This window comes from Bradyrhizobium sp. USDA 327 (genome assembly GCF_041262065.1).
Lineage (GTDB): Bacteria > Pseudomonadota > Alphaproteobacteria > Rhizobiales > Xanthobacteraceae > Bradyrhizobium > Bradyrhizobium liaoningense.
In genome coordinates this window covers 1,089,351-1,143,119 of record NZ_JBGCCW010000001.1, presented here as the reverse complement: position 1 = coordinate 1,143,119, position 53,769 = coordinate 1,089,351, and the positions used below count along the sequence as shown (strand labels likewise).

At 64.2% G+C, this 53,769-nt stretch carries 60 protein-coding genes, 3 pseudogenes and 1 riboswitch (2 of these 64 running past the window's edge); of the genes and pseudogenes, 31 read left to right on the top strand and 32 right to left on the bottom strand.

Annotation, left to right across the window (positions count from 1 at the left end):
* Both ABIA42_RS05140 and ABIA42_RS05135 read right to left on the bottom strand, forming a co-directional pair.
* Positions 1-182, bottom strand: the 5' end (the start) of a protein-coding gene (locus tag ABIA42_RS05140) for a hypothetical protein (RefSeq protein ID WP_271530186.1). Its footprint begins 454 nt before the window's first position; only the first 182 of its 636 coding nucleotides appear in the window; its start codon is at positions 180-182; the stop codon falls past the left edge of the window.
* Positions 183-347: 165 nt separating this feature from the next.
* Complete coding sequence (locus ABIA42_RS05135; RefSeq protein ID WP_370115122.1) at positions 348-1,217, bottom strand: DUF1194 domain-containing protein; 870 nt, start codon at positions 1,215-1,217, stop codon at positions 348-350.
* Between the two features lie 328 nt (positions 1,218-1,545).
* Positions 1,546-1,623, top strand: a riboswitch (Fluoride riboswitch).
* A gap of 122 nt (positions 1,624-1,745) precedes the next feature.
* On the opposite strand from ABIA42_RS05135, the gene ABIA42_RS05130 reads away from it, so the two are divergent.
* From ABIA42_RS05130 to ABIA42_RS05115, 4 genes are all read left to right on the top strand, one after another.
* A complete protein-coding gene (locus tag ABIA42_RS05130) occupies positions 1,746-2,948 on the top strand; it encodes an MFS transporter (protein ID WP_370123647.1) in 1,203 nt (400 codons plus the stop codon).
* 28 nt (positions 2,949-2,976) lie between these two features.
* A complete protein-coding gene (crcB, locus tag ABIA42_RS05125) occupies positions 2,977-3,360 on the top strand; it encodes a fluoride efflux transporter CrcB (protein ID WP_370115124.1) in 384 nt (127 codons plus the stop codon).
* 133 nt (positions 3,361-3,493) lie between these two features.
* Positions 3,494-3,799, top strand: a complete 306-nt coding sequence (gene clpS, locus ABIA42_RS05120) for an ATP-dependent Clp protease adapter ClpS (RefSeq protein WP_061878702.1) — start codon at positions 3,494-3,496, stop codon at positions 3,797-3,799.
* Between the two features lie 77 nt (positions 3,800-3,876).
* The gene (locus ABIA42_RS05115) at positions 3,877-4,641 is read left to right on the top strand and encodes a hypothetical protein (protein WP_271530188.1); all 765 of its coding nucleotides are present in this window, start codon (positions 3,877-3,879) and stop codon (positions 4,639-4,641) included.
* Between the two features lie 72 nt (positions 4,642-4,713).
* On the opposite strand, the gene ABIA42_RS05110 is transcribed toward ABIA42_RS05115, so the two are convergent.
* From ABIA42_RS05110 to fabI, 4 genes are all read right to left on the bottom strand, one after another.
* Positions 4,714-5,901, bottom strand: coding sequence for an adenylate/guanylate cyclase domain-containing protein (locus ABIA42_RS05110; RefSeq protein WP_271530189.1), 1,188 nt, complete (start codon positions 5,899-5,901; stop codon positions 4,714-4,716).
* Between the two features lie 61 nt (positions 5,902-5,962).
* Positions 5,963-7,051, bottom strand: coding sequence for a chorismate synthase (gene aroC, locus ABIA42_RS05105; protein WP_271530190.1), 1,089 nt, complete (start codon positions 7,049-7,051; stop codon positions 5,963-5,965).
* 161 nt (positions 7,052-7,212) lie between these two features.
* A complete protein-coding gene (locus tag ABIA42_RS05100; RefSeq protein ID WP_370115127.1) occupies positions 7,213-7,812 on the bottom strand; it encodes a histidine phosphatase family protein in 600 nt (199 codons plus the stop codon).
* Between the two features lie 13 nt (positions 7,813-7,825).
* Positions 7,826-8,641, bottom strand: a complete 816-nt coding sequence (gene fabI / locus ABIA42_RS05095; protein WP_124159677.1) for an enoyl-ACP reductase FabI — start codon at positions 8,639-8,641, stop codon at positions 7,826-7,828.
* Between the two features lie 171 nt (positions 8,642-8,812).
* Between fabI and ABIA42_RS05090 the strand changes: the two genes are divergently transcribed.
* Both ABIA42_RS05090 and ABIA42_RS05085 read left to right on the top strand, forming a co-directional pair.
* Entirely contained in the window at positions 8,813-9,301 is a 489-nt protein-coding gene (locus ABIA42_RS05090; RefSeq protein ID WP_370115129.1) for a sigma-70 family RNA polymerase sigma factor, read from the top strand.
* 105 nt (positions 9,302-9,406) lie between these two features.
* On the top strand, positions 9,407-10,177 hold the full coding sequence (locus tag ABIA42_RS05085; protein WP_271530192.1) for an anti-sigma factor: 771 nt from the start codon (positions 9,407-9,409) through the stop codon (positions 10,175-10,177).
* 331 nt (positions 10,178-10,508) lie between these two features.
* On the opposite strand, the gene ABIA42_RS05080 is transcribed toward ABIA42_RS05085, so the two are convergent.
* Positions 10,509-11,474 (bottom strand): DnaJ C-terminal domain-containing protein, encoded by a 966-nt coding sequence (locus ABIA42_RS05080; protein ID WP_370115132.1) that lies wholly within the window; start codon positions 11,472-11,474, stop codon positions 10,509-10,511.
* 106 nt (positions 11,475-11,580) lie between these two features.
* Positions 11,581-11,982 (bottom strand): RT0821/Lpp0805 family surface protein, encoded by a 402-nt coding sequence (locus ABIA42_RS05075; protein ID WP_370123650.1) that lies wholly within the window; start codon positions 11,980-11,982, stop codon positions 11,581-11,583.
* A gap of 119 nt (positions 11,983-12,101) precedes the next feature.
* Here ABIA42_RS05075 and pdxH point away from each other — a divergent pair, with 119 nt between their 5' ends.
* Both pdxH and ABIA42_RS05065 read left to right on the top strand, forming a co-directional pair.
* Positions 12,102-12,743, top strand: a complete 642-nt coding sequence (gene pdxH, locus ABIA42_RS05070) for a pyridoxamine 5'-phosphate oxidase (protein ID WP_370115134.1) — start codon at positions 12,102-12,104, stop codon at positions 12,741-12,743.
* A gap of 50 nt (positions 12,744-12,793) precedes the next feature.
* Positions 12,794-13,546 (top strand): SDR family NAD(P)-dependent oxidoreductase, encoded by a 753-nt coding sequence (locus ABIA42_RS05065; protein ID WP_271530195.1) that lies wholly within the window; start codon positions 12,794-12,796, stop codon positions 13,544-13,546.
* Between the two features lie 185 nt (positions 13,547-13,731).
* Here the strand turns inward: ABIA42_RS05065 and ABIA42_RS05060 are convergent, their stop codons facing one another.
* Positions 13,732-13,950, bottom strand: coding sequence for a hypothetical protein (locus ABIA42_RS05060; protein WP_124159684.1), 219 nt, complete (start codon positions 13,948-13,950; stop codon positions 13,732-13,734).
* 205 nt (positions 13,951-14,155) lie between these two features.
* On the bottom strand, positions 14,156-15,133 hold the full coding sequence (locus ABIA42_RS05055) for a magnesium transporter CorA family protein (RefSeq protein WP_271530196.1): 978 nt from the start codon (positions 15,131-15,133) through the stop codon (positions 14,156-14,158).
* Between the two features lie 331 nt (positions 15,134-15,464).
* On the opposite strand from ABIA42_RS05055, the gene ABIA42_RS05050 reads away from it, so the two are divergent.
* Positions 15,465-16,151: a L,D-transpeptidase gene (locus ABIA42_RS05050; RefSeq protein ID WP_271530197.1), complete on the top strand. Its 687-nt coding sequence runs from the start codon at positions 15,465-15,467 to the stop codon at positions 16,149-16,151.
* A gap of 36 nt (positions 16,152-16,187) precedes the next feature.
* Here ABIA42_RS05050 and ABIA42_RS05045 read toward each other — a convergent pair whose 3' ends face one another.
* Positions 16,188-17,270 (bottom strand): extensin family protein, encoded by a 1,083-nt coding sequence (locus ABIA42_RS05045; RefSeq protein ID WP_370115137.1) that lies wholly within the window; start codon positions 17,268-17,270, stop codon positions 16,188-16,190.
* Between the two features lie 65 nt (positions 17,271-17,335).
* Between ABIA42_RS05045 and ABIA42_RS05040 the strand changes: the two genes are divergently transcribed.
* Together ABIA42_RS05040 and ABIA42_RS05035 are read left to right on the top strand one after the other, a co-directional pair.
* The gene (locus tag ABIA42_RS05040) at positions 17,336-18,964 is read left to right on the top strand and encodes a fatty-acid--CoA ligase (protein ID WP_370115139.1); all 1,629 of its coding nucleotides are present in this window, start codon (positions 17,336-17,338) and stop codon (positions 18,962-18,964) included.
* Positions 18,965-19,252: 288 nt separating this feature from the next.
* Positions 19,253-20,107 (top strand): DUF1499 domain-containing protein, encoded by an 855-nt coding sequence (locus ABIA42_RS05035; protein WP_271530200.1) that lies wholly within the window; start codon positions 19,253-19,255, stop codon positions 20,105-20,107.
* 111 nt (positions 20,108-20,218) lie between these two features.
* Here ABIA42_RS05035 and ABIA42_RS05030 read toward each other — a convergent pair whose 3' ends face one another.
* The 4 genes from ABIA42_RS05030 to ABIA42_RS05015 form a co-directional block, all read right to left on the bottom strand.
* Entirely contained in the window at positions 20,219-21,142 is a 924-nt protein-coding gene (locus ABIA42_RS05030) for an MBL fold metallo-hydrolase (protein WP_271530201.1), read from the bottom strand.
* 140 nt (positions 21,143-21,282) lie between these two features.
* Positions 21,283-22,497, bottom strand: coding sequence for an acyl-CoA dehydrogenase (locus tag ABIA42_RS05025; protein WP_239621976.1), 1,215 nt, complete (start codon positions 22,495-22,497; stop codon positions 21,283-21,285).
* A 131-nt stretch (positions 22,498-22,628) separates the two neighbouring features.
* Positions 22,629-23,705 carry a 3,4-dihydroxy-2-butanone-4-phosphate synthase gene (gene ribB, locus ABIA42_RS05020; protein ID WP_370115141.1) on the bottom strand — a complete coding sequence of 359 codons (1,077 nt, stop codon included), beginning with the start codon at positions 23,703-23,705 and terminating at the stop codon, positions 22,629-22,631.
* A 191-nt stretch (positions 23,706-23,896) separates the two neighbouring features.
* Positions 23,897-25,627: a cation:proton antiporter gene (locus ABIA42_RS05015; protein ID WP_271530203.1), complete on the bottom strand. Its 1,731-nt coding sequence runs from the start codon at positions 25,625-25,627 to the stop codon at positions 23,897-23,899.
* 67 nt (positions 25,628-25,694) lie between these two features.
* On the opposite strand from ABIA42_RS05015, the gene ABIA42_RS05010 reads away from it, so the two are divergent.
* Together ABIA42_RS05010 and ABIA42_RS05005 are read left to right on the top strand one after the other, a co-directional pair.
* Positions 25,695-26,222: a DUF3124 domain-containing protein gene (locus tag ABIA42_RS05010; RefSeq protein ID WP_271530204.1), complete on the top strand. Its 528-nt coding sequence runs from the start codon at positions 25,695-25,697 to the stop codon at positions 26,220-26,222.
* 52 nt (positions 26,223-26,274) lie between these two features.
* Positions 26,275-27,507 (top strand): PLP-dependent aminotransferase family protein, encoded by a 1,233-nt coding sequence (locus tag ABIA42_RS05005; RefSeq protein ID WP_370115144.1) that lies wholly within the window; start codon positions 26,275-26,277, stop codon positions 27,505-27,507.
* 10 nt (positions 27,508-27,517) lie between these two features.
* Here the strand turns inward: ABIA42_RS05005 and hpaD are convergent, their stop codons facing one another.
* Together hpaD and ABIA42_RS04995 are read right to left on the bottom strand one after the other, a co-directional pair.
* Complete coding sequence (hpaD, locus tag ABIA42_RS05000) at positions 27,518-28,372, bottom strand: 3,4-dihydroxyphenylacetate 2,3-dioxygenase (RefSeq protein ID WP_370115146.1); 855 nt, start codon at positions 28,370-28,372, stop codon at positions 27,518-27,520.
* An 18-nt stretch (positions 28,373-28,390) separates the two neighbouring features.
* Positions 28,391-28,663 carry a helix-turn-helix domain-containing protein gene (locus tag ABIA42_RS04995; RefSeq protein ID WP_239621971.1) on the bottom strand — a complete coding sequence of 91 codons (273 nt, stop codon included), beginning with the start codon at positions 28,661-28,663 and terminating at the stop codon, positions 28,391-28,393.
* Positions 28,664-28,821: 158 nt separating this feature from the next.
* On the opposite strand from ABIA42_RS04995, the gene ABIA42_RS04990 reads away from it, so the two are divergent.
* Positions 28,822-29,274, top strand: coding sequence for a hypothetical protein (locus ABIA42_RS04990; RefSeq protein ID WP_370115148.1), 453 nt, complete (start codon positions 28,822-28,824; stop codon positions 29,272-29,274).
* Between the two features lie 95 nt (positions 29,275-29,369).
* Positions 29,370-29,600, top strand: a complete 231-nt coding sequence (locus ABIA42_RS04985) for a hypothetical protein (RefSeq protein WP_370115150.1) — start codon at positions 29,370-29,372, stop codon at positions 29,598-29,600.
* A 69-nt stretch (positions 29,601-29,669) separates the two neighbouring features.
* On the opposite strand, the gene ABIA42_RS04980 is transcribed toward ABIA42_RS04985, so the two are convergent.
* The 5 genes from ABIA42_RS04980 to ABIA42_RS04960 all read right to left on the bottom strand — a co-directional run bounded on the left by ABIA42_RS04980 (position 29,670) and on the right by ABIA42_RS04960 (position 34,643).
* Positions 29,670-30,488 carry an aldo/keto reductase gene (locus ABIA42_RS04980; protein WP_370115152.1) on the bottom strand — a complete coding sequence of 273 codons (819 nt, stop codon included), beginning with the start codon at positions 30,486-30,488 and terminating at the stop codon, positions 29,670-29,672.
* A 146-nt stretch (positions 30,489-30,634) separates the two neighbouring features.
* On the bottom strand, positions 30,635-32,200 hold the full coding sequence (locus ABIA42_RS04975; RefSeq protein ID WP_370115154.1) for an alkaline phosphatase: 1,566 nt from the start codon (positions 32,198-32,200) through the stop codon (positions 30,635-30,637).
* A gap of 118 nt (positions 32,201-32,318) precedes the next feature.
* Entirely contained in the window at positions 32,319-32,738 is a 420-nt protein-coding gene (locus ABIA42_RS04970; protein ID WP_370143742.1) for a hypothetical protein, read from the bottom strand.
* 103 nt (positions 32,739-32,841) lie between these two features.
* Entirely contained in the window at positions 32,842-33,843 is a 1,002-nt protein-coding gene (locus ABIA42_RS04965) for an NAD(P)H-dependent flavin oxidoreductase (protein WP_370115156.1), read from the bottom strand.
* Positions 33,844-33,905: 62 nt separating this feature from the next.
* Complete coding sequence (locus ABIA42_RS04960; protein ID WP_370115158.1) at positions 33,906-34,643, bottom strand: SDR family oxidoreductase; 738 nt, start codon at positions 34,641-34,643, stop codon at positions 33,906-33,908.
* A gap of 172 nt (positions 34,644-34,815) precedes the next feature.
* Between ABIA42_RS04960 and ABIA42_RS04955 the strand changes: the two genes are divergently transcribed.
* Complete coding sequence (locus ABIA42_RS04955; RefSeq protein WP_370115160.1) at positions 34,816-35,280, top strand: winged helix-turn-helix transcriptional regulator; 465 nt, start codon at positions 34,816-34,818, stop codon at positions 35,278-35,280.
* 155 nt (positions 35,281-35,435) lie between these two features.
* Here the strand turns inward: ABIA42_RS04955 and ABIA42_RS04950 are convergent, their stop codons facing one another.
* Both ABIA42_RS04950 and ABIA42_RS04945 read right to left on the bottom strand, forming a co-directional pair.
* A complete protein-coding gene (locus ABIA42_RS04950; protein ID WP_018321727.1) occupies positions 35,436-35,594 on the bottom strand; it encodes a hypothetical protein in 159 nt (52 codons plus the stop codon).
* A gap of 21 nt (positions 35,595-35,615) precedes the next feature.
* Positions 35,616-35,990 carry a PRC-barrel domain-containing protein gene (locus ABIA42_RS04945; RefSeq protein WP_271530214.1) on the bottom strand — a complete coding sequence of 125 codons (375 nt, stop codon included), beginning with the start codon at positions 35,988-35,990 and terminating at the stop codon, positions 35,616-35,618.
* 145 nt (positions 35,991-36,135) lie between these two features.
* Between ABIA42_RS04945 and ABIA42_RS04940 the strand changes: the two genes are divergently transcribed.
* The 8 genes and pseudogenes from ABIA42_RS04940 to ABIA42_RS04905 all read left to right on the top strand — a co-directional run bounded on the left by ABIA42_RS04940 (position 36,136) and on the right by ABIA42_RS04905 (position 41,286).
* Positions 36,136-37,923, top strand: coding sequence for a thiamine pyrophosphate-requiring protein (locus ABIA42_RS04940; RefSeq protein ID WP_370115162.1), 1,788 nt, complete (start codon positions 36,136-36,138; stop codon positions 37,921-37,923).
* A gap of 8 nt (positions 37,924-37,931) precedes the next feature.
* Positions 37,932-38,159, top strand: coding sequence for a hypothetical protein (locus ABIA42_RS04935; protein WP_370115164.1), 228 nt, complete (start codon positions 37,932-37,934; stop codon positions 38,157-38,159).
* A gap of 86 nt (positions 38,160-38,245) precedes the next feature.
* Complete coding sequence (locus ABIA42_RS04930) at positions 38,246-38,797, top strand: DUF4142 domain-containing protein (protein ID WP_370115166.1); 552 nt, start codon at positions 38,246-38,248, stop codon at positions 38,795-38,797.
* 243 nt (positions 38,798-39,040) lie between these two features.
* Positions 39,041-39,190: pseudogene (locus ABIA42_RS04925) on the top strand (NAD(P)-dependent oxidoreductase); the annotation flags it as partial.
* A 97-nt stretch (positions 39,191-39,287) separates the two neighbouring features.
* Entirely contained in the window at positions 39,288-39,875 is a 588-nt protein-coding gene (locus ABIA42_RS04920; protein ID WP_370115168.1) for a phosphatase PAP2 family protein, read from the top strand.
* Entirely contained in the window at positions 39,872-40,219 is a 348-nt protein-coding gene (locus ABIA42_RS04915; protein ID WP_370115170.1) for a DUF3147 family protein, read from the top strand. Before ABIA42_RS04920 ends, ABIA42_RS04915 begins: the two co-directional genes overlap by 4 nt.
* Positions 40,219-40,701 (top strand): hypothetical protein, encoded by a 483-nt coding sequence (locus ABIA42_RS04910; RefSeq protein ID WP_271530220.1) that lies wholly within the window; start codon positions 40,219-40,221, stop codon positions 40,699-40,701. The genes ABIA42_RS04915 and ABIA42_RS04910 overlap by 1 nt, the downstream gene beginning before the upstream one ends.
* Positions 40,702-41,037: 336 nt before the next feature.
* Positions 41,038-41,286, top strand: coding sequence for a hypothetical protein (locus tag ABIA42_RS04905; RefSeq protein WP_271530221.1), 249 nt, complete (start codon positions 41,038-41,040; stop codon positions 41,284-41,286).
* 132 nt (positions 41,287-41,418) lie between these two features.
* Here the strand turns inward: ABIA42_RS04905 and ABIA42_RS04900 are convergent, their stop codons facing one another.
* The 3 genes and pseudogenes from ABIA42_RS04900 to ABIA42_RS04890 form a co-directional block, all read right to left on the bottom strand.
* Positions 41,419-41,622: a hypothetical protein gene (locus tag ABIA42_RS04900; RefSeq protein WP_131866421.1), complete on the bottom strand. Its 204-nt coding sequence runs from the start codon at positions 41,620-41,622 to the stop codon at positions 41,419-41,421.
* A 71-nt stretch (positions 41,623-41,693) separates the two neighbouring features.
* A complete protein-coding gene (locus ABIA42_RS04895; RefSeq protein WP_256439311.1) occupies positions 41,694-41,825 on the bottom strand; it encodes a hypothetical protein in 132 nt (43 codons plus the stop codon).
* A gap of 118 nt (positions 41,826-41,943) precedes the next feature.
* Positions 41,944-42,139: pseudogene (locus tag ABIA42_RS04890) on the bottom strand (hypothetical protein).
* A 93-nt stretch (positions 42,140-42,232) separates the two neighbouring features.
* On the opposite strand from ABIA42_RS04890, the gene ABIA42_RS04885 reads away from it, so the two are divergent.
* Positions 42,233-42,745, top strand: coding sequence for a DUF4142 domain-containing protein (locus ABIA42_RS04885; protein WP_271530223.1), 513 nt, complete (start codon positions 42,233-42,235; stop codon positions 42,743-42,745).
* A 6-nt stretch (positions 42,746-42,751) separates the two neighbouring features.
* Here ABIA42_RS04885 and ABIA42_RS04880 read toward each other — a convergent pair whose 3' ends face one another.
* The gene (locus ABIA42_RS04880; protein ID WP_370115173.1) at positions 42,752-43,048 is read right to left on the bottom strand and encodes a hypothetical protein; all 297 of its coding nucleotides are present in this window, start codon (positions 43,046-43,048) and stop codon (positions 42,752-42,754) included.
* Between the two features lie 379 nt (positions 43,049-43,427).
* On the opposite strand from ABIA42_RS04880, the pseudogene ABIA42_RS04875 reads away from it, so the two are divergent.
* Positions 43,428-49,629: pseudogene (locus tag ABIA42_RS04875) on the top strand (HAMP domain-containing protein); the annotation flags it as partial.
* Between the two features lie 13 nt (positions 49,630-49,642).
* Positions 49,643-51,130, top strand: a complete 1,488-nt coding sequence (locus ABIA42_RS04870) for an HWE histidine kinase domain-containing protein (protein ID WP_370115177.1) — start codon at positions 49,643-49,645, stop codon at positions 51,128-51,130.
* Here ABIA42_RS04870 and ABIA42_RS04865 read toward each other — a convergent pair.
* Positions 51,127-51,348 (bottom strand): hypothetical protein, encoded by a 222-nt coding sequence (locus ABIA42_RS04865; protein WP_271530227.1) that lies wholly within the window; start codon positions 51,346-51,348, stop codon positions 51,127-51,129. The genes ABIA42_RS04870 and ABIA42_RS04865 overlap by 4 nt on opposite strands.
* A 140-nt stretch (positions 51,349-51,488) precedes the next feature.
* Here ABIA42_RS04865 and ABIA42_RS04860 point away from each other — a divergent pair, with 140 nt between their 5' ends.
* Positions 51,489-51,746 carry a hypothetical protein gene (locus ABIA42_RS04860; protein ID WP_271530228.1) on the top strand — a complete coding sequence of 86 codons (258 nt, stop codon included), beginning with the start codon at positions 51,489-51,491 and terminating at the stop codon, positions 51,744-51,746.
* Between the two features lie 94 nt (positions 51,747-51,840).
* A complete protein-coding gene (locus ABIA42_RS04855) occupies positions 51,841-52,083 on the top strand; it encodes a hypothetical protein (protein WP_028176958.1) in 243 nt (80 codons plus the stop codon).
* A 117-nt stretch (positions 52,084-52,200) separates the two neighbouring features.
* Here the strand turns inward: ABIA42_RS04855 and ABIA42_RS04850 are convergent, their stop codons facing one another.
* Positions 52,201-52,422 carry a hypothetical protein gene (locus ABIA42_RS04850; RefSeq protein WP_271530229.1) on the bottom strand — a complete coding sequence of 74 codons (222 nt, stop codon included), beginning with the start codon at positions 52,420-52,422 and terminating at the stop codon, positions 52,201-52,203.
* A 115-nt stretch (positions 52,423-52,537) separates the two neighbouring features.
* Here ABIA42_RS04850 and ABIA42_RS04845 point away from each other — a divergent pair, with 115 nt between their 5' ends.
* Positions 52,538-52,732, top strand: coding sequence for a DUF3072 domain-containing protein (locus ABIA42_RS04845; RefSeq protein ID WP_028176956.1), 195 nt, complete (start codon positions 52,538-52,540; stop codon positions 52,730-52,732).
* An 86-nt stretch (positions 52,733-52,818) separates the two neighbouring features.
* On the top strand, positions 52,819-53,112 hold the full coding sequence (locus tag ABIA42_RS04840) for a DUF6496 domain-containing protein (protein WP_028176955.1): 294 nt from the start codon (positions 52,819-52,821) through the stop codon (positions 53,110-53,112).
* Positions 53,113-53,124: 12 nt separating this feature from the next.
* Here the strand turns inward: ABIA42_RS04840 and ABIA42_RS04835 are convergent, their stop codons facing one another.
* Both ABIA42_RS04835 and ABIA42_RS04830 read right to left on the bottom strand, forming a co-directional pair.
* The gene (locus ABIA42_RS04835; protein ID WP_271530230.1) at positions 53,125-53,487 is read right to left on the bottom strand and encodes a hypothetical protein; all 363 of its coding nucleotides are present in this window, start codon (positions 53,485-53,487) and stop codon (positions 53,125-53,127) included.
* A 266-nt stretch (positions 53,488-53,753) separates the two neighbouring features.
* A protein-coding gene (locus tag ABIA42_RS04830; protein WP_370115181.1) for a Do family serine endopeptidase crosses the window boundary here: on the bottom strand, positions 53,754-53,769 show its end. 1,532 nt of this gene lie beyond the right edge of the window; 16 of the gene's 1,548 nt are visible here — the last part of the coding sequence; its start codon lies beyond the right edge, outside the window; its stop codon occupies positions 53,754-53,756.

Below are 53,769 nucleotides of genomic sequence, written 5' to 3'. Positions count from 1 at the left end.
GTGCGACCGTTATGGGTGTACTCGACCTGCGCCCGGGCACCGCGAATGTTCACGACCTTGAAGCCGACGGGCTGGTTGTTGCCGACCCAATTGCCCTTCCATTCACCGACCAGAGCACTCTGGCGATACATCCGCTCGTTGGCGGGCGAAATCTGGTTGGTGCTCGACGTGACGATGGCCATGGCTTGCTCAAAGGCAGGTTGGAAAAACCCGCTTTCGTTCGCTCCAGCAATGTCGAGATGCTGGCTGGAAACGGAAGGAAACAGTCTGATTAGGGCCATGCACCGGTTAACGAGCAGTTAAATTCAACTGCCGGTTGGGATGGGCAAAAGGTCTCAGCCGGGACGTTAACGTCCCCAGCGGTCGGACCAGATCTTCTCGCCAATCAGGCAATTGACGCGCGGCTCCTTGTCCGCAACGCGCATCACGGGGCGCTCCGGCGTGCGGCCGGCGACTTCCATCAGCAGCTTGGTGCGGATCGCTTCCTTGAACTTGTCGCGATCCTTGATCGTGATGACGAAGGAGCCGGGACCTCCGATGACGCAGTCCTCATAGTATAAATCGAGATTGTCGATATCCATGGTCGAGTAGGACGGCTCCTTGACCATGATCGGCAGACCGTTGATGACGATGCCCTTCTCCAGGGCGGCATCGCGCGCGATCGTGACCGGACCGCCATTGTTGTTGGGACCGTCGCCGGAAATGTCGATGACGCGGCGCAAGCCCCGATAGGGATCCTCGTCGAACAACGGCATCGCGAACGCGATTGCACCGGAGATCGAGGTGCGCGAGGCGCGCCGGATCGGCGTCTTCATGATCTCGGCGGCGACCGCGTCCGCCGTCTCCGGTCCGTCGACCAGCCGCCAGGGGATGATGATCTTCTGGTCACTGGAGGCGGCCCACTCGAAATAGGTCACTGCGATCCGGCCGTTCGGACCCAGCTTCAGCGCCTGCAGGAACTCCTTCGACTGGATTGCCTGAGCATAGCCCTCGCGCTGGACCGCGAGCTCGTCCATGTCCATGGAGTAGGACACATCGACCGCGAGGATCAGTTCGACGTCGACCGTCTGCGCGTCCTTGTCGGCCGCCAGCCGCTGCGATCGAGGTCGACTCTCAGGCAATTCAAATTTGGGTCCCGGTGCCGCGATGCCCGCGACGTCCCCTCCGGCAAGCATGCCGGCCACCAGCACAGCCCCGATCGAGAACAGCAAACGCATCGCAGTCTCCCGTCGTATGACGCGATGGTGACATGCAATTGCCTTGCCGCAAAGGCCGAAGATCGCTTGCGCTTCACATTCGAGTTAAGAATTTGCGTGCCAGCGCGAAACCGCCGCCGTGTCGCCGCGCTTGCGTCACCGGAACACGCGCGATCACAGGCTTCGTCAATCCGGGGCGGCTCGAAGAAGCCGAACCGGTAATGACGAGATTATCAGGCGCGCAAGGGCGCGCCTGAGTTCTCGCTTCGCGAGCCCCGGAATGACGGCGGCGAGCGTGGAGTGCACGCCCCGCCCACTTGTCCGGCACGATTTCCATGCTAGGGTTGGTCGCACAGATGGGGATGGAGTCCCCCGACAACCGCCCGGCAGTCGATGACCGTGCTGGGCTGATGACTCCTGCTCGAGGAGAGGCAATCTCAAGGCCTCTGCCTTTGGCGGGAGCATGGACATACCCGCCGATGGCGGGTTTTTTGTTGCCTTGTAACGAAGGCCAGCCGGAGAAGGCCAGGAGAAGACGAAGACGTGACGATGCCGACACCGAATGCTGCGCGCACGACGCTGCCCAGAGGGATCTGGGTGCTCGGCTTCGTCTCGATGCTGATGGACATCTCCTCCGAGATGATCCATGCGCTGCTGCCGATCTATCTCGTCACCGTGCTCGGCGCCTCCACGCTCACCGTCGGTTTCATCGAGGGCATTGCGGAGGCCACCGCCTCGATCACAAAGATCTTCTCCGGTGCGCTGTCGGACTGGCTCGGCCGCCGCAAGCTGCTCGCCGCGCTCGGCTACGGGCTGGCCGCCTTCACCAAGCCGCTGTTCCCGCTCGCGCCCAGCGTCGAATGGCTGGTGGCGGCGCGCTTTATCGACCGTGTCGGAAAGGGCATTCGCGGCGCGCCGCGCGATGCGCTGATCGCCGATATCGCCCCGGTCGGCCTGCGCGGCGCGAGCTTCGGGCTGCGGCAATCGCTCGACACGATCGGGGCCTTCGTCGGGCCGCTCGCCGCGATCGGCCTGATGTGGTGGACGGCCGACAATTTTACGATCGTGTTCTGGGTGGCAGTGCTGCCGGCGTTCTTGTCATTTGGACTGATCGCCTTCGCTGTGAACGAGCCGGACGCCGACCCGAGCCGGGAGCCTGCGAAGAATCCGCTCAATCTCGCCGCAATGCGACAACTCGGGGCGGTGTACTGGCGGGTCGTCGCGATCGGAATCGTCTTCACGCTCGCGCGATTCAGCGAGGCCTTCCTGATTCTGCGCGCACAGAACATCGGACTCAACGCGATGTGGGTGCCGGCGGTGCTGGTGCTGATGAACATCGTCTATGCCCTGTCGGCCTATCCGGCCGGCGTGCTGTCGGACCGGATCGGCCGGACCGGCCTGCTCGCACTCGGTCTGGTCTTCCTCGCCGGCGCCGACCTCGCGCTGGCGCTGCTGCCGAATCTGGCCGGCCTCGCGCTCGGGGTCGTGCTGTGGGGGCTGCATATGGGATTAACGCAAGGTTTGCTCTCGGCCCTCGTCGCCGACGCTGCGCCACCGAGCCTGCGCGGCACCGCATTCGGCTATTTCAACCTGTTCACTGGGCTTGCCCTGCTGGCCGCGAGCGTGATCGCCGGCGCGCTTTGGGACGCATATGGTCCCGAAGGCACGTTCCTCGCAGGGCTCGGCTTCGCGCTGGTCTCGCTCGTCGGGCTGCTCACGGTCGGCAACGGGCTGGCGGCAAAGGACGAATAATGCAGGTCACAAACCAGGGAACGAGACCTTGAACATCCAATACATTCTGGCTGTAGCCGCCGGCGGAGCGCTCGGCGCGGTCGTGCGCTACCTCGTTGCAATTGGTTCGGGCCGCGCTTTCGGCACCGACTTTCCTTGGGGCACCCTGATCATCAACGTGACGGGATCATTCCTGATCGGCATCTTCGCCGCGCTGTTCGCGACGAGATGGAACCTGCCGCAGACCGCCCGGATATTCTTGACGGTGGGGATTTGTGGCGGATACACCACATTCTCGACGTTCTCGCTGGATGCCTGGTATCTGATCGAGCGCGGTCAGACCGTCGCCTCGGCCGTCTACATGATTGCATCGGTGGTGCTGTCCTTGGGGGCGCTGATCGCCGCAATGCAGTTTGTTCGCGCTCTTCCCTAAGGGGCCAGCGGATCGGCGCATCCCTGCCATCCGCAACGGCATGAAGGCGGCGCGCCGACCGCCTTGGAGAGGCCCGGGCGCCTGCAATATGATGAGAGGGCTGGAGCTCATCAGGGCCGGGTTTCAGGAAACGATGAACGACACCGTCACCAAGCCGAAAACCAGGACAAAGACCAAGGTCGAGCGGCCGCGGCTGCACAAGGTCATCCTCATCAACGACGACTACACGCCGCGCGAGTTCGTCACCATGGTGCTGAAGGCCGAGTTCCGCATGACGGAGGATCAGGCCTACAAGGTGATGATCACCGCCCACAAGCTGGGTGCCTGCGTCGTCGCGGTGTTCACCAAGGATGTTGCCGAAACCAAGGCGACACGCGCCACCGACGCCGGCCGCGCCAAGGGCTATCCGCTGCTGTTCACGACCGAGCCGGAGGAATAGGACGCTGTCTTCCACTTCGGATCAATTTTATCGATCCGCTCTACCGCAGCTTCAATCTCCTGTGTCACCACGGCGACATGACAGTCGCACTGCGCAAACGGCTCGACCTCAGGCCGGCCCGCCCCGAGACCTCTTTCGGTCCGTTCAGGCTGCTGCATGCCCTGCCCTGGCTGATCCTTGCGGCCGCCATGCGGGTGATCGCGTTTGGCGGCGGCGCGGTCGCCTTGCCGGCAATTGTCGTCGCGGACATTTCGGTGCTGCTGGCCTTCTTTGCCACGGCACATCAATCGATCGAGGCGGCCGGAGGCCAATCCTCCCTCGGTGAGTTGACGCTCGGGGAACAGTTGAAGCTGTCCTTCTCGGTTCTGTGGCGGATCGCCGTGGTGATGCTCGCGGCCGCGCTCGGCACCGCAGCCGCGGGCCACGTCGCGTTTGCGCCTCACCTGATGGCCGGCCTCGATGGCGTTGCTTTCGACCAGTTCACGCATCTCGGGCGATTCTGGAGCGCGTTGATCGCGACGCTGGTGCTTCTCATGATCGTCCGCGCCGAGCGCAACGACGGCAGGATCGCATTGTTCGCCGCCATCGGTGAGTTTGCGCGGCGCGGAGTGTGGCTCGGCGTCAGCGTGATCGTGCTCGGTGTCATCAACGTCGCCCTCGCCTATGGACAGGAAGCGGTGCGCAGCGCGATCTGGAATTTCTGGCAGACCTCGTCGGCGACACAGTTCACCAAGAACCTGATCTACTTCGTGTTCATCTTCAGCTTCGCGATGCTGAGGCTGTGGATCACTCTGAGGATCATAACTCTGGGCCTGAAGCAGTCATATGTCCGTGGCAGCTAAAGTGCGATGCAATTGGGATGAGCGCCGCGCACTTTTCCGGATCAAGCTTTAGCGCCACACATGCGCTTTCCGCTAGGCCATCACCGCCGGCGCTTCATCCGAAATCCCATACACACGCTGCGCCTTCGAAAATCCCGCAATCGGAAATTCACCGAGCTCCTGCCAATCGTGCCGGCAGACATTGGCAAAGCCTTCCGAGGCCACGATCGTGCGGCCGAGCCGGCTCGCGATCTTCTCCAGCCGCGCGGCGAGATTGACGGCCGGACCGATGCAGGTGAAGTCGAGGCGGTTGCCGCCGCCGATATTGCCATAGAGGATGTTGCCGACGTGGAGCGCGACGCCGAAGCGGAAACGTTCGACGACGTCGCCGACCGGAAAGGCGAGCGCCTCGACACTGGCGCGGGACTCGCGCGCCGCCTCCAGCACCTGCGCGCAGACATGCGCGGCATCGCCGACATATTCGTCGATCGGAAACACCGCGAGCAGACCGTCTCCCATGAACTTCAAGACCTCGCCGCCATGGGCGAGGATCGCACTGACCTGGCAGTCGAAATAACCGTTGAGGATCTCGACCACGGTCTCGGCCGGCAGCCGGTCCGACAGCGCAGTGAAGCCGCGCAGGTCCGAGAGCCAGATAGCCGCCTGCATGGTGTCAGTATGACCACGGCGGATCTGGCCGCCGAGGATGCGTGCGCCGGCGCGGTTACCGACATAAGTGTCGAGCAGCATCTCCGCGGTGCGGCGCAGGGTGACGATCTCGCTGACGCGCGCGAGCGGCGCGATGAGGGCCCGGATCGACGCGATGTCGTCGTCGCTGAAGCCGCCGGGACGCCGCGTAATCCAGCTCGTCGCATGGATGGAGCCATCGAGAAACGGCACCGGCACCGCAATATAGTCGGTCGCACCCTCGGCGCGCATGTCGTCGAGAAACGGAAAGCGCTTACCGTCGGGATCGTTCGCGCGCCCCCTGACCTCCAGCGCCTGCTCGAACACGATGCGGAGGGGGCTGCGGGCGAATTCGGGAGTCTCCAGGATCTCGAAGTCGACGCTGCCGATTTCGAGATTCTGCCCTTGCCGCCAGATGAAGTTGCGGCCGAAGACTTCGGGATGCAGCGTGCGGATGAAGATGCCGAACCGCCACACCGGCAGGCCGGCCGCGACCAGACGTTCGCAGAATTCTGTGATCATCTCGGCCGGCTCAACCGACCAGGCGCCGTCGATCAGCCAGTTGCAGACGCGCTGGAGTTCGGAACTGTTCATAGCCCATTTGCGGATGAAGTGGTGGGCCCGTCAAGCTGCGCGGTGGGTTAGTACCGCGACATCAACGTCCAACCTGCCCGCGATCGCGCAGAAAGTGATCGGCCAGCACGCAGGCCATCATGGCCTCGCCGACCGGAACGGCGCGAATGCCGACGCATGGGTCGTGGCGGCCCTTGGTGAAGATTTCGGTATCAGTGCCCTTGCGATCGACGGTGAGACGCGGCTGCAGGATCGACGAGGTCGGCTTCACTGCGAAGCGAACCACTACCGGCTGTCCAGTGGAGATGCCGCCCAGCACGCCACCGGCATGGTTGGACAGGAAGCGCGTGCCGTCATTGCCGGTGCGCATCTCGTCCGCGTTCTCCTCGCCGGTGAGCTCGGCCGCGCCAAAGCCGGCGCCGATCTCGACGCCCTTCACCGCGTTGATGCTCATCATCGCGGCCGCGAGATCGGAATCGAGCTTGGCATAGATAGGCGCGCCGAGACCTGCCGGCACGCCTTCGGCGACGACCTCGATCACCGCGCCGATCGAGGATCCGCTCTTGCGGATGCCGTCGAGATAGGTCTCGAAGAATGCGGCCTTGTCCTTGTCGGGGCAGAAGAACGGATTCCTGGCGATCTCGTCCCAGTCCCACTTGCGGCGATCGATCTTGTGCGGGCCGATCTGCACCAGCGCGCCGCGCACCCTCACGTCGGGCAGGACTTTACGCGCGATCGCGCCGGCGGCAACGCGCATCGCGGTCTCGCGTGCGGAGGAGCGGCCGCCGCCGCGATAGTCGCGCAGGCCGTACTTGGCCTCATAAGTGAAGTCGGCATGGCCCGGACGAAACTTGTCCTTGATCTCGGAATAGTCCTTGGAGCGCTGGTCGGTGTTCTCGATCAGGAGCCCGATCGGCGTGCCCGTCGTCACCTGCACGCCGGTCTCCGGATGCGCCATCACGCCGGACAGGATTTTCACCTGATCCGGCTCCTGACGCTGCGTCGTGAAGCGCGACTGGCCCGGCCGCCGGCGATCGAGATCACGCTGGATGTCGGCCTCGGTGAGCGGGATCATGGGCGGGCAGCCATCGACCACGCAGCCGATCGCCACCCCGTGGCTCTCGCCGAAGGTGGTGACGCGGAACATGTGGCCGAAGGTGTTGAAGGACATCGCTGCTCGCTGGCTCGGAAGTCAGTGCTGACTTGTGGTAGCGCCCGGGAACACGGCATTCAACCCCGTTCCCGTCATTCCGGGGCGATGCTCAGCATCGAACCCGGAATCTCGAGATTCCGGGTTCGCCCTTCGGGCGCCCCGGAATGACGGTGAGGAGCCTAACTAAATTTCTCCAGCCGGCCGTCGCAGAACACGTAGACCGCGCCCTGCTCGATAAAGAGCTCGGCAGCGCTGACGGGGGTCTCGATGCCCAGGGCCACCATCAGGGCCCGGCAGGTGCCGCCATGGGCGACGGCCACCGTATCGACCAGAAGCGACTCGTACCAGTCGAGCATGCGCAGCTGCACGGCCGCGTAGGTCTCCCCGCCCGCGGGCGCGACGGTCCATTTGTCGGCGAGGCGCCTCGCATAGACATCCGGATCGGAGGCTTCGCTCTCGGCCAGCGTCAGCCCTTCCCAGACGCCGTAGCCGATCTCACGCAGGCGATCGTCGAGCGAATAGTCCGAAGCCGGCAATTCAAGCTTCGCGCGCGCGAGTTCCATGGTTTGGCGCGCGCGGCCGAGCGGGCTCGATACGTAAGGCAGCGCCGCCCTGTCCCTTCCCTCACGCTTGAACAGATCGGCCAGAATGCTGGCCGCCTGCACGGCCTGGGCCCGGCCACGCGCATTCAGCGGGACCTCCCTGGTGCCCTGGAGTCGCCCGAGCGCGTTCCATTCGGTCTCGCCATGGCGCAGGAAGTAGATCGTGGGCACGGCCATTCCAAATTCGAGGCTAGTCCTTCCCGCCCAGCGAGATGTCCGGCGCGTCGGGCCGCTTCATGCCGAGCACGTGATAACCGGAATCGACATGATGCACCTCGCCGGTGACGCCGCGCGAGAGGTCGGAGAGGAAATACAGCGCGCTGTTGCCGACGTCCTCGGTGGAGACGTTGCGCCGCATCGGCGCGTTGTATTCGTTCCACTTCAGGATATAGCGGAAGTCGCCAATGCCGGACGCGGCGAGCGTCTTGATCGGACCTGCCGAGATGGCGTTGACGCGAATGTTCTTCTCGCCGAGATCGGCGGCGAGATAGCGCACGCTGGCCTCCAGCGCCGCCTTCGCCACGCCCATGACGTTGTAGTGCGGCATCCACTTCTCGGCGCCGTAATAGCTGAGCGTGATCAGCGAGCCGCCATCCGTCATCAGCTTCTCGGCGCGCTGCGCCACGGCCGTGAAAGAGTAGCAGGAGATCAGCATCGACTTCGAGAAATTCTCCTGCGTGGTGTCGACGTAGCGGCCGTCGAGCTGCTCGCCATAGGCGATCGCGTGCACCAGGAAGTCGATCTTGCCCCACTTCTCCTTCAGCACCGCGAAGGCGGCGTCGATGGTCGCGGCATCCGTGACGTCGCAATGGCCGAGCACGAGACCGCCGATCTCGGCGGCAAGCGGCTCGACGCGTTTCTTCAGCGCATCGCCCTGATAGGTGAACGCGAGCTCGGCGCCGGCCGCGTGGCATGCCTTGGCAATGCCCCAGGCGATCGAGCGGTTGTTGGCAACGCCGAGGATCACCCCGCGCTTGCCTTGCATCAGACCTGAATTCTGCGCCATCTTGAACGTCCCGTCGAACTCTCGTTGAGGTCTGGAGGTACACCAGCCCTCCCCTGCGGTACAGCCCTAATACGCGGCGTTAACGCTGTTTCGAGTGCCGGAATAGCCGTTCCGCTCGGGTGTTATGATCGTTGAGGCGCTCGCGCCGAACGCTGGGACTTCAAGACAACAATGAACGCGTTTCGCCAGAGTGTGGAAGTCATGATCCCGGCGTTGCGCCGCTACGCCCGCGCGCTCACGCGCGATGCGGATGCGGCCGACGATCTGGTGCAGGATACATTGGTGCGCGCGCTGCGTTCGGAACGCCTGTTTCTCGGAGGCGACGTCAGGAGCTGGCTCTATACGATCCTGACCAACCTCAACAAGAACCGGCGGCGCTCACTGGCAAGGCGGCCGCAATTCATGCCGCTGACGGAGAACAACCCGGATGCCAGCGGGACCGAGGCCGAAGGACGTGACATCGAGAAGGCGCTGGCCACCCTCGTCGAGGAACAGCGTTCGGTGCTGCTCCTGGTGATGCTGGAAGGCATGAGCTATCGCGAGGTCGCCGACATCCAGGGCGTGCCGATCGGCACCGTGATGTCGCGCCTGGCACGTGCACGGGCCCACGTTAAAGCCTCGCTGGAGGGTGAGCGCCCGGCGCTCAGGCAGGTGAAATGAGGACAGCGTAATGCATCGCACATCGTGCGCCCGCAGCCAGTCGAGGACGCGAGCGAAGTTGAGCCACGAACGATTTTTTGGGCCGCAGAGCCAGAGACGACCGATATGAACGACCGCAAGATCCCGGTGACCGAAGACGAGCTGCACGCCTATGTCGACGGCGAGCTGCCGACGGAACGTCGCGCCGACGTCGAGGCCTGGCTCGCCGCCCACCCTGACGATGCCGAGCGGGTCCAATCCTGGCGGACCATGGCCGAGATGCTGCACGCCCGCTACGATTCCGTCGCGCAGGAGTCGGTGCCGGCACGGCTGGAGCTCGAGCGGCTGGAGCGCCGCCCGCGGCAATGGCTCTATGGCGCCGCCGCGGCCGTGCTGGTTGCTTTCGTCGCCGGCGGCACGGCCGGCTGGGTGGCACATGGCGCCGCCAACGCGCCCTCTACGTTCCAGAGCCTTACGGCAGACGCGCTCGATGCCCACCGCCTCTACGTCGTCGAGGTCCGCCATCCCGTCGAAGTCGGCGGCAACGAGCGTGACCATCTCCAGGCCTGGCTGACCCGGCGCTGCGGCTGGACGGTGTTCGCGCCGAACCTGGAGGCGAGCGGGCTGAAGCTCGTAGGCGGCCGGCTTCTGCCCGGGCCGAGCGGTCCGGCGTCGTTCCTGATGTATGAGGGCGCCTCGGGTGAGCGGTACACGATTTACACCGCCAAGACCGAGACTGGTGCGACGCAGATGCGCTACGCCAGAACGGACAAGGATGGAGCGCTGTTCTGGGCCGAACGCGGCGTCGGCTACGTCGTCAGCGGCGGCGGTGATCGCGAGCGGCTGACGAAGGTGGCGCAGGCCGTGTACGACCAAGCAGAGAAGAACGGCACCTGACAGCAGCGCCATGGCCGAAGCCACGCTCTCGACGCGCTTCGAGACGCGGATGCCTCGATTCCGTCATTGAAAATTTGGAATCAAGACATCGGCGCGTCTCATTATCGCACCGGATGATGACGCGAAAATGAGCAGCGTTCGATCCGCCGATCGACGCGGGCGGCCTCGATTGGGGCTTTGGTACCGCGCTGGTCCCCCTCTCGAGGCCGCACCTTATTGACGGCTGCCCCGCCGGACAGCCGACACGTCTTGAAGTCAGCGTCGAAGCGCACTGCGCTTCAGACCCAAGTTGAGCATCATCCTTTCGGCAAGAGAATGCTCCGATCGCGCCCTAGCCGAGCCCGCTACGCGGATTGTAGGGGTGGTGGTCCCGCCACTTCTCCATCAATGCTTCTAGCTCGGCGTCGTTCCCGTCCGGTAGCATAATCCTGATGGTAACGAAGAGATCCCCGGCTCCACCAGCTTTCGGCAAGCCCTTGCCCTTGAGGCGGAAGGTCCGGCCGCTGGAGGTGTTCTTCGGAACCGAAAGCTCCACGGCATTGCCGAGGGTGGGCACGCGGACCTTGCCGCCGAGCACCGCCTCATACAACGTCACCGGCAGGTCGATCCTGAGGTCGGCGCCCTCGACCTTGAAAAACGGGTGCGGCGCGATGTTGATGGTGATCAGGAGATCGCCCGGCGGATGGCCCTGCGCGCTCTCGCCCTGCCCCCGGAGCCGAATCTGCTGGCCCTCGGTGACGCCGGCCGGAATCTTGACGTTGAGCTCCTTGCCCGTCGGCAGCCGGACACGCTTCTCGCCCCCCTTGACCGACTCTTCCAGCGAGACGGACATGGCGACATTCACATCGAGATCCAGCCCAATGCCGCCGGTATCGAATTCGAACTGGGCGCCGCCGCCAGCCCCAGGCCGGGCGCCGCGCATCCCGCCGCCGAACATGCTGTTGAGGATATCCTCGAACGCGCCGCCGCCCGGGGCGCCACCCGCCCCGCCGCCCCGGAACGTATAGCTTTCGAACCCGCCGGGACCCGCGCGGCCGCGCGGCCCCCCGCCGCCAGGAAAACCCTGGAAGCGTGGCTTGCCCTCGGCATCAATCTCGCCGCGGTCAAACTGCTTGCGCTTGTCCTCGTCGCCGAGGATCTCGTTGGCCGAGTTGATCTCGGCGAAGCGCTCGGCGGCCTTCGGATCACCCTTGTTGCTGTCCGGATGATGCTTCTTGGCCAGCTTGCGATAGGCGCTCTTGATCGCGGCAGCGCTGGCGCTCCGCGGCACCCCCAAGACCTCATAGGGGTCGCGCATTCGTCACGTCTCCTTCAAGAAATCGAATTGTTCAAAGGGCTCCCCGCCCCACCTGCGGATCATGTGGGAAGAGAGTGGCATTTTTGCAACTAGGAGCGTGGTGAACCTAGCTCCGCCACGGCTTTAGCGTATGAATCTCCCAACGGCCACGGCTCCTTTGGCAGCCGGCGCCCTGAAGCCAGCTTTCGGTACTGCCGTTGACGTAGCTCGCCAGGAAGTCGCGGCATCTGCGTCCGTCCTCGGCGGCATAGGACTGGGCGATCGGCGTCACCGAGCCGCGCGCCCCGGTCTCGGGATTCTCCCAGTGCTGGCTGGAATCCTTGTCGCCCTTGCTGAGGACGTCGGAGGCGGCATTGCGCGCGAAGGCGAGATCGGTCTCGGTGGGCGCCGCGTCTCTCGCCGGCCGCGCGATCGAGCCGGTGAGATCGCTGTCGTCAGTCCTGGCGTAGGCACTCATGTCGTTGCGGGAGAAGCTGCAGCCGCCGGTGCCGAGCCCGATCAGAATCATCGTCACGCCGAGGCCGGAGGGCCGGATCGCCGATAGGCCAACGCGTTCCCATGCCCTATATAGGGCGGTAGCGGACAACAACGCATTTTGGGCCGCGGGACGCAACTCGGACTCCAGACATGACCGACACGACCTCGATGAAACACCAGACACCCTTAACATCCGGTGATTTCACCGCCGCCGACGAGCCATTTGCGCTGTTCGAGGCCTGGCTGAACGAGGCGACCAAGAGCGAGCCGAACGATCCGAACGCCATGGCGCTCGCAACCGTCGATCCTGACGGGCTGCCTGACGTCCGCATGGTACTGATGAAGGGCTTCGATACCGAAGGTTTCGTCTTTTACAGCCACATCGCCAGCCAGAAGGGCCGCGAACTGGCCGCAAATCCTAAGGCAGCGTTACTATTTCACTGGAAGTCGCTGCGCCGTCAGGTCCGCATCCGCGGCAACGTGACGCCGGTGACCGACACTGAAGCCGACGCCTATTTCGCCACCCGCCCCAAGCAGGCCCAGATCGGCGCCTGGGCGAGCAAGCAGTCGCAAGAGCTTGAGAGCCGCTTCGCCTTCGAGCAGGCCATCGCCAAGGTTGCGGCCAGATATGTCATCGGCGAAGTGCCGCGGCCGCCGGGCTGGAGCGGCTGGCGCATCACGCCGCTGCGGATCGAATTCTGGCACGACCGCCCGTTCCGCCTGCACGACCGCATCGAATTTCGCCGTGACGCCGCCGGCCAGAAATGGTCCAAGACGCGGATGTACCCTTGATCCTCATCTTGAAACTTGCCTCGAGCTTTGGGCCGACCTGAAAGATGTCCATGCCGCATTCGTCCAATGCGCCGCGTCGTACGCTGCTCCTGACCGGAGCAAGCCGCGGCATCGGCCACGCCACCGTGATCCGCTTTTCCTCGGCGGGGTGGCGCGTCATCACCTGCTCGCGGCATCCCTTCCCGGAGGACTGCCCGTGGGACGCGGGGCCCGAGGACCACATCCAGGTCGATCTCGGCGATCCCAGGGACACTGCGCGCGCGATCTCCGATATCCGCAACCGGCTAGAGGGCGGCATGCTGCATGCGCTGGTCAACAACGCCGCGATCTCGCCGAAGGGCCCGGGCGGCTCCAGGCTCGGCTCGGTCGACACCGACCTCGACACCTGGACGCATGTCTTCCATGTCAACTTCTTCGCGCCGATCATGATGGCCCGCGGGCTGATCGAGGAATTGAAGGCGGCCAAGGGCTCGGTCGTCAACGTCACTTCGATCGCGGGCTCGCGCGTGCACCCCTTCGCGGGCGCCGCCTACGCCACCTCCAAAGCCGCGCTCGCCTCGCTGACGCGCGAGATGGCCTCCGATTTCGGCCGCGTCGGGGTGCGCGTCAACGCGATCGCCCCGGGCGAGATCGACACCTCGATCCTGTCGCCGGGCACCGAGAAGATCGTCGAGCAGCAGATCCCGATGCACCGCCTCGGCACGCCCGACGAAGTGGCAAAAATCATCTACGTGCTGTGCACGGACACCAGCTCTTACGTCAACGGCGCCGAAATCCACATCAACGGCGGCCAGCACGTGTAACGGCCCGGGTCATTCCGGGGCGACGCAAAGCATCGAGCCCGGAATCTCGAGCTTCGGGTTCGATTACGGACCGCCCGGAACGACGACGCAATTGCACAGCTGAGTTTGGTTGCAGCTCGCGGGCGGAAGCAAGGCGATCCAGACAACGCCGCCGCAAGGCCTGGATCGCCCTTACCTTCCGTTCCTCAATCGAGTCGAATCCGACGCGACCTCTCGCGTGGCCGCGGAGCGGCCGTGCTGAATGCAGTCGAGCAGTCGTCGTCGTTCTCACCATCGAGCAGCGGAGCACCACAGTGCCGGCACATGCGTGCCGACATCGACGGCGCCTTGCCGCTCGCCACGACCTGACGATAGTTCGCCAGATCGATGACGTTGCGGGGCGACGTTATGTGTTTCTCAACCATGGCTGTTCCTCGCGGCTACGCACTGCTTATCGCAGACAAGTTTCGCGCAAACGTTCAGCCCACCGCTCAAATTTTACCGGAGGAATTGCGGCACGGCGCGGACATCACGGCGCCGCCTCAATCCCGATCTATTCTGCGACACGATCTACCGTGTCTCTGCGAGCGGCGTAAGATCTCGGTAGGGATCTTTGCCCGAGCATGACTCCTACAGCCACTTCTTCCACTTGAAGATCCAGTACGGGACGATGGCGGCGATCAGCATCATCACCAGCGCCATCGGATAGCCGTGCACCCATTCGAGTTCCGGCATCACCTTGAAGTTCATGCCGTAGACCGAGGCGATCAGCGTCGGTGGCATCAGGACGACGGCCATCACCGAGAACAGCTTGATGATGTTGTTCTGCTCGAGATTGACGACACCGAGCATGGCGTCGAGCACGAAGGTGATCTTGCTGGAGAGATAGGAGGCGTGGTCGGTCAGCGAGGCGACGTCGCGCTGCATGGTCTTGAGCTGCTCGCGCATGTCCTTCGACCATTTCACGCCTTCGACGACCGCAGACAGGAACGTCACGACGCGACCGATCGACACCAGACTCTCGCGAACCTTCGAGGTCAAATCGCCTTTGCGGCCGATCGAGATCAGGATCTGGGAGTACCTCTTTGCCTGCCCATGGCGCTCGCTCTCGGGCTCGAAGATGTCATGCGAGACCTGGTCGATCTCGGCGCCGCAGCGCTCCAGAATGTCGGCGCAGCGGTCGATCACCGCGTCCAGCAGCTCCATCAGCACCATCTCGCCGGTGATGGAAGGCGTGCAGGAGCGGGAGAGCTTGGCCTCGACCAGGGCGAACGGCTTCGGCAGGTCGTACCGTACCGTCACCAGGCGGTGGTCGCCGAGGATGAACGTCACCGCCGTGGTCCTGGGCATGTCGGTATCGGAGTGGCACATCAGCGTCGCCGTCATGTAGCGCGCGCCATTCTCCATATAGAGGCGGCTGGAGATCTCGATCTCCTGCATGTCTTCCCGGGTCGGGATGGCGATGCCCGCGAGCCGCTCCACCGCCTTGTCCTCAGCCGCGCTCGGATTGACCAGGTCGATCCAGACGGCGTTCTCCGGCACGGCCGCAAGATCCTCGATGACAGCCTTCTTGAGGACGGACTCGGAGGGAACAAACACCGAAAACATGAAAAGCTCCAGAGATCCTGCGACAGCCAGCCCTTAGCGCGATTCTGGCAGGTTCACGATGACAACAACATTAACGGGGCGTTCGGACTTGTGGCGATCCGAGGCTCAACTGTGGCACGGAATCGACAGTTCGCCGCGTCCTGCCGAAAAACCCGCACAACAGCGCAAAATTTGCGGCAGAAAAGCCACAGCTGGGCCCTCGTAACGCGGGATAAGCCCTTCAGAGCTGGAATTGTGGCGGATTTCAACGATAATGGGCTTAACGGAGTCGAGGAACTTGGGCGCCAAGCTCAAGCCTTCCGCACGGTATTGTTTTGATTGGAACCAAACCATGTCGTCGCTGAAAGTTATGTTGGGGATTTTGGCCGCCGGCCTGATGCTGTCGGGCTGCATGCAGGCCACTCACTATGAGGCGACCGACACCAAGGCCTTCAAGCCGAAGGACAAGGAACTGCTCGCCAAGGTCAAATACGAGAACACCCCGGTTGCAGAGCCGTTCCGCCGCGCCATCGTCGAATACCACCGCAAGGAGTCGCCGGGCTCGATCGTGGTCGATTCCGACAACCATTACCTCTATTACGTGCTCGAGGGCGGCAAGGCGATCCGCTACGGCATCACCGTTGGCGAAGAGGCCATGGCCTGGTCGGGCATCGCCAAGGTGGGCAGCAAGACCGAGTGGCCGGCCTGGCACCCCACCCCCGGCGAAATTTCGCGTCTGGGCGTGCCGACCTATGTCGCCCCCGGCCCGGACAATCCGATGGGCTCCCGCGCGCTGTACCTCTATTCGGGGGGCAAGGACACGCTGTTCCGCATCCACGGCACCAACCAGCCGGAATATATCGGTGCCTCGATCTCGTCAGGCTGCATCCGCCTGACCAACGAGGACGCGATCGATCTCTATGATCGCGTCAAGGTTGGCACCCTCGTCGTGGTGCTCGAGCCCAAGCACGGCGACTCGCCGTACAATTCGCGATTGGCGCTCGGCAACAGCCAAACCGGCCAGGCGGCCAGCTACTGATCGCCTCCGACCTCTGGACAACAAAAGGCGCCGGTTTTACCGGCGCTTTTTTGTTGCCTGCTTGGACGATTGAGACTTCTTGGCGGGGAGCGATTTCTCTTCAGGTGAAGACGTTTTCTCCGCGGGCTCGTCGTCAGCACCTTCCTTCGCCTCAGGCTTGGCCGCGACCTCGCGCGGCGGCGCCTCCTCGGGACGTTCCGCCGGCAGGAGCGGGGCGACCTGCGGCAGAGGATCCCAGACGTTCCACTGGCAGATGCGGTAGTCGTTGCGGCGCTGCGCCAGGTCGAGATGAACGTGGTCCTCATGGTACCAGTCCGAGCCAGGACCGAGCACGGTGGAAAAGCGCGCGCAGACCGAGTGCAGCACGCGCTCGCGAACGTCGCGCGATAGGGCGCGGTCCGTGAGGCCGATCGACTGCCCATTGGCGAGCTTGATGGCGCGGATGTCGATGGCATTGGCCTTGCCGTGCTCGGACAGCATCGCGCCAGCGACGCGGTTGCGACCGCGGCACTCGAAGGAATCGAAATTGTCGAGGTCGCTGATGGGCGAGCCGAGGCTGGTGGCCAGCGGCACCATGTCCTTGCGCAGCCAATCGGCGATCGCGGACGCCATGGTGCAGCGAAGGATGGCCGCCGGCTTGACCGTCACCTTGCGCTTGTCCGGCAGCACGACCGCTTCCAGCCGCACCAGATCCTCGCCGCCGCAGGCGCCGGGGCCGCGGATGTCCGGGATCGAGGGCGCGATCGCAATGTCCTCCGTCAGCGCGAGGCGGCAGGCTGAGGCCTGTTTCTGGGATGGCGATGTAGCCTCGGCAGGCTTGTCGGCGCTCGGCTGGTCGGCAGACGGCTTTCGCTCTGCCTCCGGCGGAGACTCGTCCGAAGTCTTCGGCGCTTCATCGGGACGGGGTCTCGGTAACGGGATCTTGACGGAGTGAACCTTCGCGCGCGGCCGTGGTGCGGTCATGCCAAAAATGTCCAGCGGCGAAGCATGTTTTCGCGCCTCTGCCCTCTCGACAGGCACGAGCAGCAGCCCGAGCGCGGCGGTAACCATTGCCGCGCCGACGGACATATAGCCGCGACAAGACCATTTGCGGCGAAAGTCCGGCACGCTAAAAGTCATGACAAGTCTTTGGCCCAATGCTGAGAGCGACAACGCGCCCAGCGACTTTTCGGAGGAACGTCGGAATGCTCGGTTTGATGCAAGATTGGCCCCTGCTCTGCCACCGGATCATCGAACACGCCGCCAGGATTCATGGCAAGCAGGAGGTGGTCACACGCTCGGTCGAGGGACCGATCCACCGCACCACCTACGCCGAGATCCACAAGCGCGCGCTCAAGGTCTCGCAGATGCTGGAGCGCGACGGTATCAAGCTCGGCGACCGGGTCGCAACGATCGCCTGGAACACCTGGCGCCATCTCGAGGTCTGGTACGGCATCATGGGGATCGGTGCCATCTGCCACACGGTCAATCCTCGCCTTTTCCCGGAGCAGATCGCCTGGATCATCAATCATGCGCAGGACCGCATCGTGATGACCGACATCACCTTCGTTCCGATCCTGGAGAAGATCGCCGACAAGTTGCCGAGCGTGGAGCGCTACGTCGTGCTCACCGACAAGACGCATATGCCTGAGACCACGCTGAAAAATGTGGTCGCCTATGAGGACTGGATCGCCGAGGCCGACGGCAAATTCAAGTGGAAGGAGTTCGACGAGAACACGGCAGCGGCGATGTGTTACACCTCCGGCACGACCGGCGATCCCAAGGGTGTGCTGTACTCGCATCGCTCCAACGTGTTGCACGCGCTGATGGCCAACAATGTCGACGCGCTCGGCACCAGCGCGTCCGAGACAATGCTGCCGGTGGTTCCGCTGTTCCATGCCAACAGCTGGGGCATCGCCTTTTCCGCGCCCTCGCAGGGCACCAAGCTGGTCATGCCCGGCGCCAAGCTCGACGGCGCCTCGGTCTATGAGCTGCTCTCGACCGAGAAGGTGACGCACACCGCCGGCGTGCCGACGGTGTGGCTGATGCTGCTTCAGCACATGGCCGCCAACAATCTCAAGCTGCCGGATTTGAAGATGGTGATCTGCGGCGGCTCGGCGATGCCGCGCTCGATGATCAAGGCCTTCCTCGACATGGGCTCCAACGTCCGTCACGCGTGGGGCATGACCGAGATGAGCCCGATCGGCAGCGTCGCGGCGCTGAAGCCTCCGTTCCACAATGCGACGGGCGATGCCAAGCTCGACGTGCTCCAGATGCAGGGTTATGCGCCCTTCGCGGTGCAGATGAAGATCACCGACGATGCCGGCAAGGAGCTGCCCTGGGACGGCAAGACGTTCGGCCGGCTCAAGGTCTCCGGCCCCGCGGTCGCCAAGGCCTATTACCGCGTCGACACCAACATCCTCGACGAAGACGGCTTCTTCGACACCGGCGACGTCTCGACGATCGACGAGGACGGCTACATGCGGATCACCGACCGCTCCAAGGACGTGATCAAGTCCGGCGGCGAGTGGATCTCCTCGATCGACCTCGAAAACCTCGCAGTCGGCCATCCGGCCGTGGCGGAAGCCGCCGTGATCGGCGTATTCCATCCCAAATGGGATGAGCGGCCGCTTTTGATCGTGCAGCTCAAGCAGGGCCAGCAGGCCACACGCGAGGACATCCTGAAGTTCATGGATGGCAAGATCGCCAAATGGTGGATGCCCGACGACGTCGCCTTCGTCGAAGGCATCCCACATACGGCCACCGGCAAGATCCTGAAGACGGCGCTGCGCGACCAGTTCAAGGATTATCGCTTCCCGAACGCGGCGGCGTAACGGGCTGGCTGCCACCCTCCCCTGGAGGGGGAGGGTCGGCTCACATGGAGCGAAGCGCAATGTGAGACGGGGTGGGGTGATCTCTCCACACGGGTAGCGCCCTGATGGAGAGACTGTCACCCCACCCCGCTCGCGCTCTGCGCGATCGACCACGGGCGAGCTACGCTCGTCCCGGACCCATCCAGGGGAGGTGAGTCCCTTGAATTTGCTCTCGGGCCGTGGTCTCAACGGCGTATCGTCGCGCCAGATCGGCCGGCGCCGCCCTCAACATCCGGCAGAGCTCACCCGATGGCCCGCAGGTTTTCCGCTCCCTATCAGTCGGAGCCCGTGTCCAGCCTGGCGAGCTGGGCGCGCAATCTGGCCGTGTTCGCGGTGGTGGCGGTGGTGGTGTCGGTCATCGTCGTCCGCTTCGATTTCCTGGAGCCGAAGCCGGCGCTTGCGACTTTCTTCGGCGGGCTCGCGATCGCCGGCCTCTCGATCTTGTTCGGGCTCGCGGGCTTTGCCGCGATCTGGCAGAACGGCTCGCGGGGCATGGCGCGCATCCTGCTCGCCTTCCTGATCGACGGCGCAATCCTCGCCTATCCCGCCTATCTCGGCCTGCAGTATCGCAAGCTGCCGTCCATCTACGACATCACCACCGACCCGATCGATCCGCCGCGCTTCGACGCGATGGCGCGGCTGCGCACCGGCGAGGGCACCAACACCGCGGTCTATGCCGGCCTCTACTCGGCGGAGCAGCAGCGCCGCTTCTATCCCGAAATCGTGCCCGTCGAGCTCGAGATTTCCGTCGACCGCGCCTATGCAATCGCGCTCCAGCTCGTGCACAAGCGCAAATGGATCGTCATCGACGAGCGCGCGCCGCAGCCGCCGCGCCGCATCGGCCGCATCGAGGCGGTGGCGCGCACGCCGATCATGGGTTTTCGCGAGGACGTTTCGATAAGGGTCGTGCCGGATGGCGATGATTCCCGGGTCGACATGCGCTCCGCTTCGCGCAATTTCGACAGCGATCTCGGCAGCAACGCCGCGCGCATCAAGAAGTTCATCGACGATCTCAACACCGCCGCCGATGCCGACGCGCTCAAGCCGGTGAAGAAGACGCCGGTCGCACCGCCCAAGGCGCCGGCGAAGACGGTGAAGAAGTGACGCGCTAGCGTCATCCCGGGGCGCAGCAAGGCGGCGAACCCGGGATCTCGAAAATATGGCGCGAGATTCCGGGTTCGATGCTGCGCATCGCCCCGGAAAGACGGCGGAGAGCTACGCGTTCGCCATCCGATATGTCCCGCCGATCACGGGATCGCCATCGGTCGCGACCACGCCGCGTGCGACCAGGTCTTCGAGGTGCGCCAGCACGGAGTAGCCGGCAGCCGTCGTCAGCCTCGGATCGATACCGATATAGATCGCGCGGACCATCGTCGGGATGTCGGTCTCGCCCTTGGCGAGGCGGTGCAGGATCGAGGCCTCACGCGCCTTGCGGTGACGGATCAGGAAGCGCACGAAGCGCTGGCCCTCGGAGATCTCGGGGCCGTGGCCTGAGAAGTAGAGATCCTCCTCGCGTGCCGCGAGTCGGTCCAGCGAATCCATGTAGTCGATCATCGAGCCGTCGGGTGGCGCCACGATGGAGGTCGACCAGCCCATCACGTGATCGCCGACGAAGTTGAACTTTCGCTCGGGCCAGGCGAATGCCAGATGATTGGCCGTGTGGCCGGGCGTCGCCACGGCCTCGAGCCGCCAGCCGTCGCCTTCGACGACGTCGCCGTGCGCGAGGTTGACGTCTGGCGCAAAATCGCGGTCGGCGCCGGATTCCGGATTGTGTTTCTCGCTCTCGAAACGCGGGCGCGAGGCGCGATGCGGGCCTTCGGCATAGACCGGCGCACCTGTCGCCTGCTTGATGCGCGCGGTGTTCGGCGAATGGTCGCGGTGGGTGTGGGTGACGAAGATATGGCTCACCGTCTCGCCGCGGACGGCATCGAGCAGCGCAGACGCATGCGCCTCATCGTCCGGACCGGGATCGATGATCGCAACATTGCCCTTGCCCACGATGTAACTGACCGTGCCGGTGAAGGTGAACGGGCTCGGATTGTTGCAGAGCACGCGCCGCACGCCGGGGCGGACCTCCTCGACGAAGCCGGGCTTCAGCGGAAAGTTGCGGTTGAACGGGACGTCGTCATTGTCGGACATGGCTTGCTCATACCTTGCTGACTTCGTCATGCCCGGCCTTGTGCCGGGCATCCACGCTCTTCGCACGGCCCAAGACGTGGATGGCCGGGACAAGCCCGGCCATGACGGAGGAGAGTTTTCTCGCCTCGCCCCCTGGGCGTCTAGAAAAACGCCTGAATGCCCGTGATCGCGCGGCCCAGGATCAGGGCGTGGACGTCATGGGTGCCCTCGTAGGTGTTGACCGTCTCGAGGTTATGGACGTGGCGCATCACGTGATATTCGATCGAGATGCCGTTGCCGCCGTGCATGTCGCGAGCGGTGCGGGCGATATCGAGGGCCTTGCCGCAATTGTTGCGCTTGACGATCGAGATCATCTCGGGCGCGAACTTGCCCTCGTCCATCAGGCGGCCGACGCGCAAGGAGGCTTGCAGGCCCAGCGCGATCTCGGTCTCCATGTCGGCGAGCTTCTTCTGCACGAGCTGGGTCGCGGCGAGCGGCTTGCCGAACTGCTTGCGGTCGAGCGTGTACTGGCGGGCGCGATGCATGCAGTCCTCGGCGGCCCCCAACGCACCCCAGGAGATGCCGTAGCGGGCGCGGTTGAGGCAGCCGAACGGGCCCTTCAGGCCGGAGACGTTGGGCAGCAGGGCGTCCTCCGGAACCACGACGCCGTCCATCACGACTTCGCCGGTGATCGAGGCGCGCAAGGACAGCTTGCCGCCGATCTTCGGCGCCGACAGGCCCTTCATGCCCTTCTCCAGCACGAAGCCGCGGATCTGGTTGTCGTGCGCGGCCGACTTGGCCCAGACCACGAACACGTCGGCGATCGGCGCGTTCGAGATCCACATCTTGCTGCCGGTGAGGCGATAGCCGTCCGAAACCTTCTCCGCGCGGGTCTTCATGCCGGCGGGATCGGAGCCGGCGTCAGGCTCCGTCAGGCCGAAGCAGCCAACCCACTCGCCGCTGGCGAGCTTCGGCAGGTACTTCTTGCGCTGGTTCTCGTCGCCATAGGCGTAGATCGGGTACATCACCAGCGAGGACTGCACCGAGTTCATCGAGCGATAGCCGGAATCGACCCGCTCGATCTCGCGTGCGACGAGGCCATAGGCGACATAGCTCGCATTCGCGCAACCATATTCTTCGGGCAGCGTGATGCCGATCAGGCCGAGCTCGCCCATCTCATTGAAGATCTCGCGATCGGTCTTCTCTTCGAGATAGGCCTTGGCGACCCGCGGCAGCAGCTTGTCCTGGGCGTAGGCGCGGGCGGTGTCGCGCACCATGCGCTCGTCTTCGGTCAGCTGCTCGTCGAGCAGGAACGGATCGTCCCACTGGAAAGAAGCCGCAGCCGGCTTGTCCTTGGCCTGAGGGCGCACGCTCATGAAACGTCCTTTCGCGTCTGGTTCCGTCAACAATTGCCCGACAAACTAAAGCGCCGCGGCAACAAGTTCAATTGCATCCTGGTTTCGGTCGTTCCGGCTCGCGCCATGGCGTGAACCTGGAAACGTCTTGGTCAGCTTTCGAGCTGCTCGTTGGCGACGATCTCGATGCCGAAGCCCGACAGACCCTTGTAGTCGTGCACCGAGGAGGTGAGATGCCGGATCGAGGTGACGCCGAGGTCGCGCAGGATCTGCGCGCCGACGCCGACCTCGCGCCACTGGCGGTTGCGGTCGGCCTCCGTCGACGACTCGTCCGGCAGCGGCGCCACGGGGACGCCGGCCGCGCCATCGCGCAGGTAAACCAGCACGCCGCGGCCCGATTTCTTGAAATGCTCGAGCACGACCGCCATGCGCTTGTGACCGGTGAAGGTGTCCTTGACGATGTTCGGCTTGTGGAAGCGCGTCAGCACGTTCTTGCCGTCGCCAACGCCGTTATAGACGAAGGCGACGTGAGCGATGGAATCGAACGGCGAGCGGTAGGCATAGCCCTGCAAGGGACCGATCGGGCTCTCGGTGACGAAGGTCGAGACCCGCTCGATCAGTTTTTCGCGCGCCTGGCGGTAGGCGATCATATCCGCGATGGTGACGTGCTTGAGCTTGTGCCGGGCGGCGAAGCGGGCCACCTGCTCGCCCTTCATCACGCTGCCGTCGTCGTTCATCAGCTCGCTGATGACGCCGACCGGGGGCAGCCCGGAAAGCTTGCAGAGGTCGACGGCGGCCTCGGTGTGGCCGGAGCGCAAAAGCACGCCGCCGTCCTTGGCGATCAGCGGGAAGATGTGTCCGGGCCGGGCGAAGTCGTTGGCGCCGACATTGGGATTGGCGAGTGCGCGGCAGCACGAGGCGCGCTCCTCGGCGGAGATGCCGGTGCCGCCATCGGGCTTGTAGTCGATCGAGACCGTGAACGCGGTGGTGTGCGCGGAATCGTTGTGGGCGACCATCGGATCGAGCCGCAGGCGGCGCGCATCCTCGGTCGTCACGGGCGCGCAGACGATGCCGGAGGTATGGCGGATGATGAAGGCCATCTTGTCGGCGGTGCAGAGCGAGGCTGCGACGATCAGATCGCCCTCGCCCTCACGATCCTCGTCGTCGGTGACGACGACGAGCTCACCCCGGGCAAAGGCCTGCAAGACTTCCTGGACGGTATCGGGCATTCCCAATCTCTATCGGTTATGGGCCGGAGGCTTAGCCGGACGCCTTAGCTGGACTTGGCCCGGGACGCTAGTGTCCCGGACGCAACCGCATATGCCCGGGGCAGGCCTGTCCCAAGCGGTTTTCAGGCTTGCACCGAAGATACCAGGGATATAGGCGCACAGGGCCCGCAAGGAAGGCGGCCGGGACGCCGTCAGGGCAGCACCTCGCGCCGCTCTCCGAGGCGCAGATCGAGCTCGGCACGCTTGTCGGCGAGCAGGCCGGCCTGGGCGGCTTCGATCACGGTAAAAAGCTCATGGGCGTCGCTGAGCCGGGTCACGGTGACGTAGCTGGCGCCGGCCTCGTAGAGCGCGCCGACGTCGGCCAGGAGGTCGGCCGTGGCGACGATCAGCGCGGTCGGATTGAGCGCGCGGACGTGGCGGACCAGCTTCTCGTTGGTGGCGCCCTTGAGCAGCGAATCCGGCACGCTGAGGATGATCATCTCGGATTTGCCGATGCCGGCATGGAGCAGCGTATCGACATTGCTGATGTCGCCATAGATCACATGCAAGCCGCGCGAAAGCAGGGTCTGGTACACATTTGGGTTGAAATCGACCACGGTGATCTGCTCGAGCAACACCGGCGTCTGCCGTTCGATCTCGGCCAAGAGCGCGCTCGCCGCGCGGAAAAAGCCGAGGATGACGATACGGCGGGCTTCGCCATGGCCGCCCTCGTGCTCCTCCTCGGCATGGCCGTTGCCATGGTCGAGGTCGCGCAGGCCGATCCGCTTCAAGGGCCCGATCGCCCAGCGGGTGATCTCGTCGCTGCGGGTCATCACGAAGGTCGAGAGCACCGCCAGGACCACGAAGGCGAAGGAGGTGGCATTTGCCGTCTCCGCTGCGATATGGTGGTCGGCGACCCCGGTCTGGATCACCACAAGCGAGAACTCGGAGATCTGCGCGAGGTTCAGCGCCGGCAACAGGCTGGCGCGCAGGCCCTGCTTCATCAGATAGAGCGGCATGAACGTGGTGACGAGGCGGCTCACCACCGTGAACGCCGCGATCATCAAGGCAAGGCCAATCACCGAGAGGCCGGGCACGGGGATGGTCATGCCCAGCGCGACGAAGAACAGCGTGATGAAGAAGTCGCGCAGCGTGGTGACCTTGGCGGTCACGTCGAGCGCGTAAGGGAAGGTCGAGAGCGAGACGCCGGCAATCAGCGCGCCCATTTCGCGCGACAGCGAGAGCCGCTCGGCGGTCTCGGCGACGAGGAAGCACCAGGCCAGCGCTCCGAGCAGGATCAGCTCGGGGCGCCGGGCGATCTGGTGGAACAGGCGCGGCAGTACGTAGCGGCTGACCAGAAGCGCAGCGGCGACCAGCACCGCGACGCGGCCGATCGAGAGCAGGATGACGCCGACCTGCAGATTGGCCAGGCTCGGCTGCACCGCCAGGAACAGGATCGCGAAGATGTCCTGGAGCACCAGAATGCCCAGGGTGATGCGGCCCGGCAGCGTATCGAGCTCGCGTTTCTCGTAGAGCACCTTGACGATGATGACGGTGCTCGACAGCGCGCAGGCGACACAGAGATAGACCACATCGAAATGCCCGCCGCCGAGCGACAGGCCGATGCCGACGAAGAACAGAACTCCGAGCAGACAGCCGCCGAGCAGCTGACTGCCCGCCGCGAACAGGATCACCCGCCCTGCCCGCACGATCTTCTTCAGGTCGATCTCGAGCCCGATCATGAACAGCATGAAGATCAGACCGAGCTCGGAGATGACGCTGATCGATTCCTGCGAATGGACCCAGCCGGCGCCGAATGGACCTATGCAAAAGCCGGCGATAAGGTAGGCCAGGATCAGCGGCTGCCGGGAGAAATGGGCGAGCAGGCCCAGCATCCAGGCAAACAGGATAGAGAGAGTGATGTCGCGAATGAGCTCGTGCATGCCAAATTGGTCCGTTTTGCCGCACCCTAGAGGCGGGTTGCGGTGCGGCAAGCGAGCAATTCGTCACATGCGGAGATGGCTCGTCGCAGCCATGCTGCTAGGTCCCCTCGCCTTTGCCGTGCCCGCCGCCGCGCAATCCAAGGTCAATATCGAACAGAACTTTGCCGATTCGCTCACCGCGCTGCCGAAGGAGGACCTCGCCGTTTCCGGGGGGTTTTACGTGCCCGCCTATTCCAGCGTCGCGATGAGCCAGGGCAAGCTGCGTGTCGACTTCTCGGTGACGTTGAGCGTGCACAACGCCTCCGAGACCCAGCCGCTGGTCGTCAAACGCATCGCCTATTTCGACACCGCAGGCAAGCAGGTTGAGAGCTATCTGAAGGCGCCGGTGGCGTTGAAGCCGCTCGCCACCGTCTCGATCTTTATCCCAACCGACGACGTGCGCGGCGGGACCGGGGCCAACTTCCTCGTCGACTGGGCCGCCACGGGCGAGATCGCCGAGCCGGTGGCCGAGGCCCTGATGGTTGGCGGCATCGCCAATGCGCATTACGCTTTCATCAGCCAGGGCCGTCCGACCAGGACGGCCGGCAAGAAGTAAGGCGGCTGGTGCAAAGCCGCCGCTCAACAAGAACAAAACGAGGAACGCTCCCATGACGTCCAGCTTCGATTTCGCCCCCCTGTTTCCGGCAGGGCTGCCGGCCCCCTCTGCGCGCTGGACGGGTCTTGCCAAATACAGCTTCGTCGGCGGCAACAATGATTCCGAACAGGTGCCGCTCGACGAACTGATCGAAGCGACCAACACGGTGCTGCGGCGCGAGGGCCGCTCGCTCGCCACTTACGGTCTCGCACACGGCCCGCAGGGTTACCTCCCGTTGCGCGAATTCCTGGTGACGAAACTCAAGCGCGATGCCGGTATCACCTGCACGGTGGACGATCTCTTGATCGTCTCGGGCTCGCTCCAGGCGCTCGACCTCGTCAACGCCACGCTGCTGGCGCGCGGCGACACCGTGATCTTCGAGCAGGACAGCTATCAGGGCTCCCTGACCCGTCTGGCGCGGCTCGGTGTCAATGTCGTCGGCATTCCCCTCGACAAGGACGGCATGCGCATGGACGTGCTGGCGACGACGCTGGCCGACCTGAAGAGCCGCGGCATCCGCCCGAAATACATCTACACCATTCCAACGGTGCAGAACCCGACCGGCAGCATCATGCCCGAGAGCCGGCGCGCCGAGCTGGTGCGGCTCGCCACCGAATACGGCGTACCCATCTTCGAGGACGATTGCTACGCCGACCTCGTGTGGTCAGGGCAGCGGCCGCCGGCGATCTACGCCATGAGCCCGAACGGCGGCGTGATCCATATCGGCTCGTTCTCGAAGTCGATCGCGCCGGCGTTGCGCGTCGGCTTCATCGTCGCGCCCTGGGAGGTGATGTCGCGGATGCTCTCGCTGAAGACGGATGCCGGGTCCGGCGCGCTCGAGCAGATGGTGCTCGCCACCTATTGTAAGCCGCATTTTTCGACCCACGTGCCGGCCCTGACGAAGGCGCTGCGCACCAAGCTCGACACGCTGATGGAAGCGCTCAACGAGCAGTTCGGGACGGCCGCCGAATTCGAGGAGCCGAAGGGCGGCATCTTCCTCTGGGTGAAGCTGCCCGACCAGGTCGATACGCTGAAACTCTATCAGGCCGCGCTCGCGGCCGGCGTCTCGATCAATCCGGGGCCGGAATGGTCGACCGACAAGCGGCATTCCAGCTCGCGGCTGCGGCTGTGCTTTGCCAGCCCCACGCACCAGCAGATCCGCGAGGGCGTCGCCGTGCTGGCCGAGGTCTGCCGCAAGGAATTCGGGGTGCCGGCCCGCAGCGCCAATGTGGAGAAGCGGGCCTGAAGCTGCTGCCTCACGCCTCGACGTGAAACTCCACGTTGACCTGGCCGGACCCGGAGGATGGAAAATAGTCGCAGAGCTGCTCGGCGGTGCCGCGATAGTCATACCAGCCGAGCGCGGCGAACAGCATGATGGTGTCGGCCATGCCACCCTCGCCGTTGCACTTGATGGCGTAATCCGGAAGCATGTCGAGGAATTCGCGGTAGCGGCGGCTCTGCCACAGCTCGAGCACGCGCAGGTCGACCTGACGATTGAATTCGCTGGCAACCGATGTCCACGCCTCGGGGCCCAGCTTCTTGTTCGGCCAGAGCCGATGCGAGAGCGAACCGCTGGCGAGGACGGCGACCCGCTCACCGGATTCGTCGATCGCCCGGCGGGTTGCTTCACCGAGGATCCGGCTCTCCTCGAACGAGGTGAACAGCGGTGATGCGATCGAGACCACCTTCGCAAAGCCGTCCGGGTTCATGTAGTGCATCGGCACGATGGTGCCGTATTCGAGCCCGAGGCTAGCCACCTGGTGAGCGATGACGTTGAGACCCGCATCGGCCGCCCTGCCCGCGATTGCCTCGGCGAGGCGCGTATCACCCGGGAGATCGTAGCGCAGATCCTGGATCATCTGCGGCGCCTCGTGGCTCGTGAACGAGCCGCTATGCCGCGCATTGGCATTGACGTGGTAGCCGAAATTGGAGAGCCAGTGGGTGTCGAACACCACGAAGCTGGTGACGCCGCGCTCCTTCGCCCGCCGCCCAAGTTCGCGCAGAGACTCGACGGCGGCCTTGCGCGCGTCGCGCAACGGGCTGCCGGGCTGCTCCGACAACATCAGTGATGGAACGTGGGTGACCTTGGCCGCGAGTACGAGCTGCCCCATGGCCGTCGCCTCGAAGCGTCAGGCCGCCTGTGGCTGACTGCTATGGATCGCGGAGGCGAGCCTCAGCAGCAGGACGATCGAGACGTTGCCCTTGCCGGCCTCGATCTGGGCGATGTAGCGCTCGGAAATCCCGGAGCGGCGGGCAAGCTCGCGGCGCGACAGGTCGCAGCGCATGCGCGAGGACCGCAAGCGATCGCCCAGCTCGGTCAGAAACGCCGCCTCGGAATAAGGCGGTACGGCACAGCTCCCCGGCAGCACTTCGCCCGCAAAATCCACGACTTGATTCAGCATTGGTCTATCCACGTTCGCTTTCGGGAATGCCATCCTACCCTGCAAATGCCCTGGCTCATTGACGCGGATCAAATTCGCGAGCGATCACCGGCCGCGGTGGAACGGTCGCGAGCGCGATGCTACACTTTGGAAGTCTTCGAGGCGGGGTTTTTCAGGACATGATGCGACGTTTGAACCGCTGGATCGCGGCCGTGCTGCTGTGGGTTGCGTTCACCTCCATGGCCGGTGCCGAGACGCTGGCCGCGACCGTCGAGCAATGGGGCCTGCTCGGCTCATGGGCGGTCGACTGCGCCGCTCGGCCCGATCGCGACAAGGGGGCGCTCCTGACCTACGAGATCAGGAAGGACGGCCGGGTGATGTACCGGCGCAATTTCGGCGAAGCCAAAGACGAGAACGAGGTGGTGTCGGCCACAGTCAATGCCGAGGGCCTGCTCGACTTGATGGTGTTCTTCCCGGCGCTGCATCAGACGCGCGAATTCGGCCTCCTGTTACGGAAGGACGGCAGCCTGCGCGCGATCTACAATCGCAGCGAGCGCGGCGAGTACACGATCAGGGACGGCAAATACGTCGCCACCGGCGCACCGACGCCTGCGCAGCAACGCTGCGATTGATCACCTGAACAGCCGTTCAGAATTCTCTTCCCGTTTCCCCGGAACGTTCGCATGCATGCGCGGTTTAGATGTGCATTCGATTGGAGGAGTACGGCATGAAGAAGCTTGGTTTTGTGGTTGCGGCTCTGGGTGCGCTCGTGATCGCGGCACCGACTGTGGCGAGCGCTGAGACCGTGGTGATCAAGCGCGGTCATCATCATCATGGCCCGCATGGCGCCCGTGCCGAATATCGCATGCACCATCACGATCGCAGCTGGCATCGTCACCATCGCGGGGACCGCGTGGTCGTGATCAAGCGCAGCCACCGCCATCACCACTGGGACTAATGCGCAACGCAACATGGAAATGGCCCCTCACGGGGCCATTTCTCTGCGGAGTCCAAACCTAACGACAACCTAATCCCACGCCGGCGCAAAGCCGGGATTGACGCATCGCCTGTCCTTCGCCAGCGCGGCGATTTTCTTGCGGTCGGAATCGTCGAGCGTGATCTTCAGCGCGTCGAGATTGGCCTGTTGGCTCTCGCGGCGCGAGGCCTTCGGGATTGCGGCGACGCCGTCCTGGTCGAGCAGCCATTTCAACGCGACCTGCGCGGCGGTCGCGCCGTGCCTGGCGCCGATCTCGGCCAGCACCGGATCCGAGGCGATGCGCCCCTGCGCCAGAGGACAATAAGCGACGAGCGGGATCGACTTGGCCTGGAGATAGCCCAGCACCTTCGATTGATCGAGCATGGCGTGATATTCGACCTGGTTGCAGGCGATCGGCGCCTTGATGTCCTCGACCGCGACCTTGAGCAGCGCCGTGGTGAAATTGGCAACGCCAATGGCCCGCGTGCGCCCCTGCTCCTGTAGTTTCATCAGGGTCTCGAACACCGCGCCCCAGTTCGCAGCCTTCGACGGCCAGTGCACGAGATAGAGATCGACATGGTCGAGCCCGAGCTTCTTCAGGCTGGCATCGAAGGCACGCCGGATCGCGTCAGGGGCGAGGTTCTCGTGCCAGACTTTTGTGGTGACGTGCAGCTCTTCCCGCGGCACGCGGGACGACGCGATGGCCGAGCCGATCGGCTCCTCATTGGCATACATCTCGGCAGTATCGAGGTGGCGATAACCGATCGACAGCGCGCTCTCGACTGCGGCGCGGCAGGCATCGCCCTGCATGCGGAAGGTACCGAGGCCGAGCTTGGGCAAGCTGATGCCCTGTGTTTTCAGATGGTCCATGAAACAGGCTCCTGAGATATCGCAGCCGCCGATGCCTGCGGCAACGCCGCGTGAGCAGACTCTTCGGTGATGGAAAAGAAGCGGCGAGAGTAACGACTATAGCGCGCGAGTCGCTCGCCAGCCAATCATCAAGCTCGGGTTCGCGGCTAGGAATGCTGCGCCACCACGGCCGGACGCACCTGCGGCTGCGGCGCGATATCGACCGACCAGAGATGACGATTGTCCACATCCTTCAAGGTCACGGTCATCACACCGCTGCGGCCATCGATGTCGACCCTGCCGAAGAACTGCAGTCCGAAACATGGCGCGAGGTTCTCGCCCTGCGCTGCGCTGCAGCCCTGCTGATACATCGCGACCGGGCCAAAGGTGTCGTCGAGCTCGCCAGGCCCCCAGGTGCCGGCATGCAACGGGCCGGAGACGAACTCCCAGAACGGCTCGAAATCCTGGAATCGCGCCTCGTTCGGGTCGTAGTAGTGCGCGGCGGTGTAGTGCATGTCGGCGGTGAGCCAGACGATGTTGCGGATGCCGGCGCGCTTGATGGACGAGAGCAGATCGGCGATCTCGTGCTCGCGTCGGTCGGGCGGCCCGTTGCCGAGCGCGACGGCGTCCAGGCTGATCAGGCCGATCGGCAAGTCAGCCGCGATCACCTTCCAGGTTGCGCGCGAGGCGGCGAGCTCCCGCTTGAGCCAGGCGAGCTGCTCGGCGCCGAGGATCCAGCCGCGATGGTCGTCGCCCTTGTTCCAGGTCTCATCGCGAAAGCTACGCATGTCGATCATGAAGACGTCGAGCAGCGGGCCGTAGGCGATCTTGCGATAGACCCGGCCCTGCCGCGCGCCGATGTCGCGGATCGGCATGAAGTCGAAGAAGGCGCGGCGGGCGCGCGCGACCAGGCGCGGGGTGCCATCATCGGCGTAACCGGCATCATCATAGCTTCCGATCGGTGACCAGTCGTTGGTGACCTCGTGATCGTCCCATTGCGCGAACATCGGCACCTCAGCGTGGAAGGCACGGAAGTGCTCGTCGAGGTGGTTGTATTTGTAGTTGCCGCGGAACTGCGCCAGCGTGTGCGCGACTTCGGACTTTTCCTCGGTCACGACATTGCGCCAGGTCTCGCCGTTCGGCAGTTTCAACTCGGAAGGAATCGGGCAGTCGGCATAGATGTGGTCGCCGGAGTGGATGAAGAAATCCGGACGGTTGTCGAGCATCGTCCGATAGCTGCGATAGCCGCCGCGCGAGACGTCGATGCCCCAGCCCTGCCCCGCGGTATCGCCGGACCACAGGAACGAAATCGACTGGCCGGCAACCGGCGCAGTGCGGAAATGGCCGAGGCGGCTTTCGCCGGCGAGACCGCTGGCAATGTCGGCGAATCGCACGCGGTAGAAGATGTCCTGGCCCGGTGGCAGAGCCGTCAGCAGCAGTTTTGAGGTGAAATCAGCGTCGGGCAGCGCATCGCCGGAAGCCGACGCGATGATCGTTTTGAAGCTCTCGACGGTCGAGCACTCCACCTGCATCCGCGCAGGCCGGTCGGCGCGCGCCCAGATCACGGCAGAGCCGTCGCAGACGTCGCCGGACTGGATCCCGCCTGCGATCTGCGGGCGATCGGCGGCACGGCTAATCGAGGGCTTCGCAAGCGAGGCGATGGCGAGGCTGGAGGCGGAGCGAACCAGGAACTGCCGCCGGGTCCATGCGCGCGCCGCGCGGAGCGTTGCCATTCAGAAAACCTTCGTCGAATCACGACGGAAGGTGCCTGCGCTCCTTGACTGCCAGCTTACGGTTTCTTGACTCCGCGCCTACGGTTTTACGACGCGGCGATGACGGCTTTGGCCTGGACTAGCGCTTCCAGTTGCAGATACCGCCGGAGCGGCATGGCCAGGTCTGGATGCGGGTATCCATTGCCTGCGCGTCGAGCGGATTGCCGTGGCGGCGCGCAAGCTTGGCGCGGGCCGCGCCGCGCGCCTGTGCGCTCCTGGCATGCGCGGCCTTCGGCTCGGCCACACGAACGCGCTCGGCCGCGACCTTCTTCGGCACGTCGACAGGCTCAGCGCGAGCCTGCGCCTCGACGCCCCCGCGCGCTTCGAGTGCGAGCGGCGCGAAGCGCGTCTCCGGCCCGAGACGCTTCGGCGACAGAACGGCCTTGGAGAGATCGAGCCCGAGATATTCGCCGGGCTTGTAGTCGTCAGCGCGCGCAATGCCGCCCCCTGCGATCACAAGGGCAAGGGCAATTGCGAAGGGAACGCTTTTCAGGACCACGGACGCCTCCTGAAACTATTAAAGGATAATTTATCCCTATCTAGGAGGCGTCGCGCGCAATTCCAGCGGTCAAATGCCGCCGTGGTTAAGAAGTTTGACGGTGTCAGGCGACCTTTCGCGTCGCTTCCGTCCCGTCCAGGAACCCGATCAGGCGGCTGCGGATGATGGTTCCCGCCTCGCCCATGATGCGATCAATGAGCTCCTTGCAGGATGGGATGTCGTGGATCAGGCCTGCGACCATGCCGCAGCTCCAGGCGCCCGCGTCCATCTGGCCGTCCAGCATGATCCTGGGATAGACGCCCGCGACCTGATCGTGGATATCGTCGATCGTGAGCTTGTCGCCCTTCTCGCGTTCGATCTCGAGCAGGCGGTCGACATTGGCGTTCTTCAGCACGCGCTCGGTGTTGCGCAAGCTCCGCATGATCAGGCGGGTGTCGAGCTCGGTCGCTGCGACGAGCGCATTCTTCACGTTCTGATGCACCGGCGCTTCCTTGGTGGCGATGAAACGCGTGCCCATGTTCATGCCCGCCGCGCCCAGCGCGAGCGCCGCGACCAGGCTGCGTCCGTCGGCCATGCCGCCTGAGGCGACGAACGGGATCTTCAGCTCTTCCGCCGCGCGCGGCAGCAGGATCATGTTGGGAATGTCGTCCTCGCCGGGATGTCCGCCACACTCGAAACCATCGACGCTGACGGCATCGCAGCCGATGCGTTCGGCTTTCAGGGAGTGGCGCACCGAGGTGCATTTGTGGATGACCTTGATGCCGGCCGCCTTCAGGGCCGGCATGTAGGCTTCCGGGCTGCGGCCTGCGGTCTCCACCGCCTTGATGCCACCCTCGACGATGGCCGCAATGTACTCGGGATAGGGCGGCGCCGAGAAGGTCGGCAGGAAGGTGAGGTTCACGCCGAACGGCTTGTCGGTCATGTCGCGGCAGCGCGCGATCTCCTTCGCGAGCAATTCCGGCGTCTTCTGCGTGAGACCGGTGATGATGCCGAGTCCGCCGGCATTGGAGACGGCGGCGGCCAGCTCGGCAAAGCCGACGAAATGCATGCCGCCCTGAATGATGGGGTGCTCGATGCCGAACAGTTCGGTAATCGCGGTCTTCACTTAAGTACCTCCCGGAATTTGCTTGATGTTGAGGTCAGTCTAGCCGGACTTCTGCGCCGCGGTCACCATTTCTCTCCGAACGGGCGTATCTCCATCTCGAAGGTCCAGGCGCTCTTTGGCTGCTGATAGAGCTGCCAATAGGCGTTCGCGACCGACGACGGCGGCATCAGGAGGTCGGGATTGTCGAGCGCATTCGGCCCGAGCGCCTCGAGCCTGCGCTGCCGCACCCATTCGGTGTCGACCCCGGAATCGATGATGAGATGGGCGACGTGGATGTTCTTCGGCCCGAGTTCGCGCGCCATCGCCTGCGCCACCGCGCGCAGGCCGAACTTGGCGCTGGCGAAGGCGGCATAGCCGCTGCCGCCGCGCAAGGAGGCGGTGGCGCCAGTGAAGAAGATGTTGCCGCTGCCGCGCGGCAGCATCAGCCGCGCCGCCTCGCGCCCCGCAAGGAAGCCGGAATAGCAGGCCATCTCCCACACTTTCCGGAACACGCGCTCGGTGGTGTCGAGGATCGGAAAATTGACGTTGGCGCCGACATTGAAGATGCAGACTTCCAGCGGCGCGTGCTTGTCGGCGTCGTTGAGGAACGCGATGACTTCATCCTCCTTCCGCGCATCGAGCGAGCGCGCGTGGATGTCACCGCCGGCAGCTTCGATATCTTGCACCAACGGCGCGAGCTTGTCGCCATTGCGGCGGCCGGCGAAGATCGAGAACCCCTCGGCGGCAAACTTCTTGGCGATTTCGGAGCCGATGAAATCGCCGGCCCCGATGACGGCCGCTGTGGCGTTTCGCTTGGGCAAGGTCGCCTCCTCCGGTGAGCCGCTATAGGCGTGCGGCGCGCACTGTACCGAAGATTATAGTTCCGAAATAGAACTGTCAAATTCAAGGGGAGAGTGGTAGCCTTGCTGTGAAATAGCGCTGGCTATTCATGATAGTTCCTTTTTCAGACTGACTGTCGCTGGAGACCGCACCATGAAATGGGACACGCTGGACGAGGAGCCCTGCTCGCTCTCCCGCACCGTCGCCGTTGTCGGCGACCGCTGGACGCTTCTGATCCTGCGAGAGTGCTTCTTGCGCGTGCGCCGGTTCGAGGCGTTCCAGTCCTCTCTCCAGATCACGCGTCATCTGCTTTCCGAGCGGCTGAAGAAGCTGGTCCGCTTCGGTATCCTGCGCCGCGTCCCCTATTCCGACGCACCGAAGCGCTACGAATACATCCTCACTGAGAAGGGGCTCGACCTCTACCCCATCATCATGGCGATGGTGCATTGGGGTGACACCCATATGGGCGACGAGCGCGGCCGACCGCTGCTGCACGAGCACAAGATTTGCGGCAAGCTGTTTGATCCCGTGATGGTATGCTCGGAATGCGGCGAGCCGCTGCACGCCAAGCAGGTGCATGTGCATGCGGGGCCGGGGCGGGACCAGGCGGTGGGGTGAGTGGGGTGAGCAGGCGGCTCTGGTGAAATTGCTGGCGCTGCGCCGGAATGGTCTGCGCCAGCGCGCGCTGTCATTCGTGATCGCATGGCTCAAAAAGAGCAGCCCGGCACCATGGACGCCGCGCTTGCCTCAGTAGCCTGCAGTGGGGCACACCTTCAGTGCGTCTTCGTCTCGTGCCACTTCTCGAGATCGGGTTTCTCCTCGTCCGATCCCTGCTCCTTCTCGGGATTGCCCTTCCAGGGCTTGTCCGTCTGTCGATGCGAACCCCAGTCGTTCTGCTGCCGGGGATCGTCATTGGGCCGTTCCTTGCTCATCGAGCTTCCTTTCCTGAAACTTCAAGCGAAGGGGACGCCGTAATAGGAGTTGATGCCACGCACGGCGGCGTCATCCCCCCAGTTCCAATCGCTTGGTGAGCCATATTTGGGCGCGCCTTCCAGCTCCTTGGTGGTGATACCGGTGACATAACCGCCAAGCTCGGTGTCGTATTTCAGCGACTGCCAAGGCAACGGATAGTGGTCGTTGCCAAGCCCCAGAAATCCACCAAAGCCGAGCACGGCGTAGGACACCTGGCCACTGATCTTGTCGATCATCACGCGTTCGATCGAACCGATCCGGTTGCGATCGGCGCCATAGACCGATGTTCCCTCGACCTTGTCGCTGCCGATCAAACGGCCCGTCTCACTGCGATCCAGTTCGTCTTGGTTCAACATCGCAATTCTCCACTCGGCCACGTGCAAAACCAACCGGATGGGCACGGGATCGTTCCGGTGCATGTTCCGTGAGCGCGTCAGGAACATCGCACCAAGCGAGCCGTTCTCTGGGTTTCATACACTGCCAAATCAAGAGCCACACGCGATGTCCCAGACCGTCTCCGACTTCATCGTCCAGCGTCTGCATCAATGGGGCGTGCGCCACATCTTCGGCTATCCCGGCGACGGCATCAACGGCGTGTTCGGTGCGATGAACCGGGCCGACGGCAAGATCGGCTTCGTGCAGGCGCGGCATGAGGAAATGGCAGCGTTCATGGCGACCGCCTACGCAAAATTCTCGGGCGAGCTCGGCGTCTGCATTGCGACCTCCGGCCCCGGCGCCTCGCATCTCGTCACCGGGCTCTACGATGCGCTGCTCGATCACCAGCCGGTGCTGGCGATTGTCGGCCAGCAGTCGCGCAACGCCCTCGGCGGGCACTATCAGCAGGAACTCGATCTTGTCTCGATGTTCAAGGACGTTGCCGGCGCCTACGTCATGCAGGCATCCTCGCCTGCGCAAGTGCGGCACCTGATCGACCGCGCGGTGCGGATTGCGCTGGCGCGGCGGACCCCGACCGTGATCATCCTGCCCAACGACCTGCAGGAGGAGCCTTACGAGGATCCGCCCCGCGAACACGGCGCGCTGCATTCCGGCATCGGCTACAGCCCACCCAGCATCACGCCGCGTGAGGCCGATCTCGACCGCGCCGCGGAAGTGCTCAACGCTGGCAAGAAGGTCGCGATGCTGGTCGGCGCCGGCGCGCTTCACGCCACCGACGAGGTGATCGCGGTTGCCGAGCGGCTGTCGGCCGGCTGCGCCAAGGCACTGCTCGGCAAGGCCGCGCTGCCCGACGACCTGCCGTGGGTCACAGGCTCGATCGGCCTGCTCGGCACCGAGCCCAGCTACAACATGATGATGGAGTGCGACACGCTGCTGATGGTCGGCTCGGCCTTTCCCTACGCCGAGTTCCTGCCCAAGGAAGGCAGCGCGCGCGGCGTGCAGATCGATATCGACGCCAGCATGCTGTCGATCCGCTTTCCCATGGAGGTCGGTCTTGTCGGCGACGCCGCCGAGACGCTGCGCGCATTGCTGCCGCGGCTTGAGCCCAAAGCCGACGGCGCCTGGCGCCGGGGTATTGAAGACGATGTTGCCGGATGGTGGAAGACACTGGACGAACGCGCGCATCAGCCTGCAGCGCCAGTCAATCCGCAGCTCGTCGCCTGGGAACTGTCCCCGCGCCTGCCCGACCGGGCCATCATCACCAGCGATTCCGGCTCGTGTGCCAACTGGTTCGCGCGGGACCTGAAGATGCGGCGCGGCATGACGGCTTCGCTGTCCGGCGGCCTCGCCTCGATGGGCGCCGCGGTTCCTTATGCGCTTGCCGCGAAATACGCCCAGCCGGACCGGCCGGTGATCGCACTGGTCGGCGATGGCGCGATGCAGATGAACAACATGGCCGAACTGATCACGGCCGCGAAATACTGGCGCTCGTGGCGGGATCCGCGCTTCATCGTCTGCGTCTTCAACAACGAAGACCTCAACCAGGTCACCTGGGAGCAGCGCATCATCAACGGCGATCCCAAATTCGAGGCTTCGCAGCGCATTCCTGATGTCTCCTATTCGCGCTTCGCCGAGCTGATCGGCCTCACCGGCATCTTCGTCGACAGCCCTCAGCTGCTCGGCTCCGCCTGGGAGCAGGCGCTGGCGAGTGAGATGCCGGTCGTGCTGGAGGTGAAAACCGATCCCGAGGTGCCGCCGCTGCCGCCGCACATCACGCTCCAGCAGGCGAAGAATTTCTCGCTCGCCCTGATGAAGGGCGATCCGAACGAAAGCGGGATGATCAAGGGAGCGGCGCGCCAAATGTTCGAATCGATCCTGCCCGGGAAGCAATGAGGTGTACAATGAGTGACTTCCGCGACATCCAGCACGGCGTCAACGATCCAGTCGGAGGCCTCGACGTCAAGCGGCAGATCAACGACAACCGCACGCCGCATGAGCGGGCGCAGCACCACGCGGATGTGCGGGCTGATGCGACCCCCACGCCGGCGGAGCCTTTCCTCCCGGAGCGGCTGCGGCGAAAGGCGACCGATCCGATCAATCCTCGCAGCGGCAGAAGGCCTACAGACTAACCGTTTGGAACCTCGGGCCTGGCGGCGTGTTGGTCGGCGCAACGTCGCCGGCAAGCCGCCGCGCGATCCATCGGAGGGATTCGACCATGAAACGCACTATCATCGCCCTTGCCTGCATCTTTCTCGCAAGCCCCGCGCTCGCCCAGTCGCTTGGCGAAAAGACCGGCGTGAATTCGGCGCTCGGCGTTGCGCCTACGACCGCCGATTTTGTGAAGCAGGTCGCGATCAGCGACATGTTCGAGATCGAATCAAGCAAGCTCGCCGAGCAGAAGGGCAATGCGGAGGAGAAAACCTTCGCGAAGCAGATGATCACCGATCACACCAAGACCAGCAGCGAGCTCAAAGGTCTGGTCGGCAATGGCAAGGTGCAAGCCACGCTGCCGACGGCACTCGACAGCTCGCATCAGAGCAAGCTCGACAAGCTCAAGAGTGCGAACGGCAAGGACTTCAGCTCGGACTATAACTCCTATCAGGTCAGCGCGCATGAAGATGCAGTGTCGCTGTTCGAGCGTTACGCCAAGGGTGGCGACAATGCCCAACTGAAGGATTGGGCCGGCAAGACGCTCCCCGCGTTGAAGCACCACCTCGACATGGCCAAGAACCTCGGCAAGGCACCGAGCGTCGGTCAATCCAAGTAACGCATTGCTGAAGGACGCCGGCCGGCCCGGCGTCCTTCGCTTGGCAACGACAAGCGTCTCCGCGCATTGAGCCTCGACCATCGCGGAGAGCATGATGTCGAACCACAGCAAGAACTGCCCCGCCGGCACGTCGTTCACGCCGCGAGCGGAACGCTCGCGTCGGCTTCGCTGTCGTCCTCGGCAGCGAAAGGAAACGCGCCCATGGCGGATACGGACTTGACCAATCCCGTAACCCGCTGTCCGAAGCTCGAAAGATTCGGCGGCATGACACCGCTCGGCCGTCGCGGCCAGCCCGTCGAGCTCGCCTCGATCTACGTGCAGCTTGCCGCCGCCGATGCAAGCTATGCGACGGGACAAGTCTATGGCGCCGCCGGTAGCTCCGGGCAACCGTAGTTGCGGCGCCGCGGCCTGAGGCCCCGGTAGAACTCAGGAACCTTCTATGTCTCCGGGCTTTACAAATTGTCATGGAGGAAAACTCGCCGGCGGACCGATGGCGCCCGTAACAGTGAAACCCACCCGGATCGATACGGCGATCGCCGACGAGATCGCACGCAATACCAACTCAGGCCTCGAGCATGCCGCCCAGGCAATGACCTGGGGTGCCGATGAGCATGTGCTGCTCGTGCTCGCTGCGGCGGGATGGCTCTACACCTGCATCCGGCATCGGCAGCGGCGTCCCGTTGCCGATCACGTCCTGGTGGTATCGCTGGTGACGGCGATAGTGCCGCATGTCTTGAAATCCGTATTCGACCAGACGAGGCCTGACCGGTTGACGGTGAGCGGCCACCGGCACGGTATTCCTTATTCGGGACGCCCCAACGACGCGTTTCCCTCGGGTCACGCCATGCATATGGGCGCCCTCGCCTCGGCGGCCGGCCTGTTGCCGCCGGCCTCGCGCCGCTTGGCACGCTCGCTCGCCGTGGCGTTGTCGCTGACGCGCGTGGCGCTGCTGGCGCACTGGATCAGCGACGTGGTGGCAGGCTTCACGCTCGGCATCGTCGTCGAGCGACTGTTCAGGCGGTTCACACTGGCGAAATCACCGCAGCAGCGGCCCGAAGCCTCGCGGGTACGGCCATGACGGAATATCTCGTGCGCTTCGTCGCCGGCGGCCTGATCGTATCCGTCTTCGCCATCTTCGCTGACATGCTGCGGCCAAAGAGCTTTGCCGGGCTTCTCGGCGCGGCGCCGTCGGTTGCGCTGGCCACCCTCGGCATCGCCGTGGTCCAGCACGGCCCGCAATATGCTGCGGCCGGAAGCTGGACGATGATCTATGGCGCTATCGCGCTCGCCTGCTACTGCCTCGTCGTCTGCCATCTCCTGATGAGGATCCGTCTCGGCGCGCTCCCCGCGACGATCCTTGCCTTTGCCGTATGGCTCGGGGTCGCCTTCGGTCTGCTCGCCGGTTTGAGAGGTGCCGCCTGATGCTGGTGAAGCTGTCGTCATCGGCATTGAAACAGACGCGGTGGTACGAATACGCCGTTCGCTTCGCGCTCGGCGGCTGCGCGACGGTGCTCGCGGGAGTCATCGGCTCGCATTTCGGCGTTTCTGTCGGCGGGCTCTTTCTTGCACTTCCGGCCATCTTCTGTGCCAGCGCGACCCTGATAGAAAGCCATGAGCGTCACGCCAAGGAGAAGGCCGGGCTGAGCGGGCGACGTCGCGGACAGGAGGCCGCAGCGCTCGATGCCGCAGGTGCAGCACTCGGCGGCATCGGCCTCGCGGCGTTCGCTGCCGTCTTCCATGCCACCGTCGGTGCAAGTGTCGCGCTCGGTTTCATCGCCGCGTTGACGGTCTGGGCCACCGTTTCCGTGACGGCCTGGTGGCTCAGGCGCAAGCTTCGCATCGTCTCGCACAGTCGCCGTGCCCACTCGCCATCGGCGAAGGGCTCCCGCTTCGTGAAGCCCTAAACCAGCTCGCTTTCGCCGTCGTCGAGATCTGCGATTGCGGCGGCTGAGCCCCGGGCGGTTGGCCCAGCGCTCGACCTGTCGATGATTTGCTGGTGGCTTGGCCGCACTGGCTTGGATGCTTCCGGCTCTTCGGAAAGCTTGCGAGGTAACCTGACTTCATCCGCCATGGCCTCTCCTCCTCTCGAGAAGAATGCGCCATGGCAGGATACGTTTCAAAATTAACCCGCTGATTCTATTGTGTATTTACTCATGGGAGGCTTTGTCGACTCTTGCGGAACTCTCGCCAGCTTTATTCGTTGAGTAAACTACTCAACTTACTCAATTTGCGTGATCGCCATGAACGACCTTCGCGCCGAGCGCCTTCAGGTCATGCTCTCGCCGGAAGAGTTGGCCGCCATCGACGATTTCAGGTTCAAGCACCGAATGCCGACGCGGGCGGCCGCAGTCCGCGAACTCCTCAGGTTTGGACTGACCGCCGTCGGCGTCGATGCCGCCGTGGGCGTGAAGTCGAGCAGCTTTGGCGTGTTCGGCCGCGGACCTGTCGGACATACTCAGGGAGATCCAGAGAGCGGCACCGGCGGCTGACGCAAATAAGCAGACGGCCCCGGCACGGTGGGTGCCAGGGCCGTCCTTGGAGATTGCTTCCGGCGCACCGGGGGCATGACAACCGGAAGCAATCCATCGACTCTTCCCGCGGGGATTCGTTCCTCGTGAGAATTAACCTGTCGCGTCGCTCGAGCCGTCCGGCATCACGCCGGAGCCTGGCGTCTTGCTATTGTCATTCAGCTTGGGATCGCGCGTCGCTTCACGCGAAGGCGAGCCTTTCGGGTTCGTCTTGTGCACGGACTGTGCACGCTCCTTGTCGCGCGGCTGCTCCTCCCCGCGCTTGTCCTTGACGATACCTTGGTCGGAATGGGCCATGATGGGGCTCTCGCTTGTTCTGGTGTCTCGGAACGCTTACGCACCGCGGCGTCGAATGTTCCGGTGCAGTGCTAACTGCGCACCGCGTGGACCGCGGCCGATGCGTTCTCAAGATGCACCTGCCGCAACGTCGTCACCGTCGCGAACGCGACCGAGACGCCAAAGGCGAGAATGAGGGAAAGAAGAGCCAGACGTGGAGCCATCGCCAAAACCTCCTTCTGAAACCGGAAATCGACGCGATCGAACGGTCCCGGATGATCCCAAATCAGTCGCTTGCCTTCCGTGAGCGGTCTCACACGCAGATTCACGAGAACGAGCGGCTCACGCCTTCCGCTTTGGACGAGCGTGGACCGCGACGGGCGGGATTTCGCCGTCGAGCCAATCCTGCTCGTTGGCGAGCGCCGTCCAGGCGTCGGCCATACGCGAATAGCGCTTGTGGGCGGGTTGTCCTTCGGCTCGCTCGGCAAGCTGAAGACAATTGTCGGCGGTTATCCCTGAAGATATCAGACTGTTTCATGTGGAGGACGTGGGGACGGAACTCTCGCGGCGCAACCCGCTTACCGGATCGTAATGGTAAGGGAACTTCGCCCGCCATTCATCATTGATATCGATGCGAGTTCTTGCCGTCCTCATCCTGGCGTTCATCAACACTGCGGCGCTTGCCGACAATACTGGCGAGCGTAAGCCCGGCGAACGGCGACCGACCGCGACTGAGGTTATCAGTGGCGTCTACAATTTCAGCCGATTTCAACAGGGTCTTCTTGAGAATACCGACCTCAAGGGCAATGCAGAGGTCAAGAACCTCGCCGCGCTGCGCGCCGAGGAAGCGGCCAAGCGCGACAAAAGCCTGAAGAAGGTCCAGGAGGCCATTGGCGCAGAGCCGCGCGTCGGCAAGGCAACATCCTCGACCGCGAGCCTGGTCGAGCCTGAGATGTCGGATGGCCCGACCTACGTCAGAAGCTTCTATGCCGCGCAGATTCCCGAGTATGAATCTGTCATCGGACTGCTCGAGCGCTATCTGAAGGCGCCCGACAATGCAGCGCTTGCAGCGTTCGCGCGCGAACAACTCCCTATGTTGCGCTCGCAGGTCAGGGACGCCGAGCGTACCATGGCGGACAAGTAGTCGTTTCTACTTGTCGCTGGGATGATGTTGCTGACTCTGCGGCCGCACGGTGCGATCGCTCTCCGGCATCTTGTCCCGGCCCACATCGCCATTGGCGTCCTTGCCGCCCGAAGACGACGTGCCGCTGCCGCTCGGATTCGACCGGCTGGCCGTTCCGGTGGTCGGCGTTTCCGCCCGCGGGCTGGCGGAGCTCGCGGCGGGATCGCCAGTCACGGCGCCGCGCCCGCTGGGCGCACCGCCCTGTGCCAGAGCCGATCCCGCGGCAAACACAATAATGGCGACGGCGGCGAGTCCTGTTTTCATATCCGTTCTCCCGGCGTTGCTCTGCGGGCTGACCTTAAGGCTCGCGCTCCGTTCCGAAGGATGAATGCCGGGCACGGGACGAGCAAAGTGGCGGCCTCCACGAATCTGAATAGCGTGGAACCAATTCGGCGGACCCTCGTTAGTTCAGCCGGGCTGAGCAAGGCGGGTTCCATTTCCTCGCGCCACACGTTGGCGCTTGATTTCGAATTTGGCTGACGCTCTATTTCATTTCGACCAAACGCGTCGTGCCGCGGATTCGGCCGACGTCTGCGGGGGAATCAGTATGAGCGACCTCGATCCCGGAACTGCGTCACGCTCCGGTCGTCGCGTCCCAAAGCCAAAAACCAACGGTACGTCCGATCCGGATTCCCGGGCGGAACTGTTGCTCGCCTTGCAGGCGATGCGCAGCGGTGACTTTTCGGTGCGCATGAGTGGCGACTACCTTGGTATCGACGGCAAGATCGCCGACACTCTCAACGAAATCATCGCCGCCAACCAGCGCATGGCGCAGCAGCTCGAGCTGGTCGGCCAGGTGGTGGGGCGCGAGGGCAAGACCCGCCAGCGCGTCAAGTTCGGCCTCGCCTCAGGCTCCTGGGCCGACATGGAAGGTTCGGTCAACACGCTGATCGACGACCTGCTGTGGCCGACGCGCGAGGTCACACGCGCGGTCGCCGCCGTCGCACAAGGTGACCTGCTCCAGACCGTCAAGCTCGACGTCGATGGCCGTCCGCTCGGCGGCGAATTTTTGCAGTCGGCGAACATCGTCAACACCATGATCAAGCAGCTCGGCGTGTTCACCTCCGAGGTGACGCGCGTGGCGCGCGAGGTCGGCACCGAGGGCAAGCTCGGTGGTCAGGCCCAGGTGCCTGAGGTGACCGGCGTCTGGAAGGACCTGACCGAGAGCGTCAACTCGATGGCGAACAACCTGACCAACCAGGTTCGCAACATCGCCGAGGTGACGATCGCAGTCGCCAACGGCGACCTCTCCAAGAAGATCACCGTCGACGTCCGCGGCGAGATCCTCCAGCTCAAGGAAGCCATCAACACGATGGTGGACCAGCTCCGCTCCTTCGCCTCCGAAGTGACGCGCGTGGCGCGCGAGGTCGGCACCGACGGCAAGCTCGGCGGCCAGGCGATCGTGCCCGGCGTCGCCGGCACCTGGAAGGACCTGACCGACTCCGTGAACGCGATGTGCGGCAACCTCACCGCGCAGGTCCGCAACATCGCCAACGTCACCACCGCCGTGGCGCGCGGCGACCTCTCCCGCAAGATCACCGTGGACGTGCGCGGCGAGATCCTGGAGCTGAAGGACACCATCAACACGATGGTGGACCAGCTCAACTCGTTCGCCTCGGAAGTGACGCGCGTCGCGCGCGAGGTCGGCACCGAGGGCAAGCTCGGCGGCCAGGCCCAAGTGCCGGGCGTGGCCGGCACCTGGAAGGACCTCACCGACAATGTCAACTTCATGGCCTCGAACCTGACCGCGCAGGTCCGCAACATCGCCGACGTCGCCACCGCCATCGCGAGCGGCGACCTGTCGAAGAAGATCACGGTGAACGTCTCCGGCGAGATCCTTCAGCTGAAGGAGACGCTCAACACCATGGTCGACCAGCTCAACGCCTTCGCCGGCGAAGTCACGCGCGTCGCGCGCGAGGTCGGCACCGAGGGCCGGCTCGGCGGCCAGGCCAACGTGCTCGGCGTCGCCGGCACCTGGAAGGACCTCACCGAGAGCGTCAACTCGATGGCCTCCAATCTGACTGCGCAGGTCCGCAACATCGCGGAGGTGACGACGGCGGTCGCCGGCGGCGACCTGTCGAAGAAGATCACCGTGGACGTGCGTGGCGAAATTCTGGAGCTGAAAGATACCATCAACACCATGGTGGACCAGCTCAACGCCTTCGCCGGCGAAGTCACGCGCGTCGCCCGCGAGGTCGGCACCGAAGGCAAGCTCGGCGGTCAGGCCGTCGTGCGCGGCGTCGGCGGCACCTGGAAGGATCTCACCGACAGCGTCAACTCGATGGCCTCGAACCTCACCGGCCAGGTCCGTAACATCGCCGAGGTCGCAACTGCGGTCGCCAAGGGCGATCTGTCGAAGAAGATCACGGTGAACGTGTCGGGCGAGATCCTTCAGCTGAAGGAAACGCTGAACACGATGGTCGACCAGCTCAACGCCTTTGCCGGTGAAGTCACGCGCGTGGCGCGCGAGGTCGGCACCGACGGCAAGCTCGGCGGCCAGGCCGACGTACCCGGCGTTGCCGGCACGTGGAAGGACTTGACCGACAGCGTGAACTCGATGGCGGGCAACCTGACCGCCCAGGTCCGCAACATCGCGGAAGTGGCGACCGCGATCGCCGGCGGCGACCTGTCGCGCAAGATCACCGTCGACGTGCGCGGCGAGATCCTTCAGCTCAAGGACACGCTGAACACGATGGTCGACCAGCTCAACCGCTTCGCGGGCGAGGTGACACGCGTGGCGCGCGAGGTCGGCACCGAAGGACGCCTCGGCGGTCAGGCCAACGTGCCCGGCGTCGCCGGCACCTGGAAGGATCTCACCGACAGCGTCAATTCGATGGCGGGCAACCTCACCGCCCAGGTCCGCAACATCGCCGAAGTGACGACCGCCGTGGCGCGCGGCGACTTGTCCCGCAAGATCACCGTGGACGTGAAGGGCGAAATCCTCGAGCTCAAGAACACCATCAACACCATGGTGGACCAGCTCAACGCCTTCGCCGGCGAGGTCACGCGCGTGGCGCGCGAGGTCGGCACCGAAGGCAAGCTTGGCGGCCAGGCCGAAGTGCCCGGCGTCGCCGGCACCTGGAAGGATCTCACCGACAACGTCAACTTCATGGCCTCGAACCTGACGGCCCAGGTCCGCAACATCGCCGAGGTCGCGACCGCGATCGCCGGCGGCGACCTATCGAAGAAGATCACGGTGGACGTGCGCGGCGAGATCCTTCTCCTGAAGGACACGCTGAACACCATGGTCGAGCAGCTCCGCTCCTTCGCCGCCGAAGTCACGCGCGTCGCACGCGAGGTCGGTACCGAAGGCCGGCTCGGCGGTCAGGCCGTCGTGCCCGGCGTCGGCGGAACCTGGAAGGATCTCACCGACAACGTCAACCTCTTGGCGGCGAACCTCACCACGCAGGTCCGCAACATCGCCGAGGTGACCACGGCCGTGGCACGCGGCGACCTGTCCCGCAAGATCACCGTCGACGTGAAGGGCGAAATCCTCGAGCTCAAGAACACCATCAACACGATGGTGGACCAGCTCAACGCCTTCGCCGGCGAAGTGACACGCGTGGCGCGCGAGGTCGGCACCGAAGGCAAGCTCGGCGGCCAGGCGCAGGTGCCTGGCGTGGCCGGCACCTGGAAGGACCTCACCGACACCGTGAACCTGATGGCTGCGAACCTGACCGAGCAGGTGCGCGGCATCGTCAAGGTGGTGACTGCGGTCGCCAACGGCGATCTCAAGCAGAACCTGACGATGAAATCGCGCGGCGAGGTCGCCGCTCTCGCCGACACCATCAACAACATGACCGAGACGCTCGCGACCTTCGCCGACCAGGTGACGTCGGTTGCGCGCGAGGTCGGCGTCGAAGGCCGGCTCGGCGGCCAGGCCAACGTGCCGGGTGCTGCCGGCACCTGGAAGGATCTCACCGGCAACGTGAACCTTCTGGCTGCCAACCTCACCTCGCAGGTGCGCGCGATCGCGGAAGTGGCGACCGCCGTGACCAAGGGCGACCTGACGCGATCAATCCAGGTCGACGCCCGCGGTGAAGTCGCGGAGCTGAAAGACAACATCAACACGATGATCACGAATCTCCGTCTGACGACGGACGTGAACACCGAGCAGGACTGGCTGAAGACCAACCTCGCCAAGTTCACCAACATGCTCCAGGGCCAGCGCGATCTCACCACCGTCGGCCGGCTGCTGCTCACCGAGCTGTCGCCGCTGGTGAACGCCCATACCGGCGTGATCTACCAGGTCGAGAACGAGGACAATTCCCAGCTGCTTCTGCTCGCGTCCTACGCCAGCGACGGTATCTATCCCTATCAGCGCGTGCTCCAGTTCGGCGAAGGCCTGATCGGCCAGTGCGCCCTCGACAAGCGGCCGCGCATGGTCTCCGACATTCCGTCCGACGTGGTGCCGATCAACTCGGCGCTGTTCCGCGTCGCACCGAAAAACCTCGTCGTGCTGCCTGTCCTGTTCGAAGGCCAGGTCAAGGCCGTGATCGAGCTCGCCTCCCTCGTCTCCTTCACGACCTCGCAGATGACGTTCCTGGAACAGCTCACCGACTCCATCGGCATCGTTCTGAACTCAATCGAGGCGACGATGCAGACCGAAGGCCTGCTCAAGCAGTCGCAGCAGCTCGCCGGCGAGCTGCAGACCCAGCAGCGGGAATTGCAGCAGACCAACGACCAGCTCGAGCAGAAGGCGCAGCAGCTCGCCGAACGCAACGTCGAGGTGGAACGCAAGAACCAGGAGATCGAGCAGGCTCGCCGCGCGCTCGAGGAGAAGGCGACCGAGCTTGCGCTGACCTCGAAATACAAGTCCGAGTTCCCTCGCCAATATGAGCCACGAGCTGCGCACGCCGCTGAATTCGATCCTGATCCTCGGACAACAGCTCAGCGACAACCCGGATGGCAACCTTTCGGCAAAGCAGGTCGAATTTGCCCGCACCATCCATGGCGCCGGCACCGACCTGCTCAACCTCATCAGCGACATTCTCGATCTCTCCAAGATCGAGTCCGGCACGGTAACGGTCGACGCCGAGGAGATCCTGACCGCAAACCTGCTCGAGACCGTCGGCCGCCCGTTCCGGCACGAGGCGGATAACCGAAATCTGTCGTTCAAGATCGACGTCGATCCGAACCTGCCACGCAGCATCGTCACCGACTCCAAACGTCTGCAACAGGTCCTGAAGAACCTGCTGTCCAACGCCTTCAAGTTCACCGCCGAAGGTGAGGTGCGCCTGAGGGTCGCCGGCGCGATCGGCGGCTGGGGGACGGATCACCCGGTGCTGAATTCCGCGCCGGCCGTGATCGCCTTCGAAGTGTCCGATACCGGTATCGGCATTCCCCTGGAGAAGCAGAAGCTGATCTTCGAGGCGTTCCAGCAGGCGGATGCCGGCACCAGCCGGAAATACGGCGGCACCGGCCTCGGGCTCGCGATCAGCCGCGAACTCGCGAGCCTGCTCGGAGGCGAGATCCATCTCCGCAGCACACCGGGCAAGGGCTCGTCCTTCACGCTTTATCTGCCTTTGAAATATTCCGGCCCGACGCTCGCGCCGCGGGCCGCGCCGGCGCCGCAGCAATACAGCCAGCCGCCTGCGCTGCAGCCGGCCGCGCCGGAGCAGCAGCGCGTCATCGAGCAGCTTCCCGACGACCGGTTGAACCTCGAGCCTGGCGACAGCATCCTCCTGATCGTCGAGGACGACCCGCATTACGCGCGTGTGCTGGTCGACCTCGCGCGCGACAAGGGATTCAAGGTTCTGGTCGCCGCGCGGGGCGCGGAGGCGCTGGAGCTCGCCAAGCAGTATCAGCCGAGAGCAGTCTCGCTCGACGTGTTCCTGCCCGACATGCTCGGCTGGACCGTGCTGAGCCAGCTCAAGCACAATCCGTTGACCCGCCACATCCCCGTGCAGATCATCACGCTCGACGAAGACCGCCAGCATGCGCTGGCGCGTGGCGCGTTCTCATTCGTCAACAAGCCGACCACGCCTGAAGGCGTCGCGGCCGCGCTGACGCAAATCAAGGAATATGCGCGGCCGCGGCGCAAGCGGCTGCTGATCGTCGAGGACAACGAGGCCGAGCAGCTTTCTATCCGCGAGCTGCTGTACCACGACGACATCGAGATCGTGTCGACGGCCACCGGCGCTGAGGCACTTTCGACGCTGCGCGAGCAGCCGTGTGACTGCGTGGTGCTCGATCTCCGGCTGCCCGACATGAGCGGCTTCGAGGTGCTGGACCAGATCCGCAACGACGAGCGACTGTCGAACATCCCGGTCGTGGTCTTCACCGGCCGCGAGCTTTCGGCGGAGGAGGACGCGGAACTCCACACCATGGCGCGCAGCATCGTGGTCAAGGGCGTGGAATCGCCGGAACGCCTGCTCGACGAAACCGCGTTGTTCCTGCACCGCGTGATCACGGAGCTGCCGATCGAGAAGCAGCGTATGCTGGAGAAGTTGAACAGCTCCGACGAGGACTTGATCGGCAAGACCGCCCTGCTCGTCGACGACGACGCCCGCAACATCTTTGCCCTGTCGAGCGTGCTGGAACGACGCGGCATGAAAGTGCTGACGGCGACGACCGGCAGCGAGGCTATTACACTGGTCGAATCCAATCCGGAGATCGCGATCGTGCTGATGGACATCATGATGCCGCAGATGGATGGCTATCAGACCATCGGCGTGATCCGCGAGAACCCGGCCTTCGCCCGTCTTCCGATCATCGCGCTGACCGCCAAGGCGATGAAGGGCGACCGGGAGAAATGCCTCGAAGCCGGCGCGTCCGATTACCTCGCCAAGCCGGTCAACACCGACCAATTGCTGCTTGCGATCCGCATGTGGCTGCACCGCTGAGTTGGGCCCGCATATGGACCAGGAAAAGGTCAACATCCTGCTCGTCGACGATCAGCCGGCCAAGCTGCTCGCCTATGAGGTGATCCTGAAGGATCTCGGCGAGAACCTCGTGATCGCCTCCTCGGGGCGAGAGGCGCTGGAGGTGCTGCTCAAGACCGAGATCGCGGTGATCCTGGTCGACGTCTGCATGCCCGAGCTCGACGGCTTCGAGCTCGCCGCGATGATCCGCGAGCATCCGCGTTTCCAGAAGACCGCCATGATCTTCATCTCGGCCATCCAGGTCAGCGACATCGACCGGTTGCGCGGCTATGAGATGGGCGCTGTCGACTACGTGCCGGTGCCGGTCGTGCCGGAGGTGCTGCGCGCCAAGATCAAGGTGTTTGCCGAGCTCTACCGCAAGACGCGCGAGCTCGAACGGCTGAACCACGAGCTCGAGGACCGCGTCCGCGCACGCACCGCGGAACTGGAGAGCTCCACCGCGAAGCTGCGCGAGAGCGAGCAGCGGCGCAGCATGGCGATCGCTGCCGGAAAGATGGGGTCCTGGGACTGGGACTGGGTCAGCGGCGATTGGATGTGGGACGAGGGGCAGTACCGCATCTTCGGCGTCAGCGCGGAGCGTTTCGAGGTCAATCCGGCCAACGTCCAGGCGCTTTTGCATCCCGATGACGTCGATCAGTTGCGCAAGGCGATCGCCGAATTCAACAAGGGCACGCGCGCCTATGAAACTGAGTTCCGCATTGTGCGGCCCGACGGCGAGGTGCGCTGGTGCGTCGGCACGGCGGCGGCGACGGTCGACCAGAGCGGGCGCGTGGTGCGCGTCAGCGGCGTCACCGTCGATATCACCGAACGCAAACGCGCCGAGGAGCGGCAGAATCTCCTGGCGCGGGAAGTCGATCATCGCGCCAAGAACGCGCTGGCGCTGGCGCAGTCGATCGTGCGCCTCACCCGGGCGGACGAGGTCAAGGACTACGTCAACGCCGTCGAGGGACGCATCAATGCACTGGCGCGCGTGCACACCATCCTGTCGCTGTCGAGCTGGCAGGGCGCCGAGCTCTCCAGGCTGATCGACGAGGAGCTTGCGCCCTATTCGCTCGGCGACCAGATCAGATTGTCGGGTCCCGAGGTTCAGTTGCTGCCGGCGACGGCCCAGACGCTGGCGCTCGCGCTGCACGAGCTCTTCACCAACTCGGCGAAGTATGGCGCGCTTTCGACTCGATCTGGGCGGCTCGCGATCGACTGGCAGGTCGAGGACGAGCTGCTCACGCTGAGCTGGGAGGAATCCGGCGGTCCGCTGGTCATGGCACCGAAATCTCGCGGCTTCGGTACGCGGAGCCTGCTTGCGAGCGTTGAGTCCCAGCTTGGCGGACAGGCGCAGTTCGATTGGCGCGCCGAGGGCCTGTTGTGCCGCCTGGAGGTGCCTCTGACGCGCAAGACGGCCACGGCCGGACCCGGCAAGTTCGACAGCGGCGGCTCCGCAGAATTGCAGCGCGCATCGGGTTAACCGGACGCCGCGCTCGTCATGTGCTGGGCCATCCGCGGTTCGCGCGGGACCCGCCCTTCCAGCCAGGCTTCCGTCCGTGCGAGATCGCGCAGGGCCCTGGCGTAGCGGCGCGCCGCGCTTCGTTCCGCTCCGCGCGGAAGCCTGCGGGCCTTGCGCAGAATGTCCGCAGCCGCGTTGCGATAGGCCAGCGAGCGGTAAAGAAAGACTACCTTACCCATATCCATGTTCCCGTTTTGATGGCGCTCATCCTCGCAAGCCCGGCATGAACGTCGGATGAAGCGGGCGATGACAATTATTTCAACCGAATGGAACCAGACAATCACGCGGGTGTTTGCATGCCAATTCGGGATGCACTCCCATGCGCACGAATAAGTCGTCTGAGCTGATCTCTGCCAGCGGACTTATCAAGCTGCTGACGCAGGCAATGATGGGCGCGGCCCTCGGCCTCACCTTCAGCCTCATGCTGGTTCTGTCCAATCCAGCCGTGGCCAACCTGCTCAATAACGGCGGAAGCCAGGCCATTCTGGTCTTCACTCTCACCTTGGTGACGACGTTCGCGATCGGTGCGACGCTCACTGGCGTCGTCTTCATCATTGACGAGGACAAGCAATCTTGAAGCGCGCGTGACCCGCAGGAGATGCTTTGTCGGGAACTCCTGCGGCGAAGAGCGGTTGGCTGCCTGCGTCAAATTAACTCAGGGAGTTTCCCGCATGAAGACGACCAAGCTCGCTCTCGCCGTAATGTTGGCAACCGGCCTTGCCGCCGCGCCGTTCGCCGTGCAGGCCAAGTCACACAAGGCCAAGCATGGATCCTCGATGTCATCGTCGCAGACCACCGGCGCCAACACCAAGTCCTCCAAGGGTGCTGATCCTTCCGGCCAAGGCGGCTCCGGCCCCGGCTCCGATCAGGGTGGCACCATGACGAACAAGGGCGGCATGACCAACACCAAATAGGCCACTCCCTGGAATCCATCGAGGGCTCCGCCCATTGCGGGGCCCTTTCTCTTGGTACTCGGGCGCAGTTTCAAATCCGATACGCGTCCGGATCCTCTTCCACCGCCCGCTCCCTGATCAGCGGGGCCCGCTCGCGCGCACGGGATTGCCGCCCGTCTTCGCGGGACGAAGGCGCACCCGGTCGCGGACGTCAGGCAGAACGTCGCTGCCACCAGCTGCCTTCCATTCGCCGATCAGGAGGTTGATTCTCCGGCGCAGATCCATCTGCGCCAGGGCCCTTTCCGTACAGTCGCGGTCGCGCTCGACGAGATCGCGCACCGACGCCTCGACGTCGGCCATTTCTAGCCTCAAGACTCTGATTTTACGTCGAATTTCATTAATTCTGTTGTCCATGGTTTATTAGAACAAAATAAGAACATATAGTCAAGTCACGATTTCAGAACGGAGAAAACAGATGCAGGTTCAGGGTAAATACGACGCCAGGGTTTTTCTTGGCGAGCAGATGACGCGGGCGCAGGGTCTCAGGCTGAAGCGGCTGAGCGAAGAGGCCTATCAGCCCGCCCAGTTTGCACGGGACCTGTCCTTCGGTGAGGCCGCACGGCGCATCCAGGCGCTGGAGGCGGAGATCGAGCTAGCGAACTCCTTCTAGGCTGCGTCGCGCGCCTGCACGTTGTGTACGCGCTGCCGGAACCATGGCTGAGCCGTGTGGTTCTCCTTCGCCAAGGGAGAACATGCATGGCACGTAAGGCAAAGAAACGTCGCTACTCACGCAGCTCCGGCAGCGATGTCGAAAGCGAGATGCGGCGCTACAAAAAGGGTACCGCGAAGAGCGGGCGCGGGGGACGCGGCGGCCGCGTGAAGAGCCGCAAGCAGGCAATCGCGATCGGACTGTCGAAGGCGCGCAAGAAGGGCAAGAAGGTCCCGAAGAAGGCATCGAAGCGGAAGAGTGCCAAGAAGACGTCGAGAAAATCGTCTAAGTCAAGCAAGTCGTCTAAGAAGTCGTCGAAGCGCAAATCCAGCAAGCGCTGACGCTGACCCGTCTCAGATCATGCTGCCCGGCATGAAGCAACGGATCGAAATCCCGAACGCCGTCTTCACCGGCCACACCATGGTGCGGCCGGCCCGGTTCGGCTCGGTGATGACGGCTTCGTCCGGCACCTCGATCCACTGCCCGTCCAGACGCACGCGGTAACGCCCGTTATGCGACTCCCAGTCGGGATCGGCGACGGCAAATCCGTCCGCATCCGAGCAGCACGGACCGAGCTGGCTGCGCAGACTGTCGAACCATGGTTTCAGGGGGGAGTTCGCGTAGCGGCCGTCGTCACGCCCGAGCGCGTTTCCGCCCCAGAGCACCAATGACGCTGTGAGCAGTGCACTCCTCCGCGAGAGCTTCAATCGAACCATGTCGGCACCGATCAAATGCGAACCGCCGGCAAGTTCCACAAAGCGGCGGCAAGTTCGAGTTCCACGACTGCAACCCACCTTGCGACTCCCTTGTCGCAGCGGTGCTGGAACTGTGATCAACGAACACGGCTTTTTCGGACGAACTGCTTCACCATTCCTGTGTTAACGAGAATGTTATCGATAACCCAACGGGAATTTCGAGGCGGAACAGGAAAGGCGGCCTGAGGGCCGCCTTTTTTGATCTGCGTCGCACGATACGCGCGACTCTACGCGAGCGGAACT

Excerpts from the sequence above, each read along its gene's own strand:
- ABIA42_RS05055 (WP_271530196.1), bottom strand. The coding sequence starts at position 15,133 with ATGTTTTCGGTGTTTGTTCCCTCCGAGTCCGTCCTCAAGAAGGCTGTC.
- ABIA42_RS04870 (WP_370115177.1), top strand. The coding sequence starts at position 49,643 with ATGGACCAGGAAAAGGTCAACATCCTGCTCGTCGACGATCAGCCGGCC.
- fabI (WP_124159677.1), bottom strand. The coding sequence starts at position 8,641 with ATGGCGCAGAATTCAGGTCTGATGCAAGGCAAGCGCGGGGTGATCCTC.
- ABIA42_RS04985 (WP_370115150.1), top strand. The coding sequence starts at position 29,370 with ATGAAGAAGCTTGGTTTTGTGGTTGCGGCTCTGGGTGCGCTCGTGATC.
- ABIA42_RS05015 (WP_271530203.1), bottom strand. The coding sequence starts at position 25,627 with ATGCACGAGCTCATTCGCGACATCACTCTCTCTATCCTGTTTGCCTGG.
- ABIA42_RS04945 (WP_271530214.1), bottom strand. The coding sequence starts at position 35,990 with ATGTTGAACCAAGACGAACTGGATCGCAGTGAGACGGGCCGTTTGATC.
- ABIA42_RS04955 (WP_370115160.1), top strand. The coding sequence starts at position 34,816 with ATGAAATGGGACACGCTGGACGAGGAGCCCTGCTCGCTCTCCCGCACC.
- ABIA42_RS05025 (WP_239621976.1), bottom strand. The coding sequence starts at position 22,497 with ATGAGCGTGCGCCCTCAGGCCAAGGACAAGCCGGCTGCGGCTTCTTTC.
- ABIA42_RS05075 (WP_370123650.1), bottom strand. The coding sequence starts at position 11,982 with ATGATTCTGATCGGGCTCGGCACCGGCGGCTGCAGCTTCTCCCGCAAC.
- ABIA42_RS04885 (WP_271530223.1), top strand. The coding sequence starts at position 42,233 with ATGCGAGTTCTTGCCGTCCTCATCCTGGCGTTCATCAACACTGCGGCG.
- ABIA42_RS05080 (WP_370115132.1), bottom strand. The coding sequence starts at position 11,474 with ATGCGCGACCCCTATGAGGTCTTGGGGGTGCCGCGGAGCGCCAGCGCT.
- ABIA42_RS04850 (WP_271530229.1), bottom strand. The coding sequence starts at position 52,422 with ATGGCCGACGTCGAGGCGTCGGTGCGCGATCTCGTCGAGCGCGACCGC.
- ABIA42_RS04860 (WP_271530228.1), top strand. The coding sequence starts at position 51,489 with ATGCGCACGAATAAGTCGTCTGAGCTGATCTCTGCCAGCGGACTTATC.
- ABIA42_RS04855 (WP_028176958.1), top strand. The coding sequence starts at position 51,841 with ATGAAGACGACCAAGCTCGCTCTCGCCGTAATGTTGGCAACCGGCCTT.
- clpS (WP_061878702.1), top strand. The coding sequence starts at position 3,494 with ATGAACGACACCGTCACCAAGCCGAAAACCAGGACAAAGACCAAGGTC.
- ABIA42_RS05085 (WP_271530192.1), top strand. The coding sequence starts at position 9,407 with ATGAACGACCGCAAGATCCCGGTGACCGAAGACGAGCTGCACGCCTAT.
- ABIA42_RS04950 (WP_018321727.1), bottom strand. The coding sequence starts at position 35,594 with ATGAGCAAGGAACGGCCCAATGACGATCCCCGGCAGCAGAACGACTGG.
- ABIA42_RS04835 (WP_271530230.1), bottom strand. The coding sequence starts at position 53,487 with ATGGTTCGATTGAAGCTCTCGCGGAGGAGTGCACTGCTCACAGCGTCA.
- ABIA42_RS04915 (WP_370115170.1), top strand. The coding sequence starts at position 39,872 with ATGACGGAATATCTCGTGCGCTTCGTCGCCGGCGGCCTGATCGTATCC.
- ABIA42_RS05040 (WP_370115139.1), top strand. The coding sequence starts at position 17,336 with ATGCTCGGTTTGATGCAAGATTGGCCCCTGCTCTGCCACCGGATCATC.
- hpaD (WP_370115146.1), bottom strand. The coding sequence starts at position 28,372 with ATGGGGCAGCTCGTACTCGCGGCCAAGGTCACCCACGTTCCATCACTG.
- aroC (WP_271530190.1), bottom strand. The coding sequence starts at position 7,051 with ATGTCCTTCAACACCTTCGGCCACATGTTCCGCGTCACCACCTTCGGC.
- ribB (WP_370115141.1), bottom strand. The coding sequence starts at position 23,705 with ATGCCCGATACCGTCCAGGAAGTCTTGCAGGCCTTTGCCCGGGGTGAG.
- ABIA42_RS05135 (WP_370115122.1), bottom strand. The coding sequence starts at position 1,217 with ATGCGTTTGCTGTTCTCGATCGGGGCTGTGCTGGTGGCCGGCATGCTT.
- ABIA42_RS05030 (WP_271530201.1), bottom strand. The coding sequence starts at position 21,142 with ATGTCCGACAATGACGACGTCCCGTTCAACCGCAACTTTCCGCTGAAG.
- ABIA42_RS05005 (WP_370115144.1), top strand. The coding sequence starts at position 26,275 with ATGACGTCCAGCTTCGATTTCGCCCCCCTGTTTCCGGCAGGGCTGCCG.
- ABIA42_RS05090 (WP_370115129.1), top strand. The coding sequence starts at position 8,813 with ATGAACGCGTTTCGCCAGAGTGTGGAAGTCATGATCCCGGCGTTGCGC.
- ABIA42_RS05045 (WP_370115137.1), bottom strand. The coding sequence starts at position 17,270 with ATGACTTTTAGCGTGCCGGACTTTCGCCGCAAATGGTCTTGTCGCGGC.
- ABIA42_RS04895 (WP_256439311.1), bottom strand. The coding sequence starts at position 41,825 with ATGGCTCCACGTCTGGCTCTTCTTTCCCTCATTCTCGCCTTTGGCGTC.
- ABIA42_RS05035 (WP_271530200.1), top strand. The coding sequence starts at position 19,253 with ATGGCCCGCAGGTTTTCCGCTCCCTATCAGTCGGAGCCCGTGTCCAGC.
- ABIA42_RS04920 (WP_370115168.1), top strand. The coding sequence starts at position 39,288 with ATGGCGCCCGTAACAGTGAAACCCACCCGGATCGATACGGCGATCGCC.
- ABIA42_RS04975 (WP_370115154.1), bottom strand. The coding sequence starts at position 32,200 with ATGGCAACGCTCCGCGCGGCGCGCGCATGGACCCGGCGGCAGTTCCTG.
- ABIA42_RS04900 (WP_131866421.1), bottom strand. The coding sequence starts at position 41,622 with ATGGCCCATTCCGACCAAGGTATCGTCAAGGACAAGCGCGGGGAGGAG.
- ABIA42_RS05130 (WP_370123647.1), top strand. The coding sequence starts at position 1,746 with ATGCCGACACCGAATGCTGCGCGCACGACGCTGCCCAGAGGGATCTGG.
- ABIA42_RS05065 (WP_271530195.1), top strand. The coding sequence starts at position 12,794 with ATGCCGCATTCGTCCAATGCGCCGCGTCGTACGCTGCTCCTGACCGGA.
- ABIA42_RS04910 (WP_271530220.1), top strand. The coding sequence starts at position 40,219 with ATGCTGGTGAAGCTGTCGTCATCGGCATTGAAACAGACGCGGTGGTAC.
- ABIA42_RS04865 (WP_271530227.1), bottom strand. The coding sequence starts at position 51,348 with ATGGGTAAGGTAGTCTTTCTTTACCGCTCGCTGGCCTATCGCAACGCG.
- ABIA42_RS05050 (WP_271530197.1), top strand. The coding sequence starts at position 15,465 with ATGTCGTCGCTGAAAGTTATGTTGGGGATTTTGGCCGCCGGCCTGATG.
- ABIA42_RS05110 (WP_271530189.1), bottom strand. The coding sequence starts at position 5,901 with ATGAACAGTTCCGAACTCCAGCGCGTCTGCAACTGGCTGATCGACGGC.
- ABIA42_RS04940 (WP_370115162.1), top strand. The coding sequence starts at position 36,136 with ATGTCCCAGACCGTCTCCGACTTCATCGTCCAGCGTCTGCATCAATGG.
- ABIA42_RS04880 (WP_370115173.1), bottom strand. The coding sequence starts at position 43,048 with ATGAAAACAGGACTCGCCGCCGTCGCCATTATTGTGTTTGCCGCGGGA.
- ABIA42_RS04930 (WP_370115166.1), top strand. The coding sequence starts at position 38,246 with ATGAAACGCACTATCATCGCCCTTGCCTGCATCTTTCTCGCAAGCCCC.
- ABIA42_RS05100 (WP_370115127.1), bottom strand. The coding sequence starts at position 7,812 with ATGGCCGTGCCCACGATCTACTTCCTGCGCCATGGCGAGACCGAATGG.
- ABIA42_RS04980 (WP_370115152.1), bottom strand. The coding sequence starts at position 30,488 with ATGGACCATCTGAAAACACAGGGCATCAGCTTGCCCAAGCTCGGCCTC.
- ABIA42_RS04845 (WP_028176956.1), top strand. The coding sequence starts at position 52,538 with ATGCAGGTTCAGGGTAAATACGACGCCAGGGTTTTTCTTGGCGAGCAG.
- ABIA42_RS05115 (WP_271530188.1), top strand. The coding sequence starts at position 3,877 with ATGACAGTCGCACTGCGCAAACGGCTCGACCTCAGGCCGGCCCGCCCC.
- ABIA42_RS04990 (WP_370115148.1), top strand. The coding sequence starts at position 28,822 with ATGATGCGACGTTTGAACCGCTGGATCGCGGCCGTGCTGCTGTGGGTT.
- pdxH (WP_370115134.1), top strand. The coding sequence starts at position 12,102 with ATGACCGACACGACCTCGATGAAACACCAGACACCCTTAACATCCGGT.
- ABIA42_RS05060 (WP_124159684.1), bottom strand. The coding sequence starts at position 13,950 with ATGGTTGAGAAACACATAACGTCGCCCCGCAACGTCATCGATCTGGCG.
- ABIA42_RS04840 (WP_028176955.1), top strand. The coding sequence starts at position 52,819 with ATGGCACGTAAGGCAAAGAAACGTCGCTACTCACGCAGCTCCGGCAGC.
- ABIA42_RS04995 (WP_239621971.1), bottom strand. The coding sequence starts at position 28,663 with ATGCTGAATCAAGTCGTGGATTTTGCGGGCGAAGTGCTGCCGGGGAGC.
- ABIA42_RS04905 (WP_271530221.1), top strand. The coding sequence starts at position 41,038 with ATGAACGACCTTCGCGCCGAGCGCCTTCAGGTCATGCTCTCGCCGGAA.
- ABIA42_RS05010 (WP_271530204.1), top strand. The coding sequence starts at position 25,695 with ATGCGGAGATGGCTCGTCGCAGCCATGCTGCTAGGTCCCCTCGCCTTT.
- ABIA42_RS04935 (WP_370115164.1), top strand. The coding sequence starts at position 37,932 with ATGAGTGACTTCCGCGACATCCAGCACGGCGTCAACGATCCAGTCGGA.